General features: G+C 48.6%; 40 protein-coding genes and 1 tRNA gene. 20 read left to right on the top strand and 21 right to left on the bottom strand.

The genetic code is table 11. The features are described from left to right. Positions 1 to 5 precede the first annotated feature (5 nt). Genes Q4579_RS19570 through Q4579_RS19555 form a run of 4 tightly spaced genes read right to left on the bottom strand, consistent with a single transcriptional unit; the run spans position 6 to position 2,530 of the window. Positions 6 to 314 carry a hypothetical protein gene (locus Q4579_RS19570; RefSeq protein WP_303566439.1) on the bottom strand — a complete coding sequence of 103 codons (309 nt, stop codon included), beginning with the start codon at positions 312 to 314 and terminating at the stop codon, positions 6 to 8. Further along, the gene (locus Q4579_RS19565; protein WP_303566438.1) at positions 314 to 2,095 is read right to left on the bottom strand and encodes a replication endonuclease; all 1,782 of its coding nucleotides are present in this window, start codon (positions 2,093 to 2,095) and stop codon (positions 314 to 316) included. Before Q4579_RS19565 ends, Q4579_RS19570 begins: the two co-directional genes overlap by 1 nt. Further along, positions 2,095 to 2,283 carry a hypothetical protein gene (locus Q4579_RS19560; RefSeq protein WP_254589102.1) on the bottom strand — a complete coding sequence of 63 codons (189 nt, stop codon included), beginning with the start codon at positions 2,281 to 2,283 and terminating at the stop codon, positions 2,095 to 2,097. Before Q4579_RS19560 ends, Q4579_RS19565 begins: the two co-directional genes overlap by 1 nt. 10 nt (positions 2,284 to 2,293) lie before the next feature. Beyond that, on the bottom strand, positions 2,294 to 2,530 hold the full coding sequence (locus tag Q4579_RS19555) for a hypothetical protein (RefSeq protein WP_303566436.1): 237 nt from the start codon (positions 2,528 to 2,530) through the stop codon (positions 2,294 to 2,296). A gap of 122 nt (positions 2,531 to 2,652) precedes the next feature. Between Q4579_RS19555 and Q4579_RS19550 the strand changes: the two genes are divergently transcribed. Next, a complete protein-coding gene (locus Q4579_RS19550; RefSeq protein ID WP_303566435.1) occupies positions 2,653 to 3,432 on the top strand; it encodes a S24 family peptidase in 780 nt (259 codons plus the stop codon). Next, entirely contained in the window at positions 3,429 to 4,439 is a 1,011-nt protein-coding gene (locus Q4579_RS19545) for a tyrosine-type recombinase/integrase (protein ID WP_368502008.1), read from the top strand. The genes Q4579_RS19550 and Q4579_RS19545 overlap by 4 nt, the downstream gene beginning before the upstream one ends. Before the next feature lie 140 nt (positions 4,440 to 4,579). On the opposite strand, the gene Q4579_RS19540 is transcribed toward Q4579_RS19545, so the two are convergent. Next, positions 4,580 to 5,374 carry a THxN family PEP-CTERM protein gene (locus tag Q4579_RS19540; RefSeq protein WP_303566434.1) on the bottom strand — a complete coding sequence of 265 codons (795 nt, stop codon included), beginning with the start codon at positions 5,372 to 5,374 and terminating at the stop codon, positions 4,580 to 4,582. A gap of 375 nt (positions 5,375 to 5,749) precedes the next feature. Between Q4579_RS19540 and Q4579_RS19535 the strand changes: the two genes are divergently transcribed. Next, positions 5,750 to 7,057, top strand: coding sequence for an oligosaccharide flippase family protein (locus Q4579_RS19535; RefSeq protein ID WP_303566433.1), 1,308 nt, complete (start codon positions 5,750 to 5,752; stop codon positions 7,055 to 7,057). Positions 7,058 to 7,120: 63 nt separating this feature from the next. Here the strand turns inward: Q4579_RS19535 and Q4579_RS19530 are convergent, their stop codons facing one another. The 9 genes from Q4579_RS19530 to folE all read right to left on the bottom strand — a co-directional run bounded on the left by Q4579_RS19530 (position 7,121) and on the right by folE (position 21,241). Continuing rightward, entirely contained in the window at positions 7,121 to 9,877 is a 2,757-nt protein-coding gene (locus Q4579_RS19530) for an immune inhibitor A domain-containing protein (RefSeq protein ID WP_303566432.1), read from the bottom strand. Between the two features lie 92 nt (positions 9,878 to 9,969). Then, entirely contained in the window at positions 9,970 to 10,239 is a 270-nt protein-coding gene (locus tag Q4579_RS19525; protein WP_303566431.1) for a hypothetical protein, read from the bottom strand. Positions 10,240 to 10,857: 618 nt separating this feature from the next. Next, entirely contained in the window at positions 10,858 to 11,325 is a 468-nt protein-coding gene (locus Q4579_RS19520) for a GNAT family N-acetyltransferase (RefSeq protein WP_303566430.1), read from the bottom strand. 95 nt (positions 11,326 to 11,420) lie between these two features. Further along, positions 11,421 to 12,776 carry a hypothetical protein gene (locus Q4579_RS19515; RefSeq protein ID WP_303566429.1) on the bottom strand — a complete coding sequence of 452 codons (1,356 nt, stop codon included), beginning with the start codon at positions 12,774 to 12,776 and terminating at the stop codon, positions 11,421 to 11,423. A gap of 240 nt (positions 12,777 to 13,016) precedes the next feature. Then, on the bottom strand, positions 13,017 to 14,357 hold the full coding sequence (locus Q4579_RS19510) for a hypothetical protein (protein WP_303566427.1): 1,341 nt from the start codon (positions 14,355 to 14,357) through the stop codon (positions 13,017 to 13,019). A 237-nt stretch (positions 14,358 to 14,594) separates the two neighbouring features. Next, positions 14,595 to 16,028 carry a hypothetical protein gene (locus Q4579_RS19505; RefSeq protein ID WP_303566426.1) on the bottom strand — a complete coding sequence of 478 codons (1,434 nt, stop codon included), beginning with the start codon at positions 16,026 to 16,028 and terminating at the stop codon, positions 14,595 to 14,597. A 253-nt stretch (positions 16,029 to 16,281) separates the two neighbouring features. Continuing rightward, positions 16,282 to 17,679 carry a peptide MFS transporter gene (locus tag Q4579_RS19500; protein WP_303566425.1) on the bottom strand — a complete coding sequence of 466 codons (1,398 nt, stop codon included), beginning with the start codon at positions 17,677 to 17,679 and terminating at the stop codon, positions 16,282 to 16,284. 624 nt (positions 17,680 to 18,303) lie between these two features. After that, positions 18,304 to 20,076, bottom strand: coding sequence for a murein L,D-transpeptidase (locus tag Q4579_RS19495; RefSeq protein ID WP_303566424.1), 1,773 nt, complete (start codon positions 20,074 to 20,076; stop codon positions 18,304 to 18,306). A gap of 511 nt (positions 20,077 to 20,587) precedes the next feature. Then, on the bottom strand, positions 20,588 to 21,241 hold the full coding sequence (gene folE / locus Q4579_RS19490; RefSeq protein WP_211649059.1) for a GTP cyclohydrolase I FolE: 654 nt from the start codon (positions 21,239 to 21,241) through the stop codon (positions 20,588 to 20,590). A gap of 183 nt (positions 21,242 to 21,424) precedes the next feature. Here folE and moeA point away from each other — a divergent pair, with 183 nt between their 5' ends. Together moeA and moeB are read left to right on the top strand one after the other, a co-directional pair. Then, entirely contained in the window at positions 21,425 to 22,660 is a 1,236-nt protein-coding gene (moeA, locus tag Q4579_RS19485) for a molybdopterin molybdotransferase MoeA (RefSeq protein WP_303566423.1), read from the top strand. 22 nt (positions 22,661 to 22,682) lie between these two features. After that, complete coding sequence (moeB, locus tag Q4579_RS19480) at positions 22,683 to 23,429, top strand: molybdopterin-synthase adenylyltransferase MoeB (RefSeq protein WP_303566421.1); 747 nt, start codon at positions 22,683 to 22,685, stop codon at positions 23,427 to 23,429. 76 nt (positions 23,430 to 23,505) lie between these two features. Here the strand turns inward: moeB and Q4579_RS19475 are convergent, their stop codons facing one another. Next, positions 23,506 to 25,122, bottom strand: a complete 1,617-nt coding sequence (locus tag Q4579_RS19475) for an ABC transporter substrate-binding protein (protein WP_303566419.1) — start codon at positions 25,120 to 25,122, stop codon at positions 23,506 to 23,508. A 219-nt stretch (positions 25,123 to 25,341) separates the two neighbouring features. Beyond that, positions 25,342 to 26,181 carry a S1 RNA-binding domain-containing protein gene (locus Q4579_RS19470; protein WP_211649089.1) on the bottom strand — a complete coding sequence of 280 codons (840 nt, stop codon included), beginning with the start codon at positions 26,179 to 26,181 and terminating at the stop codon, positions 25,342 to 25,344. A 275-nt stretch (positions 26,182 to 26,456) separates the two neighbouring features. Here Q4579_RS19470 and Q4579_RS19465 point away from each other — a divergent pair, with 275 nt between their 5' ends. Continuing rightward, positions 26,457 to 27,800, top strand: coding sequence for a hypothetical protein (locus Q4579_RS19465; RefSeq protein ID WP_303566417.1), 1,344 nt, complete (start codon positions 26,457 to 26,459; stop codon positions 27,798 to 27,800). Positions 27,801 to 27,932: 132 nt separating this feature from the next. Beyond that, the gene (locus tag Q4579_RS19460) at positions 27,933 to 29,402 is read left to right on the top strand and encodes a YdiU family protein (RefSeq protein ID WP_303566415.1); all 1,470 of its coding nucleotides are present in this window, start codon (positions 27,933 to 27,935) and stop codon (positions 29,400 to 29,402) included. 38 nt (positions 29,403 to 29,440) lie between these two features. Here the strand turns inward: Q4579_RS19460 and Q4579_RS19455 are convergent, their stop codons facing one another. Beyond that, a complete protein-coding gene (locus Q4579_RS19455) occupies positions 29,441 to 30,334 on the bottom strand; it encodes a putative PEP-binding protein (RefSeq protein WP_303566414.1) in 894 nt (297 codons plus the stop codon). Positions 30,335 to 30,568: 234 nt separating this feature from the next. On the opposite strand from Q4579_RS19455, the gene Q4579_RS19450 reads away from it, so the two are divergent. The 5 genes from Q4579_RS19450 (at position 30,569) to Q4579_RS19430 (ending at position 35,901) form a co-directional block, all read left to right on the top strand. After that, positions 30,569 to 31,630, top strand: coding sequence for a 3-deoxy-7-phosphoheptulonate synthase (locus Q4579_RS19450; RefSeq protein ID WP_303566412.1), 1,062 nt, complete (start codon positions 30,569 to 30,571; stop codon positions 31,628 to 31,630). Positions 31,631 to 31,702: 72 nt separating this feature from the next. Next, positions 31,703 to 32,188: a YajQ family cyclic di-GMP-binding protein gene (locus tag Q4579_RS19445; protein WP_303566411.1), complete on the top strand. Its 486-nt coding sequence runs from the start codon at positions 31,703 to 31,705 to the stop codon at positions 32,186 to 32,188. Between the two features lie 255 nt (positions 32,189 to 32,443). Continuing rightward, entirely contained in the window at positions 32,444 to 34,057 is a 1,614-nt protein-coding gene (locus Q4579_RS19440) for a glycoside hydrolase family 19 protein (RefSeq protein WP_303566410.1), read from the top strand. A 239-nt stretch (positions 34,058 to 34,296) separates the two neighbouring features. Continuing rightward, positions 34,297 to 34,914: a DNA-J related domain-containing protein gene (locus tag Q4579_RS19435; protein ID WP_303566409.1), complete on the top strand. Its 618-nt coding sequence runs from the start codon at positions 34,297 to 34,299 to the stop codon at positions 34,912 to 34,914. Positions 34,915 to 35,058: 144 nt separating this feature from the next. Continuing rightward, positions 35,059 to 35,901, top strand: a complete 843-nt coding sequence (locus Q4579_RS19430; protein ID WP_303566408.1) for a pirin family protein — start codon at positions 35,059 to 35,061, stop codon at positions 35,899 to 35,901. A 57-nt stretch (positions 35,902 to 35,958) separates the two neighbouring features. Here the strand turns inward: Q4579_RS19430 and lpxL are convergent, their stop codons facing one another. Then, positions 35,959 to 36,891, bottom strand: coding sequence for an LpxL/LpxP family Kdo(2)-lipid IV(A) lauroyl/palmitoleoyl acyltransferase (gene lpxL / locus Q4579_RS19425; protein WP_303566407.1), 933 nt, complete (start codon positions 36,889 to 36,891; stop codon positions 35,959 to 35,961). A gap of 519 nt (positions 36,892 to 37,410) precedes the next feature. Here lpxL and Q4579_RS19420 point away from each other — a divergent pair. The 5 genes from Q4579_RS19420 (at position 37,411) to Q4579_RS19400 (ending at position 43,834) form a co-directional block, all read left to right on the top strand. After that, positions 37,411 to 37,704 (top strand): winged helix-turn-helix domain-containing protein, encoded by a 294-nt coding sequence (locus Q4579_RS19420; protein WP_303566405.1) that lies wholly within the window; start codon positions 37,411 to 37,413, stop codon positions 37,702 to 37,704. 390 nt (positions 37,705 to 38,094) lie between these two features. Next, complete coding sequence (locus Q4579_RS19415) at positions 38,095 to 38,709, top strand: DUF2760 domain-containing protein (protein ID WP_303566440.1); 615 nt, start codon at positions 38,095 to 38,097, stop codon at positions 38,707 to 38,709. Continuing rightward, positions 38,709 to 40,544: an Hsp70 family protein gene (locus Q4579_RS19410; protein ID WP_303566403.1), complete on the top strand. Its 1,836-nt coding sequence runs from the start codon at positions 38,709 to 38,711 to the stop codon at positions 40,542 to 40,544. The genes Q4579_RS19415 and Q4579_RS19410 overlap by 1 nt, the downstream gene beginning before the upstream one ends. Before the next feature lie 149 nt (positions 40,545 to 40,693). Next, entirely contained in the window at positions 40,694 to 43,513 is a 2,820-nt protein-coding gene (locus Q4579_RS19405; protein ID WP_303566402.1) for an Hsp70 family protein, read from the top strand. Positions 43,514 to 43,630: 117 nt separating this feature from the next. Continuing rightward, positions 43,631 to 43,834 (top strand): helix-turn-helix domain-containing protein, encoded by a 204-nt coding sequence (locus Q4579_RS19400; protein ID WP_211649697.1) that lies wholly within the window; start codon positions 43,631 to 43,633, stop codon positions 43,832 to 43,834. A 69-nt stretch (positions 43,835 to 43,903) separates the two neighbouring features. Here Q4579_RS19400 and Q4579_RS19395 read toward each other — a convergent pair whose 3' ends face one another. After that, on the bottom strand, positions 43,904 to 44,212 hold the full coding sequence (locus Q4579_RS19395; protein WP_303566400.1) for a hypothetical protein: 309 nt from the start codon (positions 44,210 to 44,212) through the stop codon (positions 43,904 to 43,906). Positions 44,213 to 44,755: 543 nt separating this feature from the next. Between Q4579_RS19395 and Q4579_RS19390 the strand changes: the two genes are divergently transcribed. From Q4579_RS19390 to Q4579_RS19380, 3 genes are all read left to right on the top strand, one after another. Continuing rightward, positions 44,756 to 44,832 (top strand) — tRNA-Pro (locus Q4579_RS19390). Positions 44,833 to 45,564: 732 nt separating this feature from the next. Next, entirely contained in the window at positions 45,565 to 47,055 is a 1,491-nt protein-coding gene (locus Q4579_RS19385; protein WP_303566399.1) for a sodium:alanine symporter family protein, read from the top strand. Between the two features lie 413 nt (positions 47,056 to 47,468). Further along, positions 47,469 to 47,996, top strand: a complete 528-nt coding sequence (locus Q4579_RS19380) for an AidA/PixA family protein (RefSeq protein WP_303566398.1) — start codon at positions 47,469 to 47,471, stop codon at positions 47,994 to 47,996. Between the two features lie 357 nt (positions 47,997 to 48,353). On the opposite strand, the gene Q4579_RS19375 is transcribed toward Q4579_RS19380, so the two are convergent. Continuing rightward, a complete protein-coding gene (locus Q4579_RS19375) occupies positions 48,354 to 49,124 on the bottom strand; it encodes a DUF4376 domain-containing protein (protein WP_303566397.1) in 771 nt (256 codons plus the stop codon). A gap of 12 nt (positions 49,125 to 49,136) precedes the next feature. Next, on the bottom strand, positions 49,137 to 50,401 hold a 1,265-nt coding region (locus Q4579_RS19370), incomplete at its 5' end, for a hypothetical protein (RefSeq protein ID WP_303566396.1).

The raw sequence follows: 50,401 nt of genomic DNA, 5'->3' as shown, positions 1-50,401 counted from the left end.
GGTTCTTACTCATCTTCGCCCCCGGCCAGTTGTGCCAGGCGGGCTTGCACTTCGGCCCGATAGCCGGCACGGGCTTTTGCGCTGATCCCGTCGAGCATTTCCAGCTTTTCGAAGAAGTCACCCGGCAGGCCGATCGCCTCCAAGCTCAGGGAGCCGCCGCTGAACATCACGGCAGACACCTTTTTCACCAGCACTTTCATATCCAGCGCCTTGAGCTTTTCAATCTCCGCTTTCACCTCCACAGACAGGGCTTCAGCGGTCTCAATGGCTTTCTCAGCATGGCGTAGCTGTTCGGTGGTCATGGTTTGAATCATCACAGTTCTCCTCTGGTCATTACGATTCGGTTGTTTGCCAGCTTGAGCTGGCAGTCTTTATCAATTGGCACTTTGGCCCCGGCCAACAGGGGTTTTATCAGGCACTGCACCCCGGCAAGGCTCCATCCGGTCACCCGTTGAAGGTGCTCTCCGAGCTGGGAGTTACAGTTATTTTCAGTGCTCCAAGGGGAGCCGCTCCGCGACTCTAAAAGCGCCCCCAACTCAGACTTTTTCACAAGTCGGTAAGTCTCGCTGCAGGTCGCAATGAAGGTGCTCACCCCTTCAGAGATCCAGTGAAAGCCGATGGCTTTCTTCACGGTCTCGCCGTACTGGTTTTGTTTTTCTTCATAGGCCAGCCGGGCATCGGTGGCGAGCTGGCAAAACAGCGACCACTTGGAGGAATCCGCCGCCTGTCGCAGGGCTTCGAGTTTGGGATCAATGCGGGTTTGCTCTTCCGTGGCCCGGCGAAGATGACGCCACAGGGACACAGGTTCACCGCCGAACTGCTGGAACTGGCGGATACGATGTACGGACGCCCACGCCCGAACCCGAAAAGCGCTTTCTTCGGCTTCGGTTTCCGGCATGTGCTGGCCGTTGATGTTTTTGGAAACGTACTTCGCGATGTACGCCGTTGCACCGCCCTTGGCCGGGTCGGCTTCCTTGACGTCAAAGCGCGGGGAAATGTCCTGTCCCAGCTCATCCCGGTCTTCAGCAGTTGCAACGCCGGAAATGATGTGAATCAGGGTGTCTTTGTCTTTCGGGTGGCAGAACAGGAAGTAATGGCCGTGACTGGTGCCGTCCTTGTGGGGCTCAGCCACGCGAAAGCCGAAGTAATGAATGTCTTCTTTGGCAATCAGGGCACGGGCCTGTGCCCATTGCTGCATCAGGTTCCCGTGGCCTTCTTTGACGCTCGCGCCGTTCCACTTCTTCGAGTTGCGGTGATATTTGCTTGGCAGTGTCCATGTCAGGAACAGCGCCGTATAGCCCAAATCCTGCGCCAGCTCTTCAAAGCCACGGGAGCGCACCATCATTTCAATCCGGCGGTTTTCCGGGTTGGCCGTGGTCCGTTTGATCACTTCTTCAAGGTCGAAGTGCTCCCCGGTGGCTTCGTTGTAAACGACGGTGTTCTGAATGAACCGCTCCGCTTCACGCTGCTTGTTCTTCCAGTTCTGGAACGACGGATAGGAAATGTATTTCGACTGGTGCCCCTTGTCGCCAACGCGCTCAAGGGCAATCTGTGCATACTCGATGTACTGGGAACGCAGATGCATCAGACGGCGCTCAATCCATTCTTCGGACTGCATTTTCAGCGTTGCAGCCGTCAGGATCTGCTCTGCGCGTTCAATCTCCACCTTGCCACCGGGCAAAACAGGCGGGTTGACGGAAATGGCGCGCAGGTTCTCAGCCAAGACTGAATAGATGTGCTTCATCGCATCCAGAAAGCTGTCAAAAACCTGCGGGTCAATGTCCTGCATTGCCTGCATATTCTCGTCAGCGACCAGACGGGCCAGCTTTCGCACCGCCTCATCTTTCATCAGGACGTGGTGAGTCAGGCGCTCAGACTTGGCCCGGTTGCGGAAATCCACAAAGGAAAACTTGTCTTCGATGAAAGGCGCGACTTTCAGACCGAACTTGACCGCCTCATCGGCGAAGCGGTCGAGATTGTCGCGGGTAGCCCCGCCGCGCTGCTGGCGGCTGGCTATTTTGGTGCGGATATCCTGACGGACGATTTGCGGGAGACGCTTCAAGAAATGACGAGTAAAAACAGTACCGTGTTGCATTACTCTTGAACCTCATAACAGCCGGACGGTGTACATTTGTAATTCAGCGGGCGGGGTGTGTAGGTGCGCTTTCGTATCCCGTGCTTTTCCCGCAATTTGCCCAGCAGGAACCGGGCACGCTGGCGTTTCTTCGGGTCAGGATTGACCATGCCAGCCATGTCAGGACAAGGGGCGTGAATCGGATCCATGGTTGCCCCCTTAAATCGCTGATTTCCAATCTTGATACTGTTCAGCCTGCTCTAAAGCCAGAATTTCCAGTGCTCTCATGTTGATAAAGTTCAAACCGCGTTCGTGTCTTTCACGTTTCAATAAAGGCAACATGCCCCGTTTTATCTGGCCTCGAACAGCATCAAGTGTCTGCCCGGTTATCTCTGCATACATCTGAGGTGTTACAAATGGTGCATAATGTTGACGGATGTTGTTTTCTGATTTCATTTTTTCACCTATCATTACCTTTCGTGTGCGTTATTCGTTGGAATCAAAATTGGTTACCTTTGATAACCTTTACGCATTAACTCACGATAACCCCATCTTGTCAATAATGGAAATGATTGGTTATGAAGGAATGGTATTTAACAACTGAGTTATGCTTGCTGGACAGCATGCCGAACAGCAGACAAGCAGTGGCAGCAAAAGCGATAAGAAACAACTGGTTAAGAAGAAAGGCTCAAGGAAAAGGAAGTGCCATTGAGTATCATATTTCGAATTTGCATGAAGAGACACAAAAAGCACTTATAGAGAGATATGGAACGAAAGTCGAACAATCGAACTGTTTAGAGACCATAGGGAAACTAAAGGAGGCCGGAGAGAAATACAGGGAAATAGAGTACACCAAGCCTTCTTTGTTCAAAGAGAAGCCACAAAAGCCAGAGCCGAATGCATCGGCCATTTTTGAAGCACTACCTGTTCAGGAGTCAGATACCATTGATATTCCTGAGTTTAATGTCCAAGCCGCCGCTGGTGCGGGCTGCCTAAGCAATACTGAGTATCAAACAAGCGTGTTTACCGTATCAACAGCATTAGTCAAAAGTCTTGGTCTACTCCCCGAATATTCAGCCATTGTCTTTTGCTCTGGCGAAAGCATGCTACCAACAATGGACGACGGTGATCGAATCCTTGTTGATACCAGAGAACTAACTGAGCCTGTAAAAGATGGCGTCTATGTCATTCGCATTGATGAAATGGTTTATGTAAAACGCCTGAAATGGAACATTCTGAACCAAAGCTACAGTGTAGTTTCCGATAACCCAAGCTATGACGATTTCGAAGTAGCAGGCGATGATCTCAAACGCCTTAAAATCATTGGCCGCGCTGCTATGGTGATGAGGTCACTATGAGCATCAAAAAAGATGGTGATAAATGGCTGGTCGATATCAGGCCAGCCGGGAGGGACGGCAAACGCTTCAGGCGGAAATTTGATAAAAAGTCAGAGGCAATAGCTTACGAAAAACATATCCTAGCAAAAGAGCATAACAAGGAATGGCTCGGCCCCCGTGTTGACAGCAGAAAATTATCTGAACTAATTGAAATTTGGTGGAAAAAATCTGGCCAGTTTAAAAGGACTTCGGAAAATTACCGACAGAAGCTTGAGCTCATATGCAATGAATTAGAAGATCCTGTAGCCAGCAAACTTGATTTTAGAATGCTCTCCGATTGGGTCCAAACCCGACAAGAAAAAGGTCAACAGCCCGCAACAATTTGCCGTCTGATAAGTACAGTGAGTAATGTCTTCACTGTGCTTATCTCTACAGGTGATTTCAACGGTCCTCACCCAATCAAAGGGTTTAAGCTTCCACAAATTACCCAGAAAGAGATGACTTTTTTAACTGAAAGCCAAATTCTAGAATTGCTGGATGCAGTCAAGCACAATCAAGAACTTAGAAAGGCAGTTGAAATATGCTTAGCAACCGGCTCTAGGTGGAAAGAAACAATCACATTAAAAGCAACTAATCTTATGCCTTATCGCATTCGCTTCACCAATACAAAAACTGGAAAACCAAGAACAGTACCTATTAGTGAAGAGCTTTATCATCGCATTTATCCACAATCCGGAAGCGATGTATTCTCATCCGATCCACAAGCCGAACTGTACGGCATCTTGGATAAACTTGATTTTGGCTTACCTAAAGGTCAAAAAGCTCATGTTCTGAGGCATACATTTGCTAGCCACTTCATTATGGGAGGCGGAAGCGTTCTAACACTTCGCGACATCCTAGGCCACGCGAGTATCTTGCAAACCATGACTTACACTCACCTAGCACCGGATCACCTCGTTGATGCGGTGAGACTCAACCCTCTAAGTAAATTAGAAAATAAAGCGTCCACATTATGCCCACACCCATGACCCACCATAACCTTTTATCACTTCAATAAAGGTAAAAAATCGAGTAAAAACAGCGATATATACTTTGCTCGACTATCAATAACCAAAAAGTAAGGCGCGTAAAGCGCCTTGAATCAACCGATGTCAAACTTCGTGACAGCTCATCGACGACGGCCGAAACGACGGCGGATTGCCGCAAAGCCCAGTAACGAAGTAGCCAGGTAGGCTAAACTGGCGGGCTCAGACACCGGAACGCTGATATCTGTTGCCGAGATATTGGCAATGATGGTGGCGAAATTCGTGTTTTCTTCAATCGTCTGAAAACTTTCAGCATACATCCCGTTTGCGAGGAACCCCTGAATGTTGATGGTGTAAGCAATATTATCAACCACAATGACATCGCTGAACTGCGCTGTGGTCACTGTAATGATATCTGCGCACCCATTAATATTCACACCGCTACCATTTGCCATGCCATTCGCACATGGGTCTGCGACATTGTTGGTTTCGTTATGATTAAAATTAAACACGAACTCAACATCAATGGGGGGCGCACCATCAATCGACACCGTGGTGTTAAGCTGTAAATCCGCAGACAGCAAGCTGGCCCATCCTGAACCTGCATTGATAATATTATTCCGGTGGGTAAACATCCCTAAGGTGAAATCTGTACTTGTGCCCGCATCGGTATCAAGCATGGTCGAAAACCCAGGCATTGAAGCAAAGTCATAACCACTTTGCTGCCCATTACCATTCACATTCGGCACCCCCCAACGCAGTAATGGGTTCGTTGTATTTGCACCCGATGTGGTTGGCTGACCACTTCCCGCCGTTGCCGATGGATTAATCCAAGCTCCGGTGAACCCACCAAACTGAACGGTGACGATATCTGCATACGCATTTCCGGCAGCAATCAGTGACAAACCTAACAGAGTTGATTGAATCAGACGTTTCATGTTCGCTCTCCTTTTCAATGTGCATATTCGATGCAATCCATGTGTTACAAAGAGCGTGCCAAACCTGATTCACCGCGACGGACCTCTGGTTTTCCTGACGTTCGATTTGGGGAAAAGCTTCATTAAAGCAACCCGTTAAAATAAGTTCTGCTGCCACACTACATTTTAAAACGCCATGGTCGTCAGGATTTAAAATTAAGAATCCAGTCTCAGAATTCAGCCAAATGTAAAATTCGCTGACACTTTCCCTGACATAAGAAAGCCACATGTTCCCAAAAATTGCGCTCAAAACCGCAACGCTGTTCGTATCATCCTTTGGCACAGGCATACTTCTCTTTTATGCTTGCTTGAACATCAGCCCAAAGAGTGATTTGAATGGACGCAACCACTTTTCCCCGTCAAACGCAAACGGCCTATCTGAAATCCGGCAGCTTGATCATGCTGGTGAGTCTGTTATTCGGATTTGCAGCCGACTATGGATTTAATCTGGTTCTGAGCCGTGTGTTATCCCCTCACGCCTACGGCGACTATAAAGTTGCTTATGCGTTTGCGGTGTTATCCAGTGTTGTGATTTTGCTCGGCGGCGACAGAATTGCGCCCCGAATGCTATCAGCGGCAATCGTCCAAAACGAAACCGGGTATATTTTCTCGTTTGTCCGTTTCTATGTCAGCCTCTCGCTGATGTTGTCGGTGATTCTGATCCTGGCCACTTATTTGGGAGGCGTATTCCATCTGGGAGCGACCGATCCCGAAGCGCATCATCCCATGTTGCTGATGTCATTCTTTATTCCCGTGATTGCATGTGGTGCGCTGCTCAGCCGGGTTCTTCAATCTGCCAAACTGCTCGCCTTATCAAACTTGCCCTGGCGGGTGGCATTACCTTTACTGAAAATGGCAGCCATCGTCGTCCTGTTGTTCGTGATGCAAGAGGTCCAACTCTGGCAGGTTATCGTCTCCGGCGGAATTGTGGCGACCGCAATCGCGTTATGGCAATGGCGAAAAACCCAGTCGCTCGGATTACTGATTTACCATCCAGACACAGCAGCGCTCAAAGAAAAACGTCAGCTCCTGTCGTTATCCGTTCCAATGATGCTGGCGATGCTGATCACAATGGCACTCAATCAGATTGATTTGCTAATGCTGGAAGCACTGGCCGAGGAACATCATGTTGGTTATTTTGCGGCGGCGGCAACGACAGCGCATCTGTTACCCGTCGCGCAGGTCACCATTGCCGGGATCTTTCTGCCCTTATTTGGCACGGCCATGGAATCATCCCTTGCTCAGGCAAAAAAGCTGTTCTGGCAGGCCCAGAAAATTATTCTGGGTGTCATTGTCACACTCGCCTTAGCGGGTTTTGCAGGCGGTGACAGGTTACTTTCCTTTTTTGGACCCGATTTCCTTGCAGCAGAACCGGCGCTTTATTGGTTGATCGGTGCTTACGCACTTTGGGGCGTCAGCGGATTAGCCTCAACCTGGCTGCAATATACCAACCGGGGCCGAGATGTTGTCGTCATTGGTTTAATCGCGCTGATCACAGATGCCGGGCTGAATGTCTGGCTGATTCCGGCTTATGGCATTCAAGGCGCTGCAATCGCCACCTTTGTCTCAATGCTGATGGCTGGAGCCTGCGTCTGGTACCGATTCTTTTCACCGGTGACGACTGATCCGGTAGCCACTGAATAATCAAATAAAAAAAGCGCAATCCCTCAGGATTGCGCTCTCATTCTATGGCTTACGAACGTTGAATTACAGGTTGACCTGAATCACTTTCGTTGTGATAGCACCCTCATTATCCATGATGCGCAATGTCACTTCATGCGTGCCATAGCTTGGGAAAATCGAGGTAAAGATGCGGCCTCGTTTTACCTTACCGTTCGGCAGTGTCCACTCAGTATCCACAATACGGCCATCGCTATCTGAACTGGTTGACCACATGGTCACCCAACGACCCAGATGAATATACTCTGCACTCGCTTCAGGCAGTGCATTCGGCGCTTCAACTGTCACAGTATAACTGTAGGTATCGGTCGCGCCTTTATCATCGGTCACCTTCAGGCTCACGGTATAGCTGCCTTCCTGTGCATACTGCCAGCTCGGCGCAGCTTCATTGCTGTACTTACTGTTGCCGAAGTCCCACTGATAGCTGATGATTTCACCATCGGTGTCGACGCTCAGGTTGGTTGCAGACACAGACAAACCGTCCACATTCAGCTCAAAGCTCGCCGTCGGCGCCTGATTCTGATCCGCCACTTTCGACAGACGCACCACGCCGTACTCGTTGTTCTGATCCTGCTCGACAACGTCGATCATCAGACCAAACTCCGTCAGCTTGCGGCCAGAATCCGGTGACATCGGAGAACTGTAATCTTCAGCATCCGAGAAGTTCGCATTGCCAATCAGGCTCATGTCTTCCAGCACATCACCGGTTGCATCGACCAGACGCAGTGGTGCCTGATCGTTCAGCGAGAACGCAGCGTCACGAACCTGGAAGCGGGTCTGCGCTGCCTGACCTGAATTCGCCCAAACCAGCGCATTCTGATCCGCATCGACAACACCTAACCAACCTTCACCCGGGTGTTTACCCACCCAGTTATCTGTCATGGACTCATCCACGTACCAGACAATCAGGCCCGGTTCGAATGACATGAGCTGACCCATACGTTTGATGTTCGCCAGGCCTTCATCCACACCCGTATGATTCCGCCATTGCAGCAGATAATAATGTGCAGCGTCGTGGAAGCCATCAGACAGTTTGTAACCGTTAAACGCAAACGTCGAACCACTTTCGCCATTATCAATAGCAGTCACTGCACCGTCTACATCCAGCACCAGATTGTCCAGATACAGACCATCCATCGCCAGACCGCCATCGGTCACATAGTCAAATCCCAATGTAACCTGCTGACCTGCCCACTGGCTCAGATCAAACTCAGCGTCGATCCAGCCGTTTGAATCACCCCCGATCCCAGGGACCAGACCTGTGTTATACGGGTCATCCATCGAGGTGATGTTCCCGCTCACTGCCTTGCCATTGATCAGCACACGCGCGAAATCGTAGTCTTTCTCAATCTGATACCAGACTTTGAATTTCAGCGTTGCTTTCGTTCCCGCCGGAATCGTCAGCGTACGACTCATGCCGTTCCGCAGATCATCGCCTTTTCCGGAATGGAACGAATACTGACCTTCAAATGGCTTCAGTGTTTCAATCCGCTTGCTTGGCAGCGTCACTTTCACCATGTTTGGCTGGGTATTATCCGTGGTCTGATACAGCTTGAATTCGCGAGGCGCATTTTCCAGCTCGTGAATTGCAACTTCCTGATTGTTGACCCACTGGCCGCCAATCGACTGCTGCAGGAATTGCTTCGCCCAGGAGCTGAAGGCTGTCGGTTGCGTGCCGCCAATCTGGCCTGCCCAGCTACCGGAAGACATGATGGACCAGTAAGACACCGGCTCACCCTGACCTGTGTATTGCGTGTCGTACTCATCCGGCAGACCCAGGTCATGACCGTACTCGTGAGCACAAACCCCAGCGGCCGCATCAATGGGCTGAATTGTGTAGTCAAACGCAGCGTACTGGCCATTGAATCGGCCCGGTACATTGCTCTTGGTGCCCGACAGCACATGATACTGACCCAGATTAAAACGGTGAGACCAAATCGCATCCGCACCCAGTACACCACCACCCGCTTCTTCGCCCACGGAAGAATGGAACACCATCAGGTGGTCAATCACACCATCCGGTTCACGGTAGTTGCCATCGCCATCGTAGTCGTAACGATCTTCAACATCGTAATCGGCCAGATTAATATTCGGATCCTGCGCCAATTGATTCAACGCTTCACGAACCAGCTCCTGTGCATTCAGGTCGTTATCTGTCGTTGGTGAGTTTCCACCATAGAATGCAGCATTCTTCGATGCACGATACCAGCCAGCGGCTTGCCCCATGACAGAATAAGAATGGCCGGACTCCTGTTCGTAGAACTGACGCATAGAAATCAGGTTCTCGCCGTTCGGACCGGTATAACCCGCACCGGAGAACAGCAGATCCTGATAATGATCAGGCAGATAGCTGTCATACAGCATTTCAGTGTGTTCTTTGGTCAAGCGATTGTCATTCCAGGGTAAGTCCGGAAAATCAATCAGCAGGGCCAGTACTTTGTCGGTGCGCTTTTCACCCATTTCCAGCGCAAAGACATTCGCACGTTGTTTGCCATTTGTTTTCTGGATGGCTTTCAGAACCTTCGCGCGTTTTGCTAAAGCTTCTTTGCCAAACTGAGCATCACCTTTAAATCCGGAACGGATTTTATTTTCAAGATATTTATCTAACGCTAAATGCTTTTCTTCTGCGGTTGCATTCGCATCAACCACACCATTTCGCACCAGCATTTCGATTAATTTATCTTCATTCACCACACCCATGTCAACCGGTGTATGCGCATAGCCACTGCCACTAAATAAAGTGAACATTGCTGTTGCCAGCAATGTTTTCTTCATATGTTTCATTTACTGTCCTTATTTATATTTTCCATCGTTAAGTTGTCAAAACCCCAGCCGAACCCAAAGGATTCAGCTGTAACAACACAGGTCATCAGAGATTATTCAGGCGAAATACATTCGACTTTTTCAGTCTCTGATAAATCTGAATGCTTTGTTGTGTCTTTCACTTTCTGTTTTTGATTGTTCAGGCTGGCTTTGCGGCTGAGGTAGATTCTGAGAGCTTCCTGCTTTTCAGCATAGGTCAGTCCCTGGCAAATCACGCCTCTTTCTTCCAAAGCACGAATGAGTCGTTCGTCATCAGGCTGCGCCTGCGCAAACCCCACCAGAGGAAACAACGAGAAAGCAATGAATAGACATGCACCTTTCACAGCTCACCCTCCTTTTGTAAACAATGTGTAACAAAATATATGCAACGATTTTGTCCAACAAGCGGGCAATCCAAGACAAGTGGCTGAATATCACACCTTCAACAGATTGAGTGAACTATCAAAATTAGAGTAAATACTTAACGCGTGATTTTTAAAGCACTTTTACAGCATAAATAACCACAATTACACCTAATCATTACGAACAAAAACCAGCCAAATTGCATATCAGCCATTTATTACTCGGTCACATCTTTATATCCACATAGAACGAACCAATGATAAAAACTGCGTCAAAGTGAATAGAAATTTTTGGACGGTGATCATTTAACCTGTTGATTATTCTTTGAAGTGAGTCGAAATATTGCTTCCATTTCAATAAAATAGTTCAAACATATGAATATCAATGAAATATGCGAATAAAAATGGAAGCATCCGAGATAAATAAGAACTTTATGCCGTAAACAAGATTGCATGAATTGCTGCGCGAGTTCTTTGACTGAAGCGCATATGAAGCTGTGGTTTTCCGCAAGTATAGGCAAAAGATGGAATCAGGGGATCCCAAACGGAAAACTCCCCCAGTAAAGCAAAGTCATTCGGGGGAGAATGAGGTTCAGGAGGTTATGTCAAAGGCAGGGCAAACTTGTAAGATGTCCGGTGAAAACCCGATTTCTCATAGAAAGCAGCCGCTTGCTCACGAACTTCTGAGCTGGTGACTTCCAGACAGACACAATCTTGCTCCGTCGCCAGTAGCCGGGCATGCGCCAGTAGTTCAGTGCCGATCCCCTGCCCCTGATGGCTGTGCTCAACCACAAGTGCCGTGATCCGTGCATACCGGGCAACCGCTGGCAGATAGTCAAAATAGACCAGAGAGAGCAGCGCAACAAGCTGATCGTTTACTTCAGCCACGACGATCGTTTCAGAGTCCGAGTCAGCCACATAAATCATGTGCTCGAGCCGCTTCAGATCGGTCTCATAACCCAGCTGGGCCATCAAACGTGTGAGGGCAGATGCATCGGCAGGGGTTGCAGGACGGATGTGAAGCTGAGGTGAATGAAGCTGAGGTGAATGCAGCTGAGGTGAATGCATGAAAAAATCCTTTTGATGAAGTGAGAGCTCGGATTCGGTTTTTCATACCTTACCCCAGTTCCCACTTCATCGTCATGCCGTTCCAGATGAAAGGTTTATTGCCAATGCTTGTGTAACGCTTTCGCTAAAGCTTTGTTCTGTGTCATGAGGATACTCTGAGGATTGTCATTCACAATATTCTGCTTAAGCAACGTGACCCCAGCCTTTGATGCATCCGTATCCAGAATCATTGTGTTGTTATTGCTGAACTGAATGGTGAGGGTCTGGAAACTCTCGTTTGGATCGGATGTAAAACCCCACTCCGCTTCATAGGCGTCCGCACCCATCGGATTGATCGACACACGGGTGGCAGAAAGAAAGACGAGCTCATTAAGTTCAGGTACCGGAGGCTCTTCTTCTTTTGCTTCGGGCCCGGCAGCATCTCTCAGGAGGTACCAGATTTGCCCCGTAAAATCCTCCTGGGCCAGATCAGTGCTCCCTTTCTGATAATCTTCCTCAGATTGCCAGAACGTCAGAAACTTATTGGAAGGATCATGATAGACATAACCCAAGGCGATATCCGGGGAAACATACACAAAGTCGATCTTCGTTTCTGGCTGAGAAGCCATGGTCACGGATGTGCCTGAAACCTGGTAATCCGTACCCGCCTGAATGTAACCAATACTGCTGTTGGTAATTTTTCCATCCGTAAATGTAAGCTGGTGCGGGATATCGATTGAAGCATTAAGCCACTGCAGGAATTTCACGCCCGTATTTCCTTCCAGGAAGGGCTGGATGCCTTTCACACGCTCGGAGCGACTGAACTGTCCGTTCTTGCCCAGAGTTAAAGTGACGGTATCAAAATCGACCTGATTATTTTCCAGTTCCTGAATTTTGTTTTTCAGGTTCTGAATCCAGATTTTCTGCCCTTCTAAATCATTTTCAGACAGCGTTGCCCCGAGCATCGCATTCATCGTCCGCGCATACAAATGGACTTTCTTCGCATCAGGATTCGACGATTTTAACGCCACATAATCCTGACTGAGCAGATTGGCATCCAGATTCAGACTGGCCGCGTAATCAGCAAGGCTTTGACCATTTAAATATGCCAGCGTCGAAAAAGGACTCAGAATGGTTTGGCCGGCGGGTGCATAGAGTTCAGCATCCTGCCAGACAAAACCTGGATGATCGCTGTCTGATGATTCACCGGCAATGACTCTGGCAATCAACGGGGACTGGCTGTCACTTGCAGAAATGGTGATTTGACCGTTGCCGTTGGTTTTTTCAGTTAAAAGTTCGCCTGTATCACAGTGTCCGTTGCGATTTCGGTCGACACAAACCTGTGCATCCGACAGATAACCGTCAATCACCGTCACCTGAACCGATTGCTTCTGATCCTTATCAGAATCCGAACCACCACACCCCGTTAAAATGGCTGCTGTCACCACAACCGATAAAAGCGATTTCCTCATACGCGCCTCTTACATTCAAAACTGAATAAATATCAAACAATATTCACCTAGGTTATGAGTTTATGGCGTCATATGTCCACCCACGCATAACGACAGCGTGCATGTAATCGAATACACATTTTGAGAAGTAGGTCGCAAGAACGCAAAAAATTACATGGTATATCGGAAAAACAGAAACGGAAAAATACTGCGTCGCTTGATTTCTTCCGTTTCTTTATTCTCAAAATTGGATGCAGGTGATCACTGCCATTGATTGAATAAAGCTTTTGCTAGCACTTTGTTTTGCGTCATGAGTACCGAATGCAAAAGACCTTCCTTATAGAGTAAGGTCACCCCGCCCTTCGATTCTTCAGTGCCCAGAATCATAGGATTCTCATTCCCGAAATGAATCGTCAGGGTCTGGTTCCCTTCCGGATTAGATGTAAAACCCCAGTCCGCTTCATAGGCGGCTGAATCCGTCGGATTGATCATCACTCTTGTTTCTGAAATAAAGGTCAGCTCATTGAGCTCAGGCACATAGGGCTCATTGTGTTTCGAACCCGGCTCGGCTGCGTCTTGCAGGAAATACCAGGTTTGACCAACAAAATCGTCCAGCGTTAAATCTGTGGTCTCGTCAAAAAAGTCTGTCTCGTTATACCAGAAAATCAGATACTTTCTTGACTCAAAGACATGCAGATAAGCAAGAGCAATATCGGGCGTTACATAAACAAACTCTATCTCGTTCTCAAGATCAGCAGCAATTTTCATCGATGTGTCTGAGACTTCATAAGGCGCATCCGAGCGGACAAAATTCAGCGAGCTTTCAGCGATCTTCCCATCCTGAAACACCAAACGGTGAGGAATCGTTTCTGAGACGTTCAAGAAGTCAAGGAACATGGTGCCATGCCCTTCCAGAAAGAGCTGGATGCCTTTCACACGGTCGGAGTGACTGAACTGTCCGTTCTTGCCCAGTGTTAAAGTGACGGTATCAAAATCAACCTGATTGTTTTCCAGTTTCTGAATTTTGCTTTTCAGGTTCTGAATCCAGATTTTCTGCCCTTCTAAATCATTTTCAGACAGCGTTGCCCCGAGCATCGCATTCATCGTCCGCGCATACAAATGGACTTTCTTGGCATCAGGATTCGACGATTTTAACGCCACATAATCCTGACTGAGCAGGTTGGCATCCAGATTCAGACTGGCCGCGTAATCAGCAAGGCTTTGACCGTTTAAATACGCCAGCGTCGAAAAAGGACTCAGAATGGTTTGGCCGGCGGGTGCATAGAGTTCAGCATCCTGCCAGACAAAACCTGGATGATCGCTGTCTGATGATTCACCGGCAATGACTCTGGCAATCAACGGGGACTGGCTGTCACTTGCAGAAATGGTGATTTGACCGTTGCCGTTGGTTTTTTCAGTTAAAAGTTCGCCTGTATCACAGTGTCCGTTGCGATTTCGGTCGACACAAACCTGTGCATCCGACAGATAACCGTCAATCACCGTCACCTGAACCGATTGCCTCTGATCCTTATCAGAATCCGAACCACCACACCCCGTTAAAATGGCTGCTGTCACCACAACCGATAAAAGCAATTTCCTCATGCGCGATCCTCACAGTTAAAACTGAACAAAGATTAAACAACATTCACATAAACGATAAGTTTGTCGTGCGATATCTTCACTGACGCATCACAACAACGAGTCTGTCAGCGAATACACATTCGAGAAGGGAATCGCAAGAACGTAAAAAATCATATGAAATGTCAGATAAAAAGAAACGGAAGCGCACGAATTCGATAGGTTTCCTTCCGTTTCTCGATTCAAAACGACAGCTTTACGCTATTGCTGCCAGGCCTGATAAATGGCTTCCGCCAGTGCTTTATTCCGGGTCAGGAGCACGATAGATGCCGCATCGACCTCGCCTTCATCGAATCTGATGTTCATCATCTCTTTGGCAATCACAATATCCTGATGATGAAACAGCGTTTGCAATACCATACCTTTCGCACCCGCTAAACTCTCTCGCAATGCGATGTCTCCATAAGGGATCCGGATAATTTGCATGTAAGGCGGGTTGTTCGGATTGGGCAGTTCATTTTTTGGCACGATGGTCCAGCTGGCATCAAACGCCTCCTCCCCGCGCGGCTGAATTTCAATTCGGCCCTCAGCACCGAACCTGATCTCGGTGAATGCAGGCTTCGATGCCGCGGCTCTGCCATCCCGGATACTTGCCAGATCACGCAGGTGATACCAGGTCTGCCCGACAAAATCCTCTGCTGTCAGATATGTATTATCGCCACTGGCAACATCTCGCTCCGACCAGACACTCAGCAGATTATAGGCGCTGGCATTCTGGCCGCGATCAGGCGTCATAAAACTCAGAGCAACCGCATCATCCACATAGAGAAAATTGGTATGCAGCAGATCCGATTTTAGTTTCAGGCCTGTCACCTCATAGTCAGACGTAAAGTCTGTTGCAGGATCATGAAGCGTGCCATTCTTGAAGATATTCTTCCGGGGCTCGTATTCAAAGGTATTCAGAAACGTTGTATAGAGAGTTCTGCCATCCAGATACCCGGCTAAGTCTGTAAATCGCGCAGCACGGGTGACTGTTCCCTGTTCATCAACTGACAGATCAACAGTGCCCAGATCTACATTCTGATTCGCCAGGGTCTGAATAAAGGTTTTCAGCCCCTGAACCTGTAATTTCTGGGTTTCTGTGTTGTTGGCCGCTAAAGTTTCCCCCAGCATCTTCATGATAGAACGTGCGTATAAATGAATTTTTTCAGCGTCGGGATTGGTCGCTGCCAGTGCCACGTAATCCTGAGCCAAGAGGCTTGCATCCAAATTCAGGCTGGCTGCAAAATCTGACAAACTTTGCTGGTTAAGATGTGCCATGGTCGTAAAGGGTGACAGGAACAGGCTTCCGGCTTCGGCATAAAATTCAGTATCCTGCCAGACAGCATCGGGCTGATCGTTGTCTGACGTTTCACCGGCGATAATACGGGCAATGAGCGGATACTGGCGGTCCGCAGCAGTCAGGTTGACCTGCCCTTTTGCATCCGTTCTATTGGTCAGCAACTCGCCAGCATCACAGGCTTGGTTACGGTTTCTGTCAACACAGACTTCGGCATTCGAGAGATAGCCATCGATCACCTGAATCGTGGCCGCTCCCTGTTCATCCGGATTTGGTCCGGCATCAGAATCAGAACCCCCACCACACCCCGCCAGCATGACCGCCGGAATCACAACGGCTAACAGCGACTTTTTCATACACGACTTCCCTTTCCATATTGGTCAAAATTAATGCAACAATTTGCAAAGGGTATGTTTCAGACTTTCAATGTGTCCAATGGTTTATATTCACGTCGTGATTGTAATCGCATACAGAAAGTGAGAGGCAGCTCGCAATACCAATAAAATATGAATTCAGAATTTCACGGATAAAAAAACGGGAGCCAATGCTCCCGTGATTCAATCGATTTGTTTTCATCGTGATTCAAACTCACCCCGACATGTTGGCAGGTTAAGCTTCTACTGGTTTGCCATTTGGCGCAGTTTCCGGCTGCGTGGCAACTTTCCCTTCTGCACCATGCATCCAGCGGATCAGTTGATTCGAGAATACGACCAGAATCAGACCAGATGCTGCGGCAGTCAAAGCAATACCACCGAAGATGGCTAATGGCCCAGATTCACCCACATGTGCACCAATCATACCGGCAACATAGTTTGCAATGGCGTTGAAACCGAACCACACACCCATCATCAAAGACGCCAGACGCAGTGGCGCCAGTTTGGTCATCATCGACAGACCAATCGGGGACAGACACAGTTCACCCATGGTGTGGAAATAGTACGCGGCCACAATCCACAGCATGGATGTCTTCGCAGTCATGTCATCACCTTGCTGCAGCACCGCACCCACCATACAAAGAAAACCAATGGCCAGCAGGAAGAGTGCAATCGCAAATTTAATCGGTGAACTCGGTTCTTTATCCCCCATTTTCACCCACAAAGAGGCCAGTAAAGGTGCCATCGTGATGATGAAGAACGGGTTCAGTGACTGAAACCAGGCCGTTGGCACTTCAAAATCACCAATCATCCGGTCAGCGTATTCCTGGGTGTAAATGTTCATCAGGCCACCCGCTTGTTCAAAGCCAGCCCAGAATACAACCACAAACAGGCCCATGATCATAATCACTTTCAAGCGATCAATTTCCTGCTTAGTTAACGCCTGATTTCTGCCTGTCTGAGACATTGACGCCGCACGCTTGGCTGCAGGGACCTTACCCACATCACCCAGCAGTTTTTCTGCAAACAGCATCTGAAACAACAGGCTGAACAACATGCCAATCCCTGCAGCCAGAAAACCGGCTTTCCAGCCATAAGCAGCTGTAGCGGCGCCCGCAATAATCCCTGCCAGCAAGGCACCCAGGTTGATCCCCATATAAAAGATGGTAAACGCACCGTCACGGCGATGATCACCTTCTTCGTACAAGTCGCCCACCATGGTTGAAATATTTGGTTTAAACAGACCGTTACCCACGATCAGTAACGCGAGACCTAAGTAAAAGGCTGTGGTTGCATTGGGGTCAACCATAGAATGAGGTAAGGCAAGCGTAAATTGACCCACCGCCATCAGCAGGCCACCGATAATAATAGAACGACGCTGACCCAGAAAATTATCTGCAATCCAGCCGCCGATCAGAGGCGTGATATAAACCAGACCCGTGTAAATACCATAGAGACTCAGTGCGTCTTCAGTGGACCATCCAAGACCACCACTGACAGTTTTATCTGTCAGATAAAGTACCAAAATGGCACGCATCGCATAGTACGAAAAGCGTTCCCAAAGTTCAGTACCAAACAGCAGGAACAAACCTTTAGGGTGCCCAAACAGGGTCCCACTTCCATTGTTGCTCATAATTATTCTCTTCGTTGAGGTAGATATGTATCCATAAATCCGGCCCATTTTATAAATCACAAAGTAAAACACTGCAAACATTAACATTAATAGAACAAAATACGAACAACGCAAGCTATTGATTTGTAAGGGTTAAATTTATAGAGTCAAATATGAAACATTACTTTCCACCACGATACCAGAACTAAGAACCAGAAAAACCTATATTATTTTCATAAAAAACCACTACAACTCGAAACATTAAAATTTAATTTCATTTTTTACACTTATTCATATAAATGATGCTCTCCAGGACAAACGTGCAAAAAACACTCAGGTTCAGCGCTTTTAAAATACGTACATTTTTGCAACACGCTGAATAAAAAAAGCAGGCTTATTCACCTGAATATCCTGCTGTAAGATGTTCACAGCAGCATTTGGCTCACGCGCCATTGCCTGCTGAAACCAAAAAGAACTGTGCTGAGAAGTATGCATCGGAACACCAATTGGTCTATACCAAAATTGGCACTACTTTACGCAACACAATGGGGTTGAATCAAGAGGTCGACGGGCCTTGCCACAGAAAATTCATTGAAATGAAAAATGCCCCGTCCAACGGGGCATTTGAGATCTCAGACAAACCACTCAGCGATAACGATTCATCGCGATATAGTCGTGCTCTGCAGGAACTGAGGATTCATCATCATAACCATAGATATCCTCCCGGATTTGCAGCCGCCCCTGATCATCCAGCCAGGCGGTACGATAAATGAAATCAACAGCCAGAGTTTTTCTCAAATTGATGGTTGCTGTCGTGCGCTTACGCAACAGGTTTTGATAACTGGCACTTTGCCCTGCCCGCTGACGTTCCAGCAAATAGTTTGCCAAATCATGCGCACGCTCCACCCGGACACAACCTGAGCTGAAATCACGTTTGCTGCGATTGAACAAACGTTTTGCCGGTGTGTCGTGCAGGTAAATCGAATAATCATTGGGCATCATAAATTTCACCTGGCCTAAAGCATTGCTTGGGCCGGGGCGTTGCTGAAATTCATATGGGAAGTTACTGGCCGACACCGTGCTCCAGTCGATCTGGCTGGGATCAATGGATCCAGCATCACTCCAGCTGGAGACCATTCTCATATTATGCTGCGCCAGATAATTCGGTGAACGCTTCAGGCTTGGGATCACATCTTCTTCTTTAATCGTTTCCGGCACATTCCAGGTCGGATTCACCACCATATGATTGATTGCCGAAGAGAACAAATAAGTGGGCCGTTGACTGCGTCCGACAATCACTTTCGACTCAAACACAACTTTATCTTCATCCAGTATCCGCAGCATGAATTCCGGAATATTGACCTGAAGCACCCCACCCGAATCATGACGCTGCAATGCACGGCTTCGCTGCATATTCAGCGCCAGTAACTGCGCAACCTGCTGGTAGGAACGTGTCAGATTGCGAGCGGTTGCAGGACCAATAATGCCATCATCCTGCAATCCGTGACGCTGTTGGAAACGGCGAATCGCTTCATGTAAAACCCCACGGTTGGCATAAGGATCGCTAATCCGGATGATGCCAGCCGCGGCATCTTCAGGCTGGGCGGAAGTCAGGTTGGTATAGTCCTGGTCAGACAAATCCCCATACACATTCAGCATTTTTGCCAGCTTTTCACCCCGCGGGATCGGATCACCAAATTCTATCGCAGGCCTGCCAGAAAGGTGAACACCATGGGGGGCTTGCTGTGCCAGTGCATTCATCTGCGCAACCAGTCGTTGGAATTTCTCTTCCACCGGCCGGAGCTGTTGTAACTGAGCCATCGATACTGGCAAGCTGAATGCCGGGATGCTTAACGAATCCTGTGCTGTCAGCTGAAATGCAGCAGAACGGTAAAGTGAACTGGGATCCCGTTGCATTTTTGCAATCACGGCCTGATAAACAAGATAGGTATCCGAGGCCAATAAATCGAATCCTCTTGAATCCCGATCCGCCCGGAGTTGCTTCAATTCCAGCAATCGCTGCATCATCCCCGGAACCCGGTCACTTTCTGCCAGTGCCGACAGTTGCAGGAAAAACTCCTCAACAAGACTTTCATCCAGCCAGACAGGCATGAAATCTTGGCTCGCATAAAGATTCTGTAATTGCTCAGGGAAACAGAGCTGATCCGTTTGTGCCGGGCACAGCGACCGTGAGCTGTGCAAGGTCAGATCAGCTAAACCATGCCTGCCCAACTGAGGGGTGAATACACTGGCAGAGACGATAACCTTTGGTACAGCAACAGGCCGGATCATTCCCTCCTCGGCAAGCACGGACGCGGACGAAAGCAAGTTGTACGACACCATGGCCGTAAAACCGATCAACAAACCCATTCCTGAAACGCGTCGTTCCGATACCCTGTAACGTTTAAAATAACGCATCACTGACAACCCCAGATTCAGTTAAGCGTGAATGAATGCATCTGAACTCTCCCGCAACGTCTTTGGATAAGTCCATAACATCAGGTATTCACAGCACAGTTGGAAGTTTCTTAGTTCAAGTTTATGCAAAGACAAATGGTGATGGTGTTCAAATTTTAATAATCGCTAAACTAAAATCTCACCACAGGTGAACAAAGAAGTGTCAGGTTAATCATCGGTGATTTTTACCTGATTTATCATAAAGATTTCGTAATTTATTCTTGCAGATATGGATGTGGTGGCATAAAAAAAGCCAATACAATGAGTTATACCAATCAAAGTAAGTCCGTGCTCAAAAATAGCGTAGGAAAAATGTTTGAGAACAAGGCAGATTTTTTAGATAAGTAGTGATTCTACAATCAAAAAATCTAACGCAGTTATCGAACATTTTAACAAGCTAGGATGAGCAGTTATTTTCTGCGATTGGTATTCATGTATTGGCTTCTTCAGAATTTCAGAGAAAAGACTGTGGTTAACGTAAACCGTGCAGGAACTCAGCCCGTGTCGCAGGAATGCGTTTGAAAATACCACCAAGCGCTGTGGTGGTTGTCTCGCTGGTTTGATCCATCACGCCCCGTGCTTTGACACAATAATGGGTTGCATCAATACGCACGGCAACATCATCACTTTCCAGCAGCGTTTGTAACGCAACCAGAATTTGCTGTGTCATCCGCTCCTGAACTTGTGGTCGCTGAGCAAAGAAGCGCACAATCCGGTTAATTTTAGACAAACCGATAATTTTCCCGCGTGGGATATACGCGACGGTCGCTTTGCCATCAATGGTCACTAAATGGTGTTCACAGGTGCTGGTCAGCGTAATGTCTTTCACACGCACCATTTCATCACAGTTCATTTTGTTATCAATCACTGTGATTTTCGGAAAGTTGGCATAATCCAGCCCGGAGAAGATTTCATCCACATACATCTTCGCGATGCGTTTTGGGGTATCCATCAGGCTGTCATCCGTCAGATCCAGAGAAAGTAACTCCAGAATCTCACGCATGTGATATTCGATACGCTCTTTTTTCTCGGCCTGATCGACGACTTTATCTGTCATCGGTGTTTCCAGCCCACGTGCTTCAAGCGCCTGACGGACTTTCAATGCTGATTCGCTTAATGCTGTCATACTCTCCTCCAACTGGCTCAGGCCGGGATTCAAGCCTGTTCTGCCTTGCCAGTAAACACTGAGCCCGAAGGATACCCGTATTTCAAATGAATTACACCCCGAAATTGTTCGGGCCATTCGTTCTGCAGAGATTTTTTTGTCATAATAGTCAGCAATTAAGCATATCGACGAAGGAAGAACATCATGGGAGTATGTGAGGCACCAGGCCTGATGCCGGTCGAAGAAGCAATCCAAAGAATGCTGGATGTCGTCCAACCCATCAGCCATACAACACACTTACCACTCGAGGAGACCCTTGGACGAGTCCTCGCTGCTGATGTGATTTCGCCCATCAATGTCCCGCCTTTCGCCAATTCCGCCATGGATGGTTACGCCGTGAAACGGGCTGGACTCGATGCCCGTGACACGCTGACACTGGCAGGCCAGTCTTTCGCGGGCACGCCGTTCTCCGGTGAATGCCAGCCCGGTCAATGTATCCGCATCATGACAGGCGCTGAATTACCTGCCGGTACAGATACCGTGATCATGCAGGAAGAAACCGAAGCGAATGGCGATCAAATCCGCTTTCTGGTTCGCCCGCACGCTGGCGACAATGTTCGCCCCGTTGGTGATGATATTCACCTGGGTGAAATCGTCGTAGCCAAAGGGACCCGAATGACGGCAAGAGAGCTTCCCTTAATTGCTTCGCTGGGTATTGCAGAAATCCCTGTGTTCATGCGTCCTAAAGTGGCTTTCTTCTCCACCGGCGATGAACTGCGCCCGCTGGGTGAACCGCTTGCTGCAGGACAAATCTACGACAGTAACCGCTACGGCATTCGCGCACTGCTGAAACAGTTTGGATGTGAGGTACTGGATCTGGGCATCATTCCGGACGATCCGGCACAACTCGACGCAGCATTTACCCAAGCCACCAGCGCGGCAGATGTCTTGATTACTTCAGGGGGTGTGAGCGTCGGCGAAGCCGACTACACCAAGGATATTCTGACCAAACAAGGGGAAGTTGGTTTCTGGAAAATTGCCATGAAGCCCGGCAAACCTTTTGCGTTCGGAAAAGTGAATGAAACCTGGTTCTGCGGGCTGCCAGGCAATCCCGTTTCCGCCATGCTGACCCTGTATCAGATTGTCCAGCCAATGCTGGCACAGCTTTCAGGCCATACTCAGTATCAGGCGCCGCAACGCCTGCCTGCTGTCGCTGGCACCGTTTTCAAAAAACGTCCGGGGCGAACAGACTTCCAGCGCGGGATCTACCGGGTGAATGCGCAGGGTCAGATTGAAGTCGTGACCACAGGCAATCAGGGCTCCGGGGCTTTCAGTTCCATGCATCAGGCGAACTGTCTGGTGATTCTGGAACAGGATCGCGGCAAAGTTCAGCCCGGTGAAATCGTGACGATTGAGCCCTTCAACGCCACCATGCATTAACGGACGGTAAGCAGGAGTCAGAATGGAAGAATTATCTGATCAGGAAATGCTGCGCTATAACCGGCAAATTATTTTGCGGCAATTTGATTTTGAAGGACAGGAGGCACTGAAAGCCGCCCGGATCCTGATTCTTGGCGCTGGTGGATTAGGCTGTGCTGCCAGCCAGTATCTGGTCGCAGCAGGCACCGGTCACATGACCCTGATCGATGACGATAAAGTCGAACTGTCAAACCTGCAACGGCAAGTGCTGCATCACGATGAAACCGTTGGCATGCTGAAAGTTGAATCGGCAAAACTGGCGCTGACACGGCTGAACCCGCACACTCAGATCGACACCATTGCTGAGCGACTGGATGACGCCGCCCTGCTGGCTTTGATTCAGTCGCACACCCTGGTTGTCGATTGCTCTGATAATTTGCCAACCCGCAATCAGCTCAACCGCTTGTGCCATCAAACGCAGACGCCTCTGGTGTCTGGTGCCGCCATTCGTATGGAAGGCCAGGTTTGTGTCTTCACCTATCAAGCAGAAGAACCCTGTTATGCCTGCCTGAGCAGCTTGTTCGGAGAACAGAATCTGACTTGTGTTGAAGCCGGTGTCATGTCGCCGCTGGTCGGTATCATCGGAGCCGTTCAGGCCATGGAAGCCATTAAAGTGATTTCAGCCATGGGAACGCCTGTCACCGGAAAAATTCTGATGCTGGATGCCATGACCATGCACTGGCAGGAAATGAAGTTAATGAAACAGCCCGCCTGTCCGGTGTGCAATTGAAATATATGCTGAAAAAAAGAGCCTGTATCAGGCTCTTTTCTCATTCGTTTACGCCCCCTTTTTCAGGCACGCTCACTTACTTCATCAGGTACAGATCACGTGTATACCGGTATGCCGATGCATTCGTGGTCGAATATCCCCCGACTTTCGGCGACTTCATGACGGTTTTGGTATAGAAATATAGCGGAATCGCAGGCATCTCTTCCGAGAAAATCTGCTCAGCTTCCTGATAAAACTTGTTCCGTTCTGTTTCCGATGTTGCCGCCAGTGCATTGGCCATGGCCTGATCATACGCCTGGTTCGCCCAACGGGAATAGTTCATCCCTTTACTTTCAAAGTAAGACAGAAAAGTCGATGCTTCGTTGTAGTCTCCCACCCAGGCATAACGAGCCAGACCAAAATCTTTCTGTGCCAGCTTTTCTAAGAACGTTTTCCATTCCTGATTCGCCAGATCCACTTCAACCGGCAGGCTTTGTTTCCACATGGACATCATGGCCAGCGCAAGTTTTTTATGCGCTTCATTGGTGTTGTAAACCAGCTCAAATTTCAGCGGCTTATCTTTACTGAAGCCCGCTTCAGCCAGCAATGCTTTTGCTTTCTGATTCCGCTCTTTCTGGTTCAGTTTGGACCAAGGCAATACCGGAGCATCAAAACCAGCCACTGCAGGAGGTGTTACCCCGTAGGCAGGAATCTGCCCTTGACCCAGAATAATATTCGTCACCACATCCCGATCGATGGCATACGCCAGAGCTTTCCGCACACGGACATCATCAAACGGTTTCTTCTCTAAATTAAACAGATAATAGTAAGTCGCCAGCGACGGCATGGTCAGTAACTCATCCGGACGCTCTTTTTTGATCTGCTTATACTGTTCCAGCGGGAAGGTCGATGTAATATCGATTTCACCGGTTCGGTAGCGGTTGTATTCAGCCGTTTGGTTTTCAATCGCAAGATAAGCCGCTTTATCGATCACTGTTTTGGCGTCATTCCAATATTTCGGATTTCGCACCAGATCAATCCGCTCATTCACGACCCAGTTGGTCAGTGTATATGCACCAGAACTGACAATATGTTCCGGACGTGTCCAGTTATCACCAAATTGCTCAACAACCTTCCGGTACACCGGGAACGTCGATGGATGAGACAGTGTTTTCACAAAATAAGGCGTTGGCTGCGTTAACGTAAACTGGACTGTGTGTTCATCCAACGCTTTCACGCCCAATGTTTCTTTTGCTTTTTTGCCGTCTGTGATTTCAAGTGCATTCAGGATATTGGCTGTTGCCAGATACCAGGAATAAGGCGCTGCTGATGCCGGATCAGCATTTCGCTGAAAGCTATACACAAAATCGGCAGCCGTTAGGGGTTCACCATTTGACCATTGCAGGCCGTCTCGCAGATGGAAAGTCACGGTTTTACCGTCCGCTGAGGTTTCCCAGTGCGATGCTAACGCCGGAATAATATTCCCTTCGGTATCTTCTGAAACCAGGCCGTCAAACAGATCGCTGATGACTTTGCTGCTGGAGTCATCAGCGGTCATCGTCGGATCAAGCGTTGGCACCTCAGAGCCCAGGCTCCAGACAATTTCCTGTTTGTCAGCTAATTGGACGCCAGCCGGGACTTCGGCGGCAAACGTGGCACCAGAGAGCAGCAGCGTAATCCCTGCTGCCAGTGCTTTCATCTTCATTCCTTGCATGTTGTTTCCTTGTCACACGAGATGATGTCAGGTTGATTAACCTTGGATGGGCACCTAACACGATAACGAATGATGGCTTTATTCCTTAGCCACCCCAGCCTTCCCTCAAAGGTCAGGCCCAACCAGACAAACATACGCTGATTATGAAAACGAGGGAATAACATGCGTCACAAAAAAGCCGGTGATGATCACCGGCTTGAGACAAAAAATGCAGAATTTTCAGTTATCGTTGAGACGAATGCCACCATTTTCGATCACGATCAGCCCTTTCTTATAGAGGCCACCGATCGTTTTCTTGAAGGTCGCTTTGCTGGTCCGGAACACCTGGAAAATATCTTCTGGTGAGGATTTATCGCTCAGTGCAATAAAGCCACCCTGCCGTGCCAGCTCAGACAGAATTTTATCCGCTAAATCATCAACTTTCGCCTTACCGGCTTTTTGCAGTGACAGACTGATTTTTCCATCAGCCCGAATCTCTTTGATGTAGGCTTTCAAACGCTTGCCGACAAACAGTTTGCCGAACGATTCAGTTTTGAAGATCAGACCCCAGTGCTGGTCTTCAATCACGGCTTTGTAACCCAGGTCAGATACTTCTGCGATCAGCACCTGAACTTCCTGGCCGACTTGATACTGTGGCGGTGTTTTGTCCAGAAAGCGGTTAAATTTGGTGGAACCGACAATACGACCAGAAGCTTTGTCCGTATAAACGCGTACCATAATCTTCTGGTCGACTTCCAGACGACGACGCTGCTCACTGAACGGCACCAGCAGATCTTTCTCCAGTCCCCAGTCGACAAAAGCACCGACGCCAGAAATGCCCACAACCTTGAGCTGCACAAAATCACCCACTTGTGCCAGCGGTTGCTTGGTTGTTGCGATGATCTCATCATTCGAGTCGAAATAGACGAATACTTCCAGCGTATCTCCCAGAGATGTTCCTTCAGGAACGGACGACTTCGGCAGCAAAATATTGCCAAAGTCCTCACCACCATCCAGAAACACGCCAAAATCTACCATTTTTACGACTTCTAACGTGTTGAACTGACCAATTTTTATCATAAATATGTCACTCTCAGGGTAATATCATCCGGCGACTATCCGCCTTGGTCTCCCGATACTGCACGGACTGACAGCATTCAGTGAGTACAGCAGCGGCTGCGCAATTTTCGAATCGCGTATTATACGTGATGTTGATTCCGCCTGCCTGACCAAAATGGGATTTTCTGAGCAAAAAAACCGCTTTCAGGCCATAAGTGATTGTCAAGTGGTGCTATTTCACCTCTTGTTCAACTAGAATTACTGAATTACATAAAATTGAGAGGAATATCCGTAAAGTGATCACCGTTGAAAAGAAAGATGGCCATAACCTGAAGTTGTCCCATGTCATCCATGAGGCAAAAAATCGTCAGCTTGATATTTTTCTTTTTATTCCCGGTGAGCTTGGCCTGAATGCCAATATCATGGCGGAAGACGAGTTTTACCATAACGTGATTCACGGTAAACGGACCTATTTCAGTGATGTACACCACCTGCCACTGGTTCACAGCCGGTTAGCCAGCCGGGGAAACCTGTCTTCGGGGCAATACCGTTTAAGCCTGAGCCTGTTTGCTTACCAGTTCGCTGTCGCATTAGAAGAAACCGTCCACCAGTTGCTGGATGAAAAAGTTGAACGGACCACAGAAGAGCTGGAAGAAATTGTGCAGGTTTCTTCCAGGATCCTGAAGCGGCTTCGCCGGAATGTCCCGAGCGATGAAGAACTGCTGAAATACTATCAAAACATCGACAATTACCTGTCGTGGTTTACTGAACAACGCTTCTTATCGCTGGTTGCGCACCTGCCCCGGGCAGAAAATTATGGCGAGATCAAAAACCAGTATCTGGAGTTTTGTCAATCTGAATCGGATCACCGCTTAACGAATCATTACAACTCAGAACGCGCCTCGGCCGATCCCACCCGGATGTCGAACAAAATGCGTCTGCTGCGGCGCTTAATCGAGTACCCAGTTACCATGAAAGAAAACACCATTGAACTGGGGAATACCACCAAGAAAGTGGTGACTGGTTTTGCGGCAGGCTTCGTGATGATTTTTGTCACCATCATGCTCATTGAAGCGCGCGGTGTCCTCGGCGACATTACTGCGTCCTTTATCTTGGTCCTTTCGGTCATTTATGCAGCCCGCGAAGTCTTCAAAGATGACCTCAAGCAAGCCTTGTGGCGCTGGGTCCGTAAGGGAAAACCCAAGTGGCGTAAGCAGTTTATTGATAGCAATAGTAATCAGTTGATTGGCCGGCAGCTTGAATGGCTGGAATATTTGAAATACGACACGCTGGAAGATGACGTCAAAAAAGCCCGGAAACACAAGGTTTCAGCGAAAGAAGAAGCCATTCTGCATTACAAAAGCACCACGCGAATGTCGACGACCAAATTTCTGACCGGCTATGAACAAACCAAAGAATCCATTTTGTTTGATCTGCGGTTTCTGTCCACACTGATGGAGAAAGGCTCTCAAAAGATTTATGTGGTGCGGGATGGTCAGGTGGCACGCGAGTCCGTAGAAAAAAGGCATCTGGTGAACCTGATCACCCGTGAAAGTGACGAAGGTCAGGAGCCCAAAATTCAGCGTTGGAAAATCATCCTGAACCGTTCCAAAATCGTTGACATTGAAGCAATTGATTAAGCTCAGATTCACTGACAGCCTTATCGGCCTCTTCTCAAATCAGCAGAGGCCAACAACCCTGCTTTTTGTCTCTTGTTAACCGGCCACATCTTGTTACCCTAGTGGCCTCTATCCTTCTTCATGGCGGCACGCATGCGAACACTCTCCGAACTGATTTTCAATAACACTTACAGTGAGTTACCCAGCCACTTCGGGACACGCGTGATCCCACAGCCGTTGGATAACCCTTATCTGGTCAGTGTGAATCCTCTCATCTGCGATCTGCTTGAGCTGGACCCGGCAGAAGCTGGCACTGCATACTTCGTGGATGTGTTTACCGGCAATGATGATTTGCCCGGGTTTGAACCGCTGGCCATGAAGTATACCGGCCATCAATTTGGCCAGTATAATCCTGACCTTGGGGATGGACGGGGGTTACTCATGGGTGAAGCGCTGACCTCCGCCGGAAAAAAATGGGATATTCACCTGAAAGGTTCCGGGCAGACGCCTTATTCCCGTATGGGAGACGGACGCGCCGTGCTGCGCTCCAGTCTCCGGGAATATCTGGCCAGCGCGGCCATGAAAGGACTGGGGATTCAAACTACCCATGCACTGGCCGTTTTCGCCAGTGACACGCCTGTTTACCGCGAGAAAACCGAAAAAGGTGCGACGCTGGTTCGGGTGGCAGAAAGCCATCTGCGATTTGGTCACTTTGAATACTTGTTTTATACCCAGCGCCATGATGATCTGAAGCTGCTGGCAGATTACCTGATCAAACACCACTTCCCAGACTTACGGGCACATGCCTCTCCTTATGCAGCCATGTTTCAGCGCATTGTCGATTTAACCGCTGTTCTGATCGCGGACTGGCAAGCTGTCGGGTTCGCTCATGGCGTGATGAATACCGATAATATGTCGGTCCTGGGGCTGACGTTTGATTACGGACCTTACGGTTTTCTGGATGACTATGTCCCGGGATTTATCTGCAACCATTCGGATTACACAGGTCGATACGCTTTTAATCAGCAGCCTTCGATTGCGATGTGGAACTTATCCGCACTGGGCTATGCGCTCACGCCATTACTGGATAAAGAAGCGATCGACACAGCCCTGCACAGCTATCAACCCAGACTGCAGCAGGAATACAGCATTCGTATGCGAAACAAGCTGGGGCTGATTGAGCGACATGAATCAGACAGCGCCCTGTTCAGCCAGATGTTTGATTTGCTGGCCAGTCAGTCCGTTGACTACACCTTGTTTTTCAGAACACTGTCGGGTATTCCGGCTGAATCGCTTTCCGAAAGTACTCCTGCATTTGCGGAGCTGGTTTCAGACCTGGCTCCGCTGCAAACCTGGCTGAACACTTATGCCGAACGACTGACCCTTGAAACTCAGGAAGACAGCGCGCGTCAGACACTGATGCGATTGCACAATCCAAAATATATACTGCGAAATTATCTGGCGCAGCAGGCAATTGAACAAGCGGAAAACGGGAATCATAAAATGGTTGAAGATCTGCTGAACGTGCTCGTCAATCCTTATGACGAGCATCCGCAATTCAGTCATCTTGCTGTCAGGCCACCCCAATGGGGAAAAACACTGGAAATCAGTTGTTCTTCATGAATCATCGAACAGGCGCTCAATAGAGCGCCTGAAGAAAACTAACCCAGCAATAGCCGGGAGACATCCTGTTCCTGAAGCCAGCGCTGACATTTTGCCGACTGGCGTACAGATTCACTCATGAGCAAGGTGCAGGGTTTACTGACCGCACGGCTCATTTTCAACGCATGCTGAGCCTGAAACAACACGGCGTCATGATCGTGAACAGCGTAATTCAACGTCTGATTGTCTGGATCTATACCCGCTGTGAAACAGGCCAGTTGCGCCATATCCACAACCATGCCATCAAAATAATGTAGGAACTTATCTGCCATCAAGGCGTTGGCGGGTAAGTCACACATAAAATACACTTGCAGTCCCGATTTCCCTCGGAACAATCCATGCTCGGCCAGTAAATCATGGACAGAAGCCGCATCACTGTATGTCCGGATAAAAGGCACAACAATCGCCAGTGGCAAATCCCCGGTCACATGCCGGAGACGTTTCACAATCCGGCATTGAAGCGCAAAAATTTCACGCCAGGTCGGGTGGAGATAACGAGACACACCCCGCAGACCCATCATGGGATTATCTTCAGCCAGAACAGACGGTTCCATAATTTCTGCCCCGCTCAGCCTGAGCTGAAGAACCGGTTGAGTGATCCCGGCGGCAATATGCTTTTGCGCAAAATCAGACAGGACAGCCACTAGCCTATCCACCCACTTCCCCGCGGCTGGCTGATTGTTTTTCATCCGATTCAAATCTGCTTTTTGTTCCGCATTCAGAGTTTCGGGGCAGCAAAACGCCGCAAAATCGATCCCCATCTCCTGAAACAAGCCATCCAGCGTAACCAGACCAATCTTTGCCGCTTCAGCGGTCGGCACGTTTAATTGGGCACAGCTTGATGCGACTTCCCATGTTTCAACCTGTGTTAACTGTGTCTGCGAGCCTTCCATGTCTCGATTCTCCCTTACGATAATCCGTCAGTTTGACTATTTTTAATGCATCAACATAGCAATTCTTTTTCGTGACTGACAATCTCGAATTGAAGGCATGAAAAGGATTCATCAGATTGAATGACCCAGACCAGAGCGCCGTAAACACAAGACAAATAAAACGTTTGGTTTATTCCTGAAGGCTTTTAAGCTATCTTTACCCGTCATGATGTTATCCCTGAATACAGGCGTATTATGCCAAGAAAAACCGATGAACTTCGCACTGTGAGTCTGGGTCGGATGCCCACCCCGGATGAAGTCGAAGCCGCGCACCCCATTACAGATGCCATTGCCGATCACGTTGATCAATCCCGCCTCGACATCGAAAACATTCTGACCGGAAAAGACCAGCGACTGCTTGTCGTCGTCGGCCCTTGCTCTGTTCACGATCCGGAAGCAGCGCTGGACTATGCACAACGTTTACTGGTACTGAAACAGCAATATCAGGATCAGCTTTGCATTGTCATGCGCACCTATTTCGAAAAACCACGGACTGTGGTCGGCTGGAAAGGTCTGGTTTCAGATCCCCATCTGGATGGTAGTCTGGATTTAGTTGCCGGCTTATATAAAGCCCGGAAGCTTCTGCTTGATATCAACCAAATGGGCATGCCCACGGCAACTGAATTTTTAGATATGATCACCGGCCAGTATATTGCGGATCTGATCAGTTGGGGGGCAATTGGTGCCCGAACCACAGAATCACAGATTCACCGTGAAATGGCCTCTGCCTTGTCTTGCCCGGTCGGCTTTAAAAACGGCACCGACGGGAACGTGAAAATCGCCATTGATGCCATTCGGGCAACCCGGGTGCCGCATGTTTTCTGCTCCCCGGCCAAAAACGGTGAAATGACGATCTACAAAACGGCGGGCAACCCGCATGGCCATATCATCCTCCGGGGCGGCAAAATGCCAAACTATCATGCGGAAGATATTCAAGCAGCTTGCACGGCACTGGCAGATGTCGATTTACCGACCCGTCTTGTGGTCGATTTCAGCCATGGGAACTGCCAGAAACAGCATCAGCGTCAGTTAGATGTCGCCGCCGATATCTGCCGCCAGATCATGGATGGCAGCCAGTTCATTGCGGGAATCATGGCAGAAAGTTTTATCGTAGAAGGCAACCAGTCTCTGGAAGAGGGATTGCAGCACGGCCTGACTTACGGACAGTCCATCACGGATCCCTGCCTGAGCTGGGAAGACACTATCGATATGATTAAAATGCTGGCTTCTGCCGTAAAAACCCAGCAAGCGCGCTGACACTCACTACCTTTTCGCCCGGGTTTTATGTTATAAAGCGCCCATTAAACAATGATGAGCAGGAATTAAATCATGCCTTCTTTTGATATCATCTCTGAAGTCGATACTGTGGAACTGAAAAATGCAGTCGACAACAGCAACCGTGAACTGGATACACGTTTTGATTTTCGGAATGTTGAAGCGTCTTTCAGTCTGAATAAAGAGGTTGTGAAAATCTCTGCAGAAGCTGAATTCCAGATCCTGCAAATGCGTGACATCCTTCGTGCAAACCTTGCTAAACGTGGTGTGGATGCACGTGCCATGGAACCCAAAGAAATTGTGCATTCCGGCAAAACCTTTTCTCAGGATGCCGTGTTTAAGCAAGGGATCGATACCCCGATTGCGAAACAAATCGTCAAGCTGATCAAAGAATCCAAGATCAAGGTGCAAGCATCTATTCAAGGTGAGCAAGTTCGTGTCACCGGGAAAAAGCGTGATGATCTTCAGGCGGTGATGGCTTTGATCCGAAATTCTGAAGAACTGGACAAGCCTTTCCAGTTCGACAATTTCCGTGATTAATCTCCCAGCACGCTCAACAGGAAGGCAATCTCAGCCTTCCTGTTTCAAACAATAGCCTCACTTTTTATCCGCCACCAATTAAGTTATTGCTCAGTATCACAGATTCAGAGCAACGACTTAGTGCATACACTCAACACCGTTGAATCCTCTCGCATATTGTTTATTCCTTGCAGGAAATTTCTTCTGAAAGGGTTACCTTGAAACAGTCTATTTTTCCGGCCAGTTTGCCGGGTTACTGCACTTAAGGAACCAATCATGAACAATCGCTTCCCGCAAAGGACGCTCAAGACCTTACTGGTCAGTAGCGCCTTATTTTCTGCCAGCGTATTAGCCACCGCGAATTATAATGCCAGTGGTGTTTATCAGGCTGGCGAACAGGTGGTTTATCAGGGTGTCACCTATCAGGCATTACGCCTCACAGAAAATGAAGCACCGGACGCCTATCTGAACGATGCCTGGCAATCGGTGAACACGCAGGTTACATCTGCCTCTACCAGTTATCCCGCTTATCAGGCCAGCGCCGTGTATGTGGGTGGCGATCATGTCTCTTACAGTGGCCAGATTTACAAAGCCAAGTGGTGGACACAAGGCGAAGCGCCGGATGCATCCCCCAGCACTGGTGTCTGGGAATGGGTCAGTGTCGACAACAACCCGGATCCAGGCCCGGGTCCCGGACCTGATCCAGAACCAACGCCGGATCCTGCCAACGGAATCATCGGCCAGAACCCGGATGGCAGCTACATCATGAGCAAAGCCTTTCTGGATGCCCGTGAAGCTGAGCTGACCAGCGCTCCGGAATTCACCAAGGTGCTTGAATCAATTAGCACACGTGATAACGCCATTGTGGATGCCGTCCTGCCAGGCGCTTCAACCAATCCGGATAACGTGAAACGGGTCGAAACGCTGATCAACGAACAAAAATGGGATCAACTGTTTCCGGAACGAAATGCAGCCTATACCTACACCAACTTCCTGAAAGCCGTCGCAAAATTCAAAGGATTCTGTGCCACGTATACCGACTCGCGTGCTGCGCAGTCGGATGACATTTGTGCAAAATCGCTGGCGGTGATGTTTGCTCACTTCACCCAGGAAACCGGCGCGCATAACCCGCACTCCCCGTTTGAAGAATGGCGACAAGGTTTGTATTTTGTCCGTGAAGCCGGCTGTTCGGATGATCCATCTTCCTGTGGCTATAACAGCGAATGTGCAGCCACCAACTGGCAGACTGAACAGTGGCCATGCGGGAAAAACCCAGACGGCAGCTATGTGAAGTACTTCGGACGCGGCGCGAAACAGCTGTCTTATCACTATAACTACGGTCCGTTCTCCGACTTCATTTTCAATGATGTCAATGTACTGCTTCAAGATCCGGATCGCGTTGCCAGCAGTTGGTTGAATCTGGCATCTGCTGTGTTCTTCTTTGTCTATCCGCAGCCTCCGAAACCTTCAATGCTCCACGTGATTGATGGTACCTGGCAGCCCACCGCAACCGACATCGCTGAAAAGCGTGTCCCTGGCTTTGGCGTCACCACCATGATTATCAATGGTGGCATTGAATGTACGCTGGACACGGAAAAACCGCAGTCAGTTAATCGTATCAAATACTATCAGGGCCATGCTGCAGCACTGGGTGTGCCAGTGCCTGCCGATGAGCAGCTCGGCTGCGCAGGGATGAAAGCCTTTAAGAAAACCGGTGACAGCACTTTTGGCCTGTACTGGGAAAATGACTGGAGCTACAACCCGAATAATCCGGGTGGCAGCAGCTTCGCCTGCCGGATTGAGTCAGGCTACCAAACCGCACATACCACTTTGAAAAAAGGCGACTACGCCAAGTGTGTTCAGAAATACTACGGCGTTACAATTGAGTAATCGTTCGACCTGATTTCAGGCACCTGCAAGCCGGGCTGATTCATTCGCCCGGCTTATTTTTATTTGAGTTATCACTTTGTTTCATACGAATCGTGCTCAGGCTGTGACACCGATTCCCCTATCTGTGATTTACCGAGAGATTTCTTTCTGTCCTGGACACGAGTTTGCTAGAGTCCAAGTGTTTGATCCTCAACAAAACAGCTTGGTATGACTTTATCTGATAACGAACGGAAATTTGCATGACTCTGCCCGAACGCCACAGCGATGAACAACCGGAAAACCCGCTGATCTGGCCTATACTTGGCATCCTGGAAAAACAGCATGATGGCTGGATGGTTCATACGCTGGCCGATGCACTCAAGCAGCAGGACTTAATGAAAACGCTGGATGACGCGCCTGATCAGGACTTATTCAAGCGCAACTTTCTGCTGATGAATGCCCTGTATCAATTACAGGAAATGCTGTTACCGGAGCAATGGCTGCAAGCGCATGCAATGGATATCCGGCTGATGACCAACACAGGGACCCAGCAGATTGATACCGCGGATCCACTCAGAGAATACTATCTGGACTGGCAAAACTATGAAACCGACGGGGACGCCATTCGTGAACTGCTGTCTTCGTTCTGGAAACGCTATCAGCAGCATATTGGGCAGCGCAATGTCAGCAATAATGTTTCCTGGCATCACGATCTGGCCATTTTAGAACTGCCGGCTGACGCCAGTCCGGTTCAAATTCGCCGCCAATGGCGCAGACTGGCACTGCGTTGGCACCCCGACCGCCCTTCCGGTGACGCCGACAAGTTTCGTGAAGCCTGTGAAGCCTGGCAGCGCATTCAAAGCCGGTTACACAGCTAACCAAGCCTGTGAATGCGGAACACACGCTTATTCGATTTTTTCTAATATCCTGTTCGCCGGGCTGAACTGTTCTGGGGACTCTACCCGGCGTACACTGCTCTCCAACGACCGGAAAATCCCGGTACCAGAGACTTGGAGGCAATTATGGCAATCAGAGGAATTCAAAGTATCCAGCGTTCGCACCCATCATCCGATGGTGACGGCGTAAAAATCCAACGGGTACATGGCTTTGATAATGCTGCTTTTTCACCCTTTCTGATGATCGACGAACTTAAGTCCGATCAGGCGGCTGACTATATTGGCGGCTTTCCGCCACATCCGCACCGTGGCATTGAAACCCTGACCTATATGCTCAAGGGTCACTTCCAGCATCAGGATCATTTGGGCAATACGGGTGAGCTGAAAGACGGCGGCGCACAATGGATGTCTGCGGGACGTGGCGTGATTCACAGTGAAATGCCCATGATGTCTGATGGACAGCTCCACGGTTTTCAGATCTGGATCAATCTGCCTGCCAGTAAAAAAATGCTGCCCGCGCAGTATCACGACTTTCAGTCGGAAGTCATTGCAGAAAAACAGCTCGGCGAGAACAACCTGATCCGGGTGATCGCCGGTGATCTGACGATTGATGGCGATACGATTACCGGTCCGCTACAGGAAACCGGTGTCCCCACAACCATTGCCGACTGGCGGGCAGCCGCAGGATCGCATCTGAATTCATGCCTGAATCCGGATTTCCAGGCCATGCTGTATGTCTATCAGGGTGCGATTGAAATTGAAGGCAAACAGGCCGTAGCAGGAGAGCTGGTGATGCTGGAAGCCGGAGAAGGACTCGCCATGACCGCGCTGGAAGACACTGGATTACTCTTGCTTTCCGGGATGCCAATCCACGAAACCGTTGTGCACTATGGTCCGTTTGTGATGAATACCATGGATGAAATTGAACAGGCGATTCGGGATTATCAGGCGGGGACGCTGACCGACTGATCGCAGCGACTCACCCCGTCAGATGAAAAAGGCCCGTCATACGGGCCTTTTGTTTGTTCATGAATACAATGACGCTTCACCTTCAGGACGCGTTTTAAAGCGCCGATGCAACCACATATATTGTTCAGGCGCTTCCTGAATAATCGGCTCAATGGCATTGCGGTTAATAAACTCAGCTGCTGCCTCTGGATCTTTGTGCGGAAAACCTTCAAGCGGCTTAAAGATCTTCAGAGTATACAAACCGTTATCAGTATCCCGAATGATCGCGATCGGCACAATGGCACAGTCGGTTGCATCCACCAGAATGCTGGTGCCTGTGGTTGTACAGGCTTTATCGACCGCAAAGAAAGGCGCGAACGTTGATCGACGCGGGCCATAGTCATGATCCGGAGCGTACCAAACGCGCTCACCTTCTCGCAGTGCCCGCAGCATGCCTTTCACGTCTTTCCGATCCAGCATGTAACGGTTCGAACGGACACGACCTTTAAACTGAAAATAATCAAAGCACGGGTTGTTATTCGGGCGATAAACACCCACGCCCGGAGCCCGGACACCAAAAGCACGGCCACCGATTTCCAGATTCATGGAATGTGCCGCAACCAGCAAGACACCCCGCCCCTGCTCCTTCAGCTCATCCAGATATTCCACACCCTCAAAACGCACATGGCGTTTGATGCGCCACTCAGGCCAGAACCAGGCCATACCGGTTTCAAACAATGCCAGCCCCGCATTATCGATATTCTTCTGAATCATGACTTTTCGTGCTTCCGGTGTCATCTCCGGAAAACACAGTTCAAGATTACGCTCAATCGTAAAACGCCGTTTTTTCATCAATTTGATGGCAAGCCTGCCAATGCCCTTACCCATCAGGAACTGTATGCGGTACGGAAGTAAACTGATGAGCATCATGGTGCCAAACATCAGCAAAGTCGGCCAGTAGCGTGGGAAGAGAAACTCGGCTTTGAATGCCGGTGCCGTCAATTTGCTCATAACAGAGACGATTTTCCTTATTGTTTAAAGCCAAGCCTGCGCTGTCTATCGTCACGGCAGACAGGAAAAGAACAATGTATTGTATACCAGCATCCTCAGCATGCAAGATTCGCTGTTTCCGCTCGATGTGATGCGCACGCCATCCAAAAAGAAAAGCCACCCGAAGGTGGCCCAGTTGAAATTATAGTTTTATTCATTTCTTATTATTATCTCTTATCCCCGCAAATATTCAGCGCGTCCCCTAAGCCCTGAAGCAGTGATAAAAGGCTCCCTCTACACATCGGAATGATTGTGGACAGTTCTCTGTCTCATCGATGCATAAATATAAGCATGAATCGGGCCAGCTTTTTCACATCGCTCCATTTCAACATGTTAGCTGTTGCAGCCAATGAGCCCTGCTTGAACATTGTCAAAAAAGCTGACAGTTTCTCTGCGACCGCCTCATACCCGTTCATCCCTGCCGAAATTAGTGTTAACCTGACTTTCTTGCCAAACGTAAAGGGAGTTCACACTGCAACTATGTCCATTAATAAAACAAAATCAAGCTTTTACCGCCGTCTCTATGTGGCCCACCTGATCGATAAAGGCATTGCCACCGTCCCGGCCCTGATTGAATACACAGGCATGCCCAGACGAACCGCTCAGGATACAATCAAAAGCCTGTCAGACTTAGATATTGTCTGCCAGTTCAGACAAACCGAAGGCGAAAGAAACCGGATCGGGCGATATGAGGTACTGGACTGGGGCGCCATCAACAAAAACTGGATCGAAGAGAACCTGACTGAAATAAAATCAGTCCTTGATTATCCCTGAATGACGTTTTCATTTTGCGATGAGTTGCAACTTGCAAATCATATTGCAAAGCATTCTGCTCTCTCCGCTGTTCACATCGGCCTGGTTACACAAAGCGTCAAAAAATAGACTAAAAAGAAGATGGGGTCGTAAAAAAGATTGCTTTCAAGAGACTTGTGTTCCGTTTTCTTGCCCCAATACCATAAGTCGAACCAGTCAGTGACAGGAATTTGTCATAACGACCTGGTTGCAAAGTAACCTAAGGGGCTGTTTCTCGTGTAAATCACGCGAAAATAGCGTGCTCACTGGCTGTATTAGCAATCTGTTGTGTTAGTATTCGGCCAAATTTTTCCAATAAGACAGTTTGTCACGGACAAAGAGAAGACGAATATGGCTTTAGACTTTTCAAACATGACGGTGGATTTATCCGCAATGCCAACCACGATTGATATGGGCCACGCTTGGCTTGCCGCGCTGGTTGTGATCCTTTTACTCTTATATGTCACCAAGAAGGGTAAACCAGTCGAGGTTGAAAAAATCGTTGAGAAAGAAGTCGAAGTTGAAAAGATTGTCGAAGTCGAAAAACCGGTTGAGAAAATCGTCGAAGTCGAAAAGATCGTTGAAGTTGAGTCAAAACTGAAAACTGCGGAAGCGGATGCGGCGCTGCAGTTATTATCTCTGCTTCAGAAAGAAGCACGATTCATCGATTTTATGCAGGAAGATTTAAAGGGCTTCGCCGATGCTGAAATCGGTGCAGCTGCGCGCGTGGTTCACGAAGGCGGAAAGAAAGTCCTGGATGAGTACTTCCGTTTTGTGCCGGTTCGTGTTGAAGAAGAAGAAAGCCGTGTCACGCTACCGGAAGGATTCAACGCCGCTGAAGTTCGCCTGACCGGCAATGTGGTTGGCAGCGCGCCATTCACCGGCACCCTGACTCACCGTGGCTGGAAAGTCACCGAAGTAAAATTACCCAAAATGGCAGAAGGTCACGATCCCCGTATTCTGGCTGCTGCTGAGGTTGAGCTCTAATGCAAGACATTCAAGAACATAAATTCAGTGTGGGAATCGACCTCGGGACGACCCACTGCGTTCTGTCTTATGTTGATTTACAACAAGACGAAGCCCCTGTCCATGTGATGCCAATTGCCCAGCTCACCGCTCCGGGCAGTGTTGAAGAGAAGTCTCAGCTACCTTCATTTATGTATCAGGCGCATGAATCTGAACTGGCACAGGGCGATACTGCCCTGCCATGGGATGCGCAGCCGAAAGCTCTTGTGGGTGCCATGGCCAGAAACCTGGGCAGCAAAACACCAATCCGCTTGATCGCCAGTGCAAAAAGCTGGTTGTGCCATGGTGGCGTCAACCGCCGTGATGCTTTCCTGCCACTCAATGCGCCGGAAGAAGTCGCGAAAGTCTCGCCTCTGGAAGCAACCCGCGCCTATCTGGCGCATCTGGCTCAGGCATGGAATCACCAGCATCCGGACGCTTCATTGTTTGATCAGGACGTGACCATTACCGTCCCGGCTTCCTTTGACCCAGCAGCACGGGATCTGACAGCTGAAGCCGCCCGGGAAGTTGGCTTCAAACATCTGACGCTCCTTGAAGAACCTCAGGCTGCTGTTTACAGCTGGATCAAAAACAACGATGACACCTGGCGTGATCAGGTGAGCGTCGGAGATGTGGTTCTTGTCGTCGATATTGGTGGCGGAACAACCGACTTATCTCTGGTTGCTGTGACCGAAGAAGAAGGTAATCTGACCCTGAACCGTGTCGCGGTCGGTGATCATATCCTTTTGGGCGGCGACAATATGGATCTGGCGCTGGCATACCGGTTGAAAGCCAAACTGGCTCAGGAAGGTAAACAGCTGCAACCCTGGCAAATTCAGGCCATCACCCATGCCTGCCGTGATGCCAAAGAAGCGCTGCTAAATGATCACAATTTGAATGCTGTACCTATTGTGGTCCCAAGTCGGGGTTCAAAACTTCTGAGCGGCACCCTTCAGACTGAACTGACGCAGGACGAAGTACAGCAAACTCTGGTTGAAGGCTTCTTCCCGCAAACCCGTGTAGAAGAACATCCGGTTGAAATGCAGCGCGGCGCTTTAACTCAAATGGGCCTGCCCTATGCGCAGGATGCTGCAATCTCACGTCACATTGCAGGCTTCCTGAGCCGTCAGTCTGCTGCGGTCGATGAACTGTTTGACCACTTTGAACAGATTCACGATGGCTTTATCCGTCCGACAGCCGTACTGTTTAATGGCGGTGTGCTCAAATCGGATCTGCTGGCAACACGTTTGATGTCGATCATCAATCAGTGGCTGACAACAGCTGGTAGCCCAGAAGCCAAGCGTCTGCAAGGACTGGATTTGGATCTGGCCGTTGCCCATGGCGCTTCATACTATGGCTCAGTCCGGAAAGGCAAAGGCGTTCGGATCCGCGGGGGGATTGCCAGCAGCTATTATGTCGGCATTGAAAGTGCGATGCCTGCGATTCCGGGAATGGAACCGCCCGTTGAAGCCTTGTGTGTTGCGCCATTTGGCATGGAAGAAGGCAGTCATGCCGACGTTCCAAACAGGGAATTCGGCCTGATCATCGGTCAGCCAGTCACCTTCCGCTTCTTTGGATCCACAGTGCGCCGTGAAGATTTGCCCGGCACCCTGCTGGACTGGTGGCAACCGGAAGAGCTGGAAGAGTTGCCTGCAATCCAAGTGACATTACCAGTCGCGGATGGCCGCAGTGCCGGACAGATTGTCCCAGTCAAATTGGCTGCCCGGGTCACTGAACTGGGTACCTTGTGCCTGGAAGCCATCCCGACAGACGGCGGCCAGAAATGGCAGGTCGAGTTTGATGTCCGGGACAACTAATCAACTTCCATTGTTCTTTTTAACGGCGCATTGATTGCGCCGTTACTTTAGCTGGCCGCAGCAGCATTATCATCACAACAAGCCGCAGTCAGAGATCCGTTTTCACCATCCACATCAGGATCTGATTGGAAAAAGGCACGGAGTTATACATGTCTTCTCCCCGTTATCTGGTGGGTATAGATTTAGGCACCACGCATACTGTCGTCGCTTACTGCCCGATTACCCCGACCCTACAGCAAGAAACTGTAAAAATTTTCGACATTGATCAGCTCATCGGCCCCGGCGAAGTGTCGCGCAAGCCATTGCTCCCCTCATTCCGTTACCATCCGACACCTGGAGAAATTGCACCGGAACAATGTGTCCTGCCCTGGGCGCCTGCACCGGTTGAAGGTGATTTTCCCGAAGCGCTCATTGGCGAATATGCCCGTGAACTTGGCTCCAAAGTCGAAGGCCGGCAAGTCACCAGCGCAAAAAGCTGGCTTTCACACACAGGTGTCGATCGCAATCAGCCCATTCTTCCCTGGGCTGCTGCCCAAGGGGTGAAAAAAGTATCTCCGGTCATTGCCAGTGCCAGCTACCTGAATCACGTGCGTCAGAGCTGGGATTATCATCATCCGGATGCCAAGCTTGCCGGGCAGGATGTGGTTCTGACCATTCCGGCTTCATTTGATGAAAGTGCAAGAGCCCTGACCGTTGAAGCGGCAAAACTTGCTGGCCTGAACAACATCGTCTTACTCGAAGAACCTCAGGCAGCATGCTATGACTGGTATACGCGCCATCAGGAACAGGCAGCAACGCAACTGAAAGATATACCACTCTTGATGGTCTGTGATGTCGGTGGCGGCACAACCGACCTGAGCCTGATTCGTGTCAGCCACGCGCATGACAGACTGAAGCTGGACCGGGTTGGCGTAGGCGATCACTTAATGCTTGGGGGGGATAATCTGGATCTCACACTGGCCCATATTGCAGAAAGCCAGTTGAATCAAGGCGGTCAAAGGCTCAATGCAGCCACACTATCAAAGCTCATCCAGCAAACCCGTCGTGCAAAAGAGCAACTGCTGGCAGAGCATGCACCTGAGTCCGTGAATATTACGTTGTTGGGCAGTGGTTCCAAATTAATTGGCAGCAGCCGATCAACCGCGCTCAGTCAGCAACAAACCCGTGCAGTCACACTCGATGGCTTCTTCCCGCTTTCTGACATCGCAGCCCATCCGGAAAAACGCCAGAGTGCGGTGGTCGAATTTGGACTCCCCTACGCCGCTGACCCGGCAATTTCAAAGCATCTGGCCCAATTCATCAGTGAGCATCAAACCGTTTGCCGGGATGCCATGTCTGCGCACTCAAGCCTTGCCGATGAAAGCCACACCATCATTCCACCCGCTGTATTACTCAATGGCGGTGTATTCAACAGCCCGCTACTGTCGAATCGCTTGCTGGATATCTTCTCGGCCTGGAAAGGTGACAGAGTCACTCAGCTGGATAACCCACACCCTGATTTAGCAGTCGCATTTGGTGCTGTCGCTTATGGTAAAGCCAGACATGGCGCACAACTGAAAATTGGGGGTGGCTCGGCCCGCTCATTCTTTCTGGCGCTGGATCAGCACACCCCTGCTTCGGGTGTATGCCTGCTCCCCCGGGGGACCGAAGAAAGCATTGAGCTTCAGCTTCCCGACCGAAAATTTGCGCTGACCCTTGGTGAACCCGTTCGCTTCAATCTGGTTGCCTCGACGGATGATACTTCGGTTCAGGCCGGTGATCTCACCCCCTTAGATCACGACCATTTAGTTGCCTTGCCGCCATTTATTGTCACGCTGGACAGTGAAACCGACAGAGCCACTCTGGCGGCTAACCAAAAAGAACGGGTTGACGTGACACTCGCCTGCCAGTTAACCGAAGTGGGCACACTGCAACTTGAATGTGTCAGTACCGAAAATGCAGCGCAGCGTTGGCAGGTTGAATTCAGTATCCGAAAAAACACATCAGCCAAGGCAACCCAAGCGACAAAAGAATCACCGGAATCCGCAAAATTAGATCAGGCTGAAACCCTGATCAAAAAAGCCTATGGCGGCAGTAAAATGCACGCTGATGATAAACCCGCCAAGTCCCTGCGCACAGACCTGGAAGCACTTCTCGGAAAACGTGAACAGTGGGACATGTCCACGCTGAGACCCCTAGCGGATACCTTACTGGATAGCAAAAAGCGCCGCCGCCGATCGGCGGTTCATGAGCGAAACTGGCTGAAACTGGCCGGATTTACCTTACGCCCCGGATTTGGTGATCCGATAGATGACTGGCGTATCAATCAAATTTGGCCGCTTTATCAGCAAAGCCTGCAATTTCATCAATCAACGCAGAGCTGGAACGACTGGTGGATTTTCTGGCGCCGGATAGCCGGTGGCTTGAATCAAACACAGCAAGAGCTGATTTACAAAGAGATCGCAAAATACATCAATCCAAGTGCTGCACGTCACCCAAAACTCAGTAAGGAAATGCAGGAAAAGGGCTATGAGCAAATGGTGCGTTTGCTTGCTTCGCTGGAACGTCTCTCTTTCGAAAAGAAACTCCAGCTCATTGAATGGTTATTTGCCCGTTTGCAAAAGCCACAGTATGCCCAGGCACACTGGTGGGCCATTGGCAGGATTGCATGCCGACACCCACTTTATGGTAGTCGCCATAATCTGCTTACTGCACAGCATATCGCCTATTGCCTGCCCGAGCTCATGGATTATGACTGGCGGAAAGAGCCAGAAATTGCACTTGCAGCCGTGATGATGTGCCGGAAAACTGGTGACAGAACGCTGGATATTGATGATCCTTTACGTCAGGAAGTCATCGAAAAACTCGAACAGAGTAAAGTGCCGGAATCTTGGGTTGTGATGGTCTCGGACGTTAAGGTACTGACTGAAGAGGAAAATTTACGTGTTTATGGGGACTCGATTCCAAGCGGCTTGATGCTTATCGAGTAAACTTCTGCTTATTAAGCTTACGTTAGGGTATAGCTGTTATGATTCCGCGAATCAGAACTGTCTGGATTGGTATACTCAGCAGTCCTAATAAGGAATAACAAGCGAGAAGTTATGGCAATGACACGAGAACAATATAAAGTAATTGCGGATCGCATTTTCAAGTCCCAAAATCAACGCGTCGCTGTTGAAGCTGTCGTCTTCGAAGGTTTATCAAGCTACGAGGCAGAAAAACGGTTTGGCGTACCCAAAGGGACGCTTTCACGAAATGTCCGTAAATATAAGAATGAAGTTGACTACATCACCACAGTAAGTCTAGCGTAATAAAAAAGGAGAGCTCAGACTCTCCTTTTCTATTTCTAAATACTCTCTTTCAGCCCAAACACAATCAGACTATTCTTCCGCTGACGATCCATCAAACAGTTCTTCTGGATGCACACCATCTTTTTCCATCATGGCCAGAATCTCCGTCATTCTCACCTGACGTGCTTCTTCTTTAAATTCATTCAGAACGGCGATGAGATCATTGATCTTTTGCAGCGGAATGCGTTTGATAACAGCTCGCTGTCTGCCTGGAACTTCATCAGCAAAATCAATCAGCGTCTGGCGGTAGTCCGTTCTGGCCTCCTGTGGGCCTTTACCATTCTCTACATTCTTAAGCATTGCACTCAGTGCTTTTTCCGCATCTGAAAAGTTTGTCATGAATTACCTCTAAACACTATTTTCGTTAAATAGCACTTTCTTGTCATTGCGACAGTTCATGATGACAACCTCTGTGCTATTTGAAATAGAGTAAACATTAATAAAGATTAAATTCTTGTTCCGGTGAGCAGTCACGGGAACTGCATTCAGCCAATAAACTGACGTTCTGACCCTCGCTGGCGCGTTTGTGAGAAAGCGGATCACACATAATTATAATAGAGAACTCTAACGAGGATGAAAGAGTCGTCAGCGAATCCTGAAATAATACTCTCAGTCTTTGCCCTTGTGAACATAATTTTTGTCAGCTTGACAATTCTATGACCAAAGAATGCGAATCAGCTTAAATTGCCGGATAATTTGACAACAATATATGCATTGATGAGCGAAAGACAGTCCAGACTGCTGGCTTTCAAGCGTTCAGTCTCTTCAAAATGTTCACATGGTGAAAATATCGCCTGTTTCTCAATAATTTAGCTTTGCCAAAGTCTCAAGTGCTTGCTATTATAGCGCTCGTTGAGTTAACTTAACACAAAAGCTCTTTGGCGGACATTAGCGCAGTTTGGTAGCGCACTACTCTGGGGGAGTAGGGGTCGCTGGTTCGAATCCAGTATGTCCGACCAAAGGGCTTTTTTATTTTCTCTTCCTTTTGTATGAAATTTGTTCTTCATCGAACTTTTGCTATCCAGAACTTTAGTATTTGCTAATAAATACTATCCTATGCTTTCAACGAAGGAGCATAATATGGAACAGATCCCATATTGCAAGGCATGCGGTCAGGATGAAGAATTCATTGTCATCGATGAATATAAGTTTGTCTGTGTCTGCGGTTATCAATTCACATCAATGTCAATCCTTCCTGTGATAACTTCCGTTACAAAAGAAACCAATCCCCTGCCGATACCCTTTGAGTTTCATATTCATTAACCTTGAAATTACTCCCAGTTCAACAGTTCTGCTCTGTTTCTATCTCACTTGTACGCCACCAAAACCCAACGTATCAGAATCACGTTCAGTATAAAAAACCACCAAAAAACGTTAAATCCAGTTTAAAATCTTGTTACCACATCATGAATTTCAAGTTTTTACCCTGTATCAAATAAATTCACCAGAAATTGTTTAAGGCTTTGAAAACAAAGAAATTAAACATCGTTTCATTGTAAATTTTTTGATATGAGCCTTCATCACCCCAGCAAAAACGTGATCAAGATCCTGCTCACTTTTCAGGATTTTATGCTAACTTCTGCCTCGCAAATTAAGTAATCATATCAATACATGGGGATTCCTTTTGCTGCGATGGCATTGGATTGCACCCATCACTTGGAACATCTCTTGTTGTTCTGCTTTTAGTCTGTATGACATCACAGGATCATTCTATGAATGCAACGATTAACACGCTCAATGAGCATTTAATGGCTGTCATTGGCGATATCAATGGAGTACTCTGGGGTCACCTTCTTGTATACCTGCTTGTTATTGTTGGTATCTACTTTACCGTTCGCCTCGGATTTATTCAGATTCGCCAATTTGGTCATGCCATTTCTGTCCTGAAAAAAGGAAAAGACGTAGAATCTGGCATCAGTTCTTATCAGGTATTCTGCACCTCTATGGCAGCCCGCGTAGGTACCGGAAATATGGCAGGTGTCGCAGTTGCCCTCACAGCTGGTGGTCCGGGTGCCATCTTCTGGATGTGGGCAATGGCGATGTTCGGTATGGCAACAGCTTTTGTCGAATCTACATTGGCTCAGGTCTATAAAGTCAAAGATGTTGACGGACAGTATCGCGGTGGCCCGGCCTATTACATGGAGCAAGGTCTGGGACAACGCTGGATGGGAACACTCTTTTCTGTTTTCCTAATTATCGCGTTCGGTCTGGTATTCAACGCGGTACAGGCCAATACCATCACAGACGCCCTGAACCACTCTTTCGGTTTCGATCGTTCAATCATGGGCATTGCCATTGTTGCCGGTTCTGCTTTCTTCATTATGGGCGGCCTGAAATCTATTGCTCAGGCAACGTCACGCATCGTTCCAGTGATGGCGATTGGATATCTTGCGATTGCATTGCTGATTGTCGTGATGAACCTTTCTGAATTACCGGATGCCATGATGCTGATTGTGAAGAGTGCATTTGGCTGGCAGGAAGCTGCTGCCGGTGGTGTTGCTTATACCATCGCACAGGCAATGCAAAGTGGCATCGCCCGCGGCCTGTTCTCTAACGAAGCCGGTATGGGCTCTGCAGCCAATGTTGCAGCAAGTGCGACCCCAAATCCGAACCACCCTGCATCTCAGGGTTATGTCCAGATGCTGGGTGTTTTTGCGGACACCATTGTCATCTGTACTGCGTCTGCAGCCATGATTATGCTGTCTGGTGTGATAGATCAGCCGGATGCAGCTTCTGGAATTGGTCTGTTGCAACAAGCACTGACAAGCGAGCTGGGCGATTGGACCACATACTTTATGGCCGCTGCCATTCTGCTGTTCTGCTTTACGTCCATTATCGCAAACTACAGCTATGCAGAAACCAACATTATGTTCCTGAACGGCAACAGTAAAAAAGGCCTGTTTGCTTTCCGTCTGATTGTGTTGGCGATGGTGATGTTCGGTTCAGTTGCCTCACTGCCGGTTGTCTGGAACATGGCTGATGCATCGATGGGCATGATGGCTCTGATTAACATTATCGCACTGGTCTTATTGTCCAACCTGGCCATTAAAGTGATCCGAGACTACGAAGACCAGGTGAAACATGGCAAAGTGCCAACGTTTGATCGCAGCAAGTTCCCTGAACTCAAAGGTTTGGACAGTGCCTGGCACCCAAGACCCAACACTGCGAAAGACGCCAGATAATACATCCGTATCTTCCCCACGATAAAGCCAGCACTGCTGGCTTTTTTTCATGCTCCAGCAATCCTGAGCGTCAATCGACTCGTCATGACAAAATTAATAAATGTAATTTTAGAGGGCTAATGATTACACCTAAGTTTGCGGCGAATCGAAAGAAAGATAACCTGTTTTTTATTCATTTCGTATCCTACTGAAAAATAAAAAGTTTATACACTTTTCTGCCCTTCATAAAATTAGACCTTCATAAAATCTTTGCTAGGCTCAGACACATAGAGAGACGACTGATTGAATGATGTGTTCAATCTCATTCAAGACTTTCTTTATTCATTTCCGGTGTATTTGATAGCACGAAAAACCGCATTGTTCGTGATTTCAAAATGGAATCATCTTCCAGATATCAAGAGGGACAATACATCATGGCTACAATAAGAAAAGTAGAAATTGTGATTGATTGTGAGTCAGTTGAGCATGGCGCTTCCGGTAGCTCTGTCGTACAAATGTTTTCGGATCCAAGCATTGTCTTGGATAACTCACAAGGCAGCTATGAACTTAGCATCCAGGTGAACAATGATGATGTGATTCGCTGGGCAGCGTACCCCAAAGTGACAGAGTCTGAAACCGGCAGTCACTACTCTGTCATCATTGATGCGAAGCATGACTGGAACAACGACACCCTACTGAAAGACTGGACGGCTTATCAGGGAAATACTCAGGTGTTTGTATACGATCAAGATGCCATTCCGATGAATGAGTTTGTGGATGTGCCTGTGTCCCGACAAACTGCCTATATGCCTTTTGTTCAGGCAAATGCAACACTGCCTGGTCGCCCGAATGTGGGTGACAAACAAAAAGAAGCTTATACGTTTTATGTGAATGTTTACAAAGATGATACGCTGATTGGTCAAATCAATTGGGACCCATACGTCACAGTTTATCAGCCATAAATCGATCCTCTGTTCCGTATATTGAATCATCAACCTCAATAGCGAGAGATCTAACTCTCGCTATTTTTGATCACTGACTTACTTTGATTGGTCTAAAAACAGGCTTTTCGAATCACTTGGCTACGAAGTACATATCCTTCGCGTGCAGATTGCCAAAACCCAGTGAATTTGATTTAAATTCAATCACTTAACCCAAAAACCATTAGAGTAAACCTCATTCTAATACAAAAATTAACTTCATTTTTTTCAGTAACTTAAATTGGGTTTTGGAGGGATATTATATCTGTTCAACCTTATTTAGTTTCTCAACACCAAGTTATCTAAACATCATCTCTCCAAACTCAGCCACCAGCTAACTCATTGTTTTACCAACTGATACTCCCTATGAAGTAGTGCAGCGCGGGTTTTAATCGCCCGAACCACTTTGGCCAGATCGGCTTTCGTCACCAGAATTTCGCTGTTGTTGGCCAGCGTCCATTTCATCTGGCCATCAACAATTAATCCGGATTCAATAAGCATCTGATCCGCGACCAGGATATCCCAGTCAGTCACTGTGCCGGTGATGTTCTCATACGACTGCAGATCAGCATCAAACATATGGCCATCCACGATGATCGGTGCGTACCGTCCATCATCGCGGGCCTGTTTCGCTGCCGTCACCAGGTACGGCTGTGCGTCCTGCACGGAAAACACAGGTTCCGGCGGCAAGGCCTGCGCCGGTGGTAACTCCCCGGTGTCCTCGTCTGGCTCCCGTGCGTCATTCTGAGCGGTGATCTCCTGACAGATGGATAACCACGCCAGATACTCATCATGGAACATCCAGCGGTCATTCTCGTGCGCACATTCAATGAACGTCTCAATGACTGGCTGCGGTTTACCCAGCAGGGCGACGCGTTCCACATCCGCCCACGATTTCCGCTCACCCGGTGTTTTCTGGATGACATAAACCACATCAATGAAAACGGGCACCTGTTGGGTGCCCGTCTGCGTGTTGCCTTCTCCATCCTGCCATTCGTGAGGCTCTTCTGAATAAACCTGCTCACCGTTTTCGATGAGCGGTTCATGCCGAGTTTCCGTTTCATAGAACGGGGCCAGCGCGGCTGGTACGTCTGTGATTTTTTCAAACATCGATCAGCCTCCTCAGCTGTTGATTTTGGTATAGCCGTAGGGAATGGCCAGTTCGTGTACGGCCAGTTTGAGTGTGTGGCCATTGTCATCGGTGTATGTCTTGTCTTTATCCGTCAACTTGAATGTACCATCACTATCCCCCCAGGTTCCGGATGCCGAATCAAAAAACACTTCCTGGCCATAGAACTGCATTGAAGTGACACCATTCGTTTCAGTTTGCGTAGCCAGCACTTTTGCGGCATATCCATCACTGGACTCAATCGGAATTGCCACATGACCTGGTTCAAAACCAGAGGAGTAAATCAGATCACCGATTGATGCATTCACGCTGTAATTCAGCAGGGGTGAAGAACAGTAACGGAAACCATTTTCAGTTTTCAGCGAACGACTCAGTAAAGAGTCGATCAGTACACTTCCACGGTCAGGCCGATAATCAGACGTAATGAATACATCACCAACCCCCTTGTAATAATTCAGGATTTTCTTACTGACACTGGGTTTCGTCTGCTTGGCGAATGCCTGGTAAAAATTAATCTGAACGTGATTCGCTGGATGTGATGATGTGTAGCCATTCTCAACGGCGCTTGAAAATGACAACGTACTCCCAGCCCACGTCGCGCCTTGGTCCGTCGTATATTGTCGGTTACCGTTTGAATCACCTAACCCACTAACAACTTTCCGAGAAAAGGTGAATTTTTTCACATTGCCATCAGGTATCAATGGATTCCAAACACCACACCATCCGTTTTTCAACTCAGGGATCTGAATGATTTCATTTGGATTACCAATGACCTCAACAACGTTAAAATTACCGCTCACCTCCATAAAGACTGCATACTCAAAAATCGGACTTGCACTTAGTAGGTCTAAATTAACATGACCACAAGAGACAAAATAAAACGGGCTGCTAAAATCAATATCTCCGCTATAATCGCCATCAACTGGAAGGCCATCAACATATCGACGTATCTGCAGCCAATAGTCATTGCTATGCGGCGTGGTTTGATAAACATGGCCATTATGGAAAATTAACGAGTTAGTTTCCGCCAATGCAGTATGACCCGATGATTGTCCCCGACTGATATACGTCACCTCTCCATTACTTCCCACCTGATTAAATGACAATCGATTATCAACCAGGACTTTTTCACAACCTCGGTATGTACCGGCTTCAAGCTGCTGACGGATACGGGCGGCTTTCTCAACACTTCCCATATCATGTGCTGATTTTCGGCAATCCAACACCCCACCATAGCCATCAGCATAAATGGCATCGT

Origin of the sequence: Photobacterium sp. 1_MG-2023 (genome assembly GCF_030547945.1) — a bacterium.
Classification (GTDB): domain Bacteria; phylum Pseudomonadota; class Gammaproteobacteria; order Enterobacterales; family Vibrionaceae; genus Photobacterium.
The sequence above is the reverse complement of the archived record's forward strand: the minus strand, read 5'-3'. Positions and strand labels throughout refer to the sequence as shown.

Coding starts and splice junctions, on each gene's coding strand:
- Q4579_RS19505 (WP_303566426.1), bottom strand. CDS start 16,028: ATGAAAAAGTCGCTGTTAGCCGTTGTGATTCCGGCGGTCATGCTGGCG.
- Q4579_RS19495 (WP_303566424.1), bottom strand. CDS start 20,076: ATGCGTTATTTTAAACGTTACAGGGTATCGGAACGACGCGTTTCAGGA.
- Q4579_RS19555 (WP_303566436.1), bottom strand. CDS start 2,530: ATGAAATCAGAAAACAACATCCGTCAACATTATGCACCATTTGTAACA.
- folE (WP_211649059.1), bottom strand. CDS start 21,241: ATGACAGCATTAAGCGAATCAGCATTGAAAGTCCGTCAGGCGCTTGAA.
- Q4579_RS19550 (WP_303566435.1), top strand. CDS start 2,653: ATGAAGGAATGGTATTTAACAACTGAGTTATGCTTGCTGGACAGCATG.
- Q4579_RS19395 (WP_303566400.1), bottom strand. CDS start 44,212: ATGACAAACTTTTCAGATGCGGAAAAAGCACTGAGTGCAATGCTTAAG.
- Q4579_RS19520 (WP_303566430.1), bottom strand. CDS start 11,325: ATGCATTCACCTCAGCTGCATTCACCTCAGCTTCATTCACCTCAGCTT.
- Q4579_RS19420 (WP_303566405.1), top strand. CDS start 37,411: ATGTCCATTAATAAAACAAAATCAAGCTTTTACCGCCGTCTCTATGTG.
- Q4579_RS19400 (WP_211649697.1), top strand. CDS start 43,631: ATGACACGAGAACAATATAAAGTAATTGCGGATCGCATTTTCAAGTCC.
- Q4579_RS19415 (WP_303566440.1), top strand. CDS start 38,095: ATGACGGTGGATTTATCCGCAATGCCAACCACGATTGATATGGGCCAC.
- moeA (WP_303566423.1), top strand. CDS start 21,425: ATGGGAGTATGTGAGGCACCAGGCCTGATGCCGGTCGAAGAAGCAATC.
- Q4579_RS19535 (WP_303566433.1), top strand. CDS start 5,750: ATGGACGCAACCACTTTTCCCCGTCAAACGCAAACGGCCTATCTGAAA.
- Q4579_RS19375 (WP_303566397.1), bottom strand. CDS start 49,124: ATGTTTGAAAAAATCACAGACGTACCAGCCGCGCTGGCCCCGTTCTAT.
- Q4579_RS19410 (WP_303566403.1), top strand. CDS start 38,709: ATGCAAGACATTCAAGAACATAAATTCAGTGTGGGAATCGACCTCGGG.
- Q4579_RS19460 (WP_303566415.1), top strand. CDS start 27,933: ATGCGAACACTCTCCGAACTGATTTTCAATAACACTTACAGTGAGTTA.
- moeB (WP_303566421.1), top strand. CDS start 22,683: ATGGAAGAATTATCTGATCAGGAAATGCTGCGCTATAACCGGCAAATT.
- Q4579_RS19445 (WP_303566411.1), top strand. CDS start 31,703: ATGCCTTCTTTTGATATCATCTCTGAAGTCGATACTGTGGAACTGAAA.
- Q4579_RS19515 (WP_303566429.1), bottom strand. CDS start 12,776: ATGAGGAAATCGCTTTTATCGGTTGTGGTGACAGCAGCCATTTTAACG.
- Q4579_RS19545 (WP_368502008.1), top strand. CDS start 3,429: ATGAGCATCAAAAAAGATGGTGATAAATGGCTGGTCGATATCAGGCCA.
- Q4579_RS19440 (WP_303566410.1), top strand. CDS start 32,444: ATGAACAATCGCTTCCCGCAAAGGACGCTCAAGACCTTACTGGTCAGT.
- Q4579_RS19540 (WP_303566434.1), bottom strand. CDS start 5,374: ATGAAACGTCTGATTCAATCAACTCTGTTAGGTTTGTCACTGATTGCT.
- Q4579_RS19385 (WP_303566399.1), top strand. CDS start 45,565: ATGACATCACAGGATCATTCTATGAATGCAACGATTAACACGCTCAAT.
- Q4579_RS19500 (WP_303566425.1), bottom strand. CDS start 17,679: ATGAGCAACAATGGAAGTGGGACCCTGTTTGGGCACCCTAAAGGTTTG.
- Q4579_RS19530 (WP_303566432.1), bottom strand. CDS start 9,877: ATGAAACATATGAAGAAAACATTGCTGGCAACAGCAATGTTCACTTTA.
- Q4579_RS19470 (WP_211649089.1), bottom strand. CDS start 26,181: ATGATAAAAATTGGTCAGTTCAACACGTTAGAAGTCGTAAAAATGGTA.
- Q4579_RS19455 (WP_303566414.1), bottom strand. CDS start 30,334: ATGGAAGGCTCGCAGACACAGTTAACACAGGTTGAAACATGGGAAGTC.
- Q4579_RS19430 (WP_303566408.1), top strand. CDS start 35,059: ATGGCAATCAGAGGAATTCAAAGTATCCAGCGTTCGCACCCATCATCC.
- Q4579_RS19405 (WP_303566402.1), top strand. CDS start 40,694: ATGTCTTCTCCCCGTTATCTGGTGGGTATAGATTTAGGCACCACGCAT.
- Q4579_RS19435 (WP_303566409.1), top strand. CDS start 34,297: ATGACTCTGCCCGAACGCCACAGCGATGAACAACCGGAAAACCCGCTG.
- Q4579_RS19565 (WP_303566438.1), bottom strand. CDS start 2,095: ATGCAACACGGTACTGTTTTTACTCGTCATTTCTTGAAGCGTCTCCCG.
- Q4579_RS19570 (WP_303566439.1), bottom strand. CDS start 314: ATGATTCAAACCATGACCACCGAACAGCTACGCCATGCTGAGAAAGCC.
- Q4579_RS19510 (WP_303566427.1), bottom strand. CDS start 14,357: ATGAGGAAATTGCTTTTATCGGTTGTGGTGACAGCAGCCATTTTAACG.
- Q4579_RS19450 (WP_303566412.1), top strand. CDS start 30,569: ATGCCAAGAAAAACCGATGAACTTCGCACTGTGAGTCTGGGTCGGATG.
- Q4579_RS19380 (WP_303566398.1), top strand. CDS start 47,469: ATGGCTACAATAAGAAAAGTAGAAATTGTGATTGATTGTGAGTCAGTT.
- Q4579_RS19475 (WP_303566419.1), bottom strand. CDS start 25,122: ATGCAAGGAATGAAGATGAAAGCACTGGCAGCAGGGATTACGCTGCTG.
- Q4579_RS19560 (WP_254589102.1), bottom strand. CDS start 2,283: ATGGATCCGATTCACGCCCCTTGTCCTGACATGGCTGGCATGGTCAAT.
- lpxL (WP_303566407.1), bottom strand. CDS start 36,891: ATGAGCAAATTGACGGCACCGGCATTCAAAGCCGAGTTTCTCTTCCCA.